Below are 57,671 nucleotides of genomic sequence, written 5' to 3' on the forward strand. Positions count from 1 at the left end.
TTTCGATTAGCGGTTTTTCTTTGTTTGGCGGTGAGATAGAGATTTGAACTCTAGAAGGGCTATAAACCCTTGCTGGTTTTCAAGACCAGTGCTTTCGACCACTCAGCCATCTCACCTGAATGTCTCAAAACAATTGCTTGCTTGAAGACGAGGCGAATATTAAAGTGTAGAAAAAGACTTGTAAAGCATTTATTTAACAAAAATGTTTGTTTGCTAAAAAAAACAACAAATCGCTAGCTATTTAAACAATCTTCAAGGGTGTGTATGGGTAATAATAATTTTTCTGTAAACAAGTGCCGCTGTTCTTGGCTTGATACCTCAAAACCTGATTATGTAAAATACCACGATGAAGAATGGGGAGTGCCGGTTCATGACGATAAAGTGATGTTTGAATCCCTTGTTTTAGAATCTGCACAAGCTGGCTTAAGTTGGTACACTATTCTTAAGAAACGTGAAGGTTACCGTACGTTATTTTTAGACTTTGATGTAAATAAAGTTGCAAGGTTTACTAACGACGATGTAGAACGTTTAATGCAAGATGCCTCAATAGTACGCAACAGGCTAAAAATAGTAGCAGCTATTAATAATGCACAACGATTTATTGAAATACAGCAAGAGTACGGAAGTTTTTGTCAGTTCATCTGGTCTTATGTTGATAATAAAACCCAAGTTAACAGTATAAATGATACAGAGAAATCAGTTGCTACGTCCCCTATTAGTGATAGATTAGCCAAAGACATGAAGAAGATTGGCTTTAAATTTCTAGGCTCAACAACCTTATATTCACATTTACAAGCAACCGGATTGATAAATGACCACTCAAATAGCTGTTTTAGAAAATAAGTGAGTAATACCTTGGAAAAATAACAATCACCAACAAGCCACCAATGCTAGTTAATGCGGCTTAATTTTTTAGTTACAAATATTCACAAATTATTAGTAAATATCAACAAATTTAAGCAACTAAATAATAGTATTTTAAAAAACGCCATGTCATAATATGTCAAGATGTCATAAAGAAAGTTTAAGAGTACTCTTGAATTTGACTTAAATGGCCTTGTCTAAAAAGTATAACTAAAGTTATCAGAGGAAGTTTTATGCAATCAAATATTGGTTTACAAGCGAGTAAAAGCTCAGCTATAGAAATTAACAAGGTACTTAAAAATACCTATATGTTGTTATCAATGACATTAGCTTTTAGTGCCGTTACTGCCGCTATTTCTATGTCGTTGAACTTGCCACACGGCGCAGCTCTTATAATGACATTAGTCGCTTTTGGCTTAATGTTTGTTGTAAACAAAAAAGCTGATTCAGCGAGTGGTATTTTTTGGATTTTTGCATTCACTGGTTTAATGGGAGCCTCTCTAGGCCCTATGCTTAACCATTACGCTGCAATGCCTGCAGGTCCTGGAATGATAATGCAAGCCTTAGGTGGTACTGCATTAATATTTTTCGCCTTATCGGGTTATGCATTAACTAGCAAAAAAGACTTCTCGTTTATGGGTGGTTTTTTGATGGTCGGTTTAATTGTGGTAATAGTTGCAAGTATTGCAAATATTTTCTTTCAAATACCGGCTCTTTCATTAGCAGTTAGCGCAGCTATTATCATGATTATGTCTGGTTTAATCTTGTTTGATACTAGTCGTATAATTAATGGTGGTGAAACCAACTACATTCGAGCAACTATTTCTTTATACTTGAATATTTACAACATCTTCGTGCATTTATTACACCTTTTAGGCGTAATGGGCGGCGATGATTAATATCGTAAGATAATAGAATGTAAGTGAGTTATTGCTTATAATATGAAACCTCGTTGATCTTACGGTCACCGAGGTTTTTTTATATTCATTTATAATCACTATTTACTTGTGTATGTAGGACATTTTGTGAAAAAACTCGCCTTTGTTATTACCACCCCGCCCAACAGTAACTTAACGGCTACTGCTATTAATATGGTTACCGCTGCGTTAAAGAGTGATATTAACGTTGTTGGCGTATTTTTTTATCAAGACGGTGTTTTAAATGGTAGCCAGCACCTTGCACTCCCTAATGACGAATACCAAGCCCATCGACAATGGCAACAGTTACATCACGACTATGATATTCCTTTACACTTATGTGCTACTGCAGCAGAAAAACGTGGGCTAAGTGATGATATTAATGATGGTCAAGCCGCTACTATTCATCAGGCATTTACCTTATCGGGCCTAGGTGAGTTAGTAGAATTGAATGTCAACGCTGATCGTTTAATTCAACTGTAAGGAATTTATCATGTCTGAAGCCAAAAAATCACTTGCTATCGTTAATGCCAGCGCACCCTTTTCAGCAGCAAATGCTAAAGATTCTCTTGATGTTGCCCTTATTTTTGGCTCTTATGAACAAGCCATTAGTTTGTATTTTCAAGGCGATGGCGTTTATCAATTAATAGCCAAACAACAGCCTGAATTTATCCAACAAAAAGACTTTTTAAAAACGTTAGCGGCATTAGAGTTTTATGATATTGAAAATATTTATGTTTGCCAACATTCACTGACTCAACGTGGCTTGGCTAACGATTTTTCTATTGAAAACGTAGCCGTACTTGACCGTGCAGAGTTCTCGATATCATTACACCAACATCAATCAATATTAAGGTTTTAACCCACATGAGTATGCTTCACTTAGTGCGCACATCCGCTTTTCAAACAAGCGACTTTGAACAATGTCTTGACGTAATACAAGCAAATGACACTATCGTGCTACTTGATGATGGTTGCTACAACCTTAGTCATGATTTATGGCAACAAGCCTTAAGTAAAATAGCGCTGCCCGCGCTTTATATTGTTGAAGCGCACGCACAAGCAAGAGCTATAACGATTGATAAAGAAAAAATAAACACCTTATCACTCGATGCATTAATGACATTGATTTGTGCAACAGAAAAATCGGTAACTTGGCAGTGAGTTTATTTTTTAATGAGCAAGAAATCGCCACCGACAAGCAAGGTTATTTAATTAACTTTAAAGACTGGCATACAGATTTAGCGCAGATAATTGCTGATAAAGACCAATTGGTATTAACGGAGCAACACTTTGAAGTTATACGCTTTGTTAGAGAGTTCTACCTGACTTACAATACGTCCCCGGCAATAAGAGCGTTAACAAAAGCGATGAAAGCAGAATTTGGCGAAGAAAAATCAAGTAGTCGGTACTTATATCGATTATTCAAAGAAGGGCCAGCAAAACAAGCAACAAAGTATGCTGGTTTACCCAAACCAGCACGCTGTATTTAAACGTTTTACTCTCCGACTATCAATATTAAACTTTAATATTGATAGTGAAACCACTGCTACCTGATGTTGGTAATACCACGGAGTCAACACTGCCAGCCGAGGCGATAAGCTTTAGCGCCATTTCACCTTCAAGCTCTTGCTGACTTTTAGATAAGGCTGCGGTTTTTAATGCATAACCTGTAGTTATATCTGTTTGCACGCTTTCAATATTATTCAATGATAATGACATAAAGCCTCTCACGTTTTAGCTATGCAGATAGCAAGTTAGAACAAGTACAACATTTGTCACAAACTATATCGACTCTCTTTATCATAACTTTAGTCGATGAAAACATTTACTCAAAAGCTGATAATAACGCTTCCACAGGATGACGAGTCTGCATGTTTCCTAAACGCTTTGTTTGGCTTCTACAGGAGTAGCCAGTCACTAAGACTTGTTTAGCCTCTAATTTAGCTAACTTATCTTGCCAACTCATTTCAAATAACATTTTCGAGTTTTCAAAATTTACTTGCTCATGTCCGTAAGTACCAGCCATACCACAACAGCCCACAGAGACGTTTTCAAGTGTCAAACCAAATAACTTGAATATCTCACGCCATTGCCCTTCACTACCGGCTAATGCCGTTTTCTCAGTACAATGCGCAAATAATTTATAAGGCGCTACTTGTTTATCACCCGTTAGTGATGAAAGTGCTATTTTAGTATTCTGATGTTCTATAACCGTTAATAACCATTCATGGGCTAACAGCACGTGAAAATCGCCACGCTTATCACCAAGCGTTTGTTTATATTCGTCGCGATAGCAAAGCGTTAATGAAGCATCTAAACCGACCATAGGTATATTTAACTGATGAAGTTCGTTTAAAAATTCAGCGGTATTTTTAGCTGTCTTTGCAAATTTAGCTAAAAATCCTTTTACGTGCTGCGGTTTACCATTAGGTTTAAACGGTAATAATATTGGGGTAAAACCTAACTTTTCAATTAATGCCATCATAGCTTCAACGACGTTAGCATCATAAAAAGAAGTAAACGGGTCTTGAACGATCAGCACATGACTCGCTTGTTGCTCTTTATTGAGCCCTTGTAAATAAGCAAGATCAAAGGATTGATAATTTTTTTCTCTGACTTGCTTTGCTAAGGTCGGTACAGAAAGTATCGGAGTATCAATATAACCAATCGTTGCTCGTGAAAATTTGTCGTACCATTTATGGGATAATACCGAATTAATTAATTTCGGAGATTTGGCCATTAATGGCGTTAATGTTTCTACATTAGCGACTAAGTGATCTTTTAACGGACGGAAGTATCTTGAATGATATAAGTTAACAAAGCGCGCTCTAAAATCTGGAACATCTACTTTTACAGGGCATTGACTCGCACAAGCTTTACAGGCTAAACAACCTTGCATCGATTCCATCACTTCGTGAGAAAAATCTTCTTTTTGATGTGCTGAAAAACGATTTTTTATCTTATCTAATAAACGTTTTACAGACCAATGCTGAATGTTTTCTTCTAAACTAAGAATGTCGACACCCTTAGCTTCTAAAAGACGTAACCACTCACGCATCAAGCCTGCTCTACCTTTTGGTGAATGTCTTCGGTCACGCGTTACCTTGCTTGAAGGACACATTGGGCTGTCTACATCATAATTGAAACACAAGCCATTGCCATTACAGTCGAGCGCTGAACTAAATGAATCTTTTACCGTTATAGGTATTTGCCGGTCATAGAAACCCCGTTTAGTGTCGTCAACCGAGACTAGTTTTTCACTCGATTCAAGTGGCGTACAAATTTTACCTGGATTCATTTTATTATGCGGGTCGAAAGCACTTTTTATTTTTCTTAGTTCAGTAAATAAATGCTCACCGAAAAATTTTGGACTGTATTCGCTGCGATAACCTTTGCCATGTTCACCCCACATTAAACCACCATATTTAGCGGTTAACGTTACCACTTTATCAGAGATTTCGCGGAGCAACTTTTCTTGTTCAGGATCGCACATATCGAGTGCTGGACGAACATGTAAAACGCCCGCATCAACATGACCAAACATGCCGTAGTGCAAACCATAACTATCGAGTAATGCGCGAAACTCAACAATGTAATCCGCTAAGTTTTCGGGTGGCACGGCCGTATCTTCGGCAAAAGCTAATGGTTTTTGACTACCTGCTGTGTTGCCTAACAAGCCAACGGCTTTTTTTCGCATACCATAAAGTTTATTGATACTGCTTAAATCAGTGGTCACTTGATAGCCAATAACACCGGTGTTATTGCTAATGTCGCTATCTAAACGTGCTGTTAATTGTGCTACCTGATCGGCTAAAGCTTCAATACTGGTGCCGTTGTACTCAACAATATTAATACCGTCCATGACTTTACTGTCAACATCGGTGATTAAATCACGCACCGAATGCCAGACAATATCTTGTTTGGCTAAATTTAAGACTTTTGAATCAATGGTTTCAACTGAAGTCGCTTTAGCTTCAACGAGTGCCGGTGAATGGCGCAGCGCAGAATCAAAACTGTCATATTTAATTACAATCAGTGTTTTAGCTTTTAAAATTGGCGTTAAGTTGAGTTTTGCCTCACAAACAAAGGCTAACGAACCTTCTGAACCTGTGATCAGACGAGAAATATCAACTTGGCTTAAATCATCATTAAAAACATTTTCTAGATCATAACCCGTTAAAAAACGATTTAAACGGGGAAATTTTTCTAAAATCAAGGCTCGGTTATCACGACATGAGGCCAGTACTTGTTTAACAATATGGCCGTAACTGCTATTTTGTTGCGCGAGTTCTTCCGCTTCCTCAATGGACATCGGAGATGTTGACAGAAAGTCACCATTGGCTAAAACCGATTCTAGGGCTAAAACATGATTAGAGGTTTTGCCATAGACCAGAGAGCCTTGTCCGGAAGCATCAGTATTAATCATGCCACCAATGGTTGCACGACTACTGGTTGATAAATCTGGAGAAAAGAAAAAACCGTGTGGACGTAAATAATCATTTAATTGATCTTTGATGACGCCCGCTTCAACACGTATCCAGTTTTCTTCAATATTAATTTCTAAAATACGGTTCATATATTTTGACAAGTCAACGACAATGCCTGGCGTTAAGCTTTGTCCATTGGTGCCAGTTCCACCGCCACGCGCACTAAACTTAATACTTTGATACTTTGGCGTTGAAGACAATTGACTGATCAATTGTACGTCTTGCTTACTTCGAGGATGTAAAACCAATTGTGGTAATTGTTGATAAATGCTGTTGTCGGTAGCAACCGCTAGCCGAGCACTATATTGGCAATTAATTTCACCGCTATATTGACTGTTACCAAGCTCCTGAGAAAACTTTTGATACAGTGGAGCGATAAGTTCTTGGTGTTCTAATGAAGGTAAGCTCTGAGACATAGACGAAAAACATATTAACGATTTAAGGTTAAGCTAAGTATATCACGTCAGTTTTGAATTATGACTCAAGTTTTGTTGAAGAGTGCAAAAAGGCTAAGAACTTTTTAACTAAACTTATAGTAAAAAGAACCTAGCCTTTGTTTATTATATTGCCAGTGAGGCTATGACCTCACATTATTAATCGATAAACCACGCTATACGATTATTTATTCTTGTGGTTTTCAGCAATATACAACCAAGTCGCTAATACCGTATCTGGATTAAGCGAAACACTGTCGATACCTTCTTCAACCAACCATGCGGCAAAATCAGGGTGATCTGACGGGCCTTGGCCACAAATACCGACATATTTACCACGCGCTTTACAAGCTTTAATCGCCATCGACAATAAGGCTTTAATGGCTGGATTGCGTTCATCAAATAAATGAGCGATTAAACCAGAGTCACGGTCTAAACCTAGTGTTAATTGCGTTAAATCGTTTGAACCGATAGAAAATCCGTCAAAATGATCTAGAAATTGATCGGCTAACAGACAGTTCGACGGTAATTCACACATCATAATAACGCGCAAACCATTTTCACCACGTTTCAGACCATTTTCAGCGAGTATTTCAATAACTTGCTCGGCTTCTTCTACCGTACGAACAAATGGGATCATGATTTCAACGTTGGTAAAATCCATGTCGTTTCGCACGCGTTTAATCGCTTCACACTCAAGTGCAAAACATTCACGGAAATCTTTAGAGATATAACGTGCTGCGCCGCGATAGCCAATCATTGGATTTTCTTCTTCCGGTTCAAACACGTCGCCGCCAACTAAGTTAGCATATTCGTTTGATTTGAAATCAGACATTCTAACGATTACTTTCTCAGGCGAATACGCTGACGCTAAGGTTGCAATGCCTTCGGTGAGCTTAGCAATATAAAATTCAACTGGGCTAGCATAACCAACGATAATATCGTTAATTTCATCTTTTAAATCGTCAGATTGCTCATCAAAATTTAACAACGCTTTTGGATGAATGCCAATCATCTTATTAATAATGAATTCTAAACGCGCTAAACCAATACCCGCATGAGGTAAACGAGCAAAACCAAAGGCTCGGTCTGGGTTACCAACATTCATCATTATTTTTAATGGAACTTCTGGCATTGAATCAACTTGAGAAGTGGTTACAGTAAAATCAAGTTTACCTTTGTAGATAAAACCAGTATCACCTTCAGCACAAGAAACGGTAATATCATCGCCATTAGCAATACGTTTTGTCGCATCACCACAACCAACAACCGCAGGAATACCCATTTCACGAGCAATAATTGCAGCATGACAAGTTCTACCACCACGATTAGTAACAATCGCAGAAGCACGCTTCATAATAGGCTCCCAATCAGGGTCGGTCATGTCGGTGACTAAAACATCACCGGGCTTAATTTTGTCCATTTCAGCCAGTGAAGCTAAAACCTTTGCTTCACCACTACCAATTTTGTGACCTATTGAGCGACCTTCACAAATAACATCAGCGGTTGTTTGTAATTGAAACTGTTCCATGACATTAGCGCTTTCACGGCTACGAACTGTTTCAGGGCGCGCCTGAACGATGTAAAGCTTACCGTCTAAGCCATCTTTAGCCCATTCAATATCCATTGGACGTTGATAATGCTTTTCAATAATAACGGCTTGTTTGGCAAGTTCTTGAACTTCATCATCGGTTAATGAAAATTGATTAGACAACTTTTCTTCAATATCAACAATTTCAACTTGTTTGCCATGACTTTGATCTGTGGTGTAAATCATTTTTATGGCTTTACTACCGATATTACGACGAACAACCGACGGTCTACCTTTAGCAAGTGTAGGTTTATGAACATAAAATTCATCAGGGTTAACTGCGCCCTGCACCACCATTTCACCTAAACCGTAACTTGAGGTAATAAAGACTACGTCTTCAAAGCCAGACTCAGTATCAATAGAGAACATCACACCGCTTGAAGCAATATCACTACGTACCATACGCTGAATGCCAGCAGACAAAGCAACACCACGATGGTCATAACCTTGATGAACACGGTAAGAAATGGCACGGTCGTTAAATAAAGAAGCGTAAACATGTTTGATCGCTATCATCACAGCGTCAAAACCACGTACGTTTAAGAAAGTTTCTTGTTGTCCCGCAAAAGAAGCATCGGGCATATCTTCTGCCGTTGCTGAAGAACGAACAGCAAATGAAGCATCGTCAGCAAAACCATCGGCTAAGGTGGTGTAGGCTTTTGCTATATCTTGCTGCATTTCAGGTAGAAATGGTGTTTCTATGATCCAATTACGGATTGTTTCACCTGATTTTGATAATGCGGCTAGGTCATCAACATCTAAATTATCAAGCAACTGATATATTTTGTCGTTGATGCCACTTTGTTCTAAGAATTCATTAAATGCGTAGGAAGTCGTAGCAAAACCACCTGGGACTTGCACGCCTACGTTTGAAAGGTTTGAGATCATTTCACCAAGTGATGCATTTTTTCCGCCAACGCGGTCAACATCATTCATTCCTAAAACTTCATACCAAAGTACATTTTCTTGCACGACATCTTCTCCAAAAAAAAAGAAACAAAAATAAATAGATTTATGAGTTATATCAGTATATTTATAGCTTAAGACATTTTACACTGCGAACTTTATAAACTGAAATGTTATTTGAAACATTTCAGTATAAGTTACAGTTATACCCATTTGATTAATTTAATGGCCTAGTTTTCATCAGAAAAATGGGTAAATACCCTGCATAAAATTTATTAAGTCATTATCCTACTTATTAATTTTATCTGGCAGTAGTCATTTATTTTAACTATAAAAAACTTAGCTAATTTTATTGGTTGGGTATTAAAAATAATAAAGAGGTTTTTAAATGCGCGCTGCTTTTTATATTTCTGATGGCACAGCCATTACATCAGAGGTTTTTGGTCATGCTTTGCTATCACTTTTCCCAATGGAATTTGATCACGACACTATTTCATTTGTTGAAACTGTTGAAAAAGCAGAAGCGGCAAAAATAAAAATTAATAAGGCCGCTAAACGTACCGGTATGCCACCGTTAGTTTTTCATACCTTTGTTAATAACGACATTAGAAAAATTATTGATAGTTGTGATGGCGTTATTTATAACTTCCTAGAGCATTTTGTCGCGCCACTTGAGAAAGAACTGCAACTAGACGCCAAGCCTACCGCTCATCGCACGCACAGTATTCACGAAAATAGTTATGATTATCGTATTGATGCGGTTAATTATTCACTGGCCAATGATGATGGTTCAAATGTTACCAATTATGAGCATGCCGACGTTATTCTCGTGGGTGTATCGCGCTCGGGTAAAACACCAACCTCGTTATACCTCGCACTACAATATGGTATCAAAGCAGCGAACTATCCTTTTACTGATGATGATATGGACGACCTGACTTTACCTGACTTTTTAAAACCTCATAAAAAGAAACTGTTTGGCTTAACTATCGACGCACAACGCTTAATTGATATTCGCGGTGAAAGATTAGCGAACAGTAAATATTCATCAGCACGACAGTGTCGAATGGAAGTTAGAGAAGTGGAGAAACTGTATAAAAAAGAAAAAATTCCCTTCCTTAACAGCACAAAGTTTTCAGTAGAAGAAATATCAGCAAAAATCCTCAATGAAACAGGCTTACAACGCTATAAATATTAACTTAGTTCAAATTAATCTTTGAAAATACAGAAAGCATTTCACATAAGCCGCTAATTTGGTTATGTTAGCGCGATAAATTATATTGCGCTGGCTTTTTTATTGCGCATTAACGCCTTCAAATAAAAAAATTAGATTACCATGACTATTAAAACGGATGAATTTAGAACCACGCTAATTGAAAACCTTGTTTCTCCTGAAGAATTAGCACAGCAAATCCCACTAGATGATGAAACAGCGAGTTTTATCATCCAAAGCAGAAAAGACATTGAAGCGATTATCACCGGTGACGACGACCGTTTACTGGTCATTATTGGCCCGTGTTCAATTCACGACACCACTGCTGCTGTTGATTACGCAGAGAAACTTAAAGTATTACATGATAAGTACCGAGATGATTTATTGATTGTCATGCGTGTTTATTTTGAAAAGCCTCGTACAACGGTTGGCTGGAAAGGTTTGATCAGTGACCCTGATTTAGATAAATCTTTTCATGTAGCCAAAGGCTTAAACCTGGCTCGATCGTTATTAATGGATATTAATAAACTCGGTTTACCTGCAGGTACTGAATTTTTAGATATGGTGACCGGCCAATATATTTCAGATTTAATAAGCTGGGGAGCTATTGGTGCTAGAACAACTGAAAGCCAAGTTCACCGAGAATTAGCTTCAGCACTTTCATGTCCGGTAGGTTTTAAAAATGGCACTGACGGTAATGTACAGATTGCTGTTGACGCCATCAACGCCTCAAGTGTGCCTCATGTTTTATACTCACCCAATAAAAGTGGTCAAATGTGTATTTATCAAACGCATGGTAACCCATTTGCTCATGTTATTTTACGTGGCGGTAAAGAGCCGAACTATCACGCAGAAAACATTAGTAAGACCGGTGAAGTATTGGCTAAAGCTGGCTTAGATAATCGTATTATGATCGATTGTAGCCATGGCAATAGTTTTAAAGACCATAAGAAACAAATTGACGTTGCTCGCTCTTTAAGAGCTCAAATGGAGCAAGGCGACAACGCTATATTTGGTGTAATGGTTGAAAGCTTCTTAGTTGAGGGTAATCAAAAAGTGGTTGATGTTAACAAACTCACCTACGGACAAAGTATCACTGATGCCTGTATTAACTTAGACACCAGTGTCAGTTTGTTAGATGAGTTATCGGCGGCTGTTCAAGCTAAACGTTCAAGCTAAACGTTCAACTCAACGTTAAATTTATCTATAAAGCATATTTCAACGCTTAAATAAAAAAAGCCGCTGAGGATAACTCCCCTGCGGCTTTTTTATATTCAGCAAAATTTATCTAAGTGAAACCAAACCAAACACCGTAACGTAAAGTGTTTGGTTAGCTCTGTTTGCTGCTAATGCTCAACCAATTCTTTCTTTTGAATATAACTGAGTACTAATTTATCTTTTTTGACACCAACTTTCGCCACGCCACCGTGTGTTAGATCACCAAACAATAATTCATTAGCTAATGGTTTCTTTAAGTGCTCTTGTATTAGACGTGACATAGGTCGAGCGCCCATCGATTTATCATAACCGTTAACAGCCAACCATTTTCTAGCGTCTTTCGTTAATTCTAATGAAACGCCTTTTTGATCAAGTAGTGCCTGTAGTTCAACAATAAATTTATCAACCACTTGTTGAATAACAACTTCATCTAAATGGTTGAACCAGACAATATTGTCTAAACGATTTCTAAATTCAGGTGAGAAGGTTTTATTAATTTCACCCATTGCATCAATTGACTGATCTTGTTGTTTAAAACCAATAGATTGGCGAGTTATTTCATGAGCTCCCGCATTGGTTGTTAACACTAAAACAATATTTCTAAAATCAGCTTTACGACCGTTATTATCGGTTAATGTTCCGTGGTCCATTACCTGCAATAAAATGTTATAAACATCTTCATGCGCTTTTTCAATTTCATCTAACAAGACCACAGAATGAGGATGCTTGATTACTGCATCCGTTAATAAACCGCCTTGCTCATAACCAACATAACCTGGAGGAGCACCTATTAAACGGCTTACCGCATGTTTCTCCATGTACTCTGACATGTCGTAGCGTAATAGTTCGACACCTAAAGATTTAGCTAATTGTTGTGTTACTTCTGTTTTACCCACCCCAGTTGGCCCAGCAAATAAGAACGAACCAACAGGTTTGTGTTCATTACCTAAACCAGCACGAGATAAGCGAATTACTGAAGTCAGTTCATCAATAGCGTGGTCTTGTCCAAAAACAACCATTTTCAAGTTACGGTCTAATGTCTTAAGACTGTCTTTTTCTGATGATGAAACTGACTTTTCAGGGATCCTCGCCATTTTGGCAACAATAGATTCTATATCACTGTCGTTAATTACTTTTTTACGCTTCGAAGCAGCAACTAATTGTTGTTTTGCACCCGCTTCATCAATAACATCAATGGCTTTATCGGGAAGAAAACGCTCATTGATATATTTAGCCGACAATTGTGCAGCTGCACGCAAGGCTTTATTGGTATAACGAATACCGTGATGTGATTCGTATTTTTCTTTTAAACCATGCAATATTTTAGTGGTGTCATCAACACTTGGCTCAACAACATCTATTTTTTGAAAACGGCGCGCTAATGCGCGATCTTTTTCAAAAACACTTTGGTATTCTTGGTAGGTCGTTGAACCCATGCAACGAAGTTTTCCTGATGATAATAATGGTTTTATTAAATTAGAAGCATCCATCATGCCACCTGAAGCAGCACCAGCACCAATTATCGTATGAATTTCATCGATAAATAGAATGGCATTGCCCTCTTCTTCTAACTCTTTTAATAAGCCTTTAAAACGTTTTTCAAAATCACCACGGTATTTGGTGCCCGCTAATAAAGCGCCCATATCAAGCGAGTAAATAGTGGTTTCAGCTAAGAATTCAGGTACATCGTCAGAAATAACTAAATTGGCAAGTCCTTCGGCAATAGCCGTTTTACCCACCCCTGCTTCACCAACAAATAAAGGGTTATTCTTACGACGACGACTTAGCACCTGTAAAGTTCGTTCTAATTCGCTATCGCGACCAATTAGCGGGTCAATATTCCCTTTTCTCGCTTCTTCGTTAAGATTAGTAGCAAAGTTTTCAATAGTACGGGGTTCTTCAACGTGAGCTTCTTCGTTAGATTGTGGAGAATCCGTATGTTCTATTTTAGAAATTCCATGAGAAATGAAATTTACAATGTCTAAACGGCTAATGTCTGATTTTTTCAGAAAATAAGCCGCTTGAGATTCTTGTTCACTGAAAATAGCAACCAGTACGTTGGAACCGTTAACTTCACTTTTTCCAGAAGATTGCACATGAAAAACAGCTCGTTGTAACACACGCTGAAAACCTAACGTTGGTTGAGTTTCACGTTCAATTTCCCCTTCTGGGATCACTGGCGTTGTTTCTGCTATAAAATCTAATAACTCTTTACGTATTTTTCCCATATCGGCAGCACAGGCTTTAAGCGCTTCGATTGATGAAGGGTTATCTAATAAAGCTAATAATAAATGCTCAACCGTCATAAATTCATGACGGGAGTCCTTGGCTTGACGGAAAGCCATATTTAATGATATTTCTAAATCTTTGTTCAGCATAGACTACTCCACTTTAAACCATGCGAATTCACGCTTTTTCCATTGTACATTGCAATGGGTGCTCATTTTCTAATGCGTATTGATTAACTTGTTCAACTTTTGTTTCTGCTATTTCAGCAGTAAAAGTACCGCATCGCCCCTTTCCTTTATAATGAATCTCTAACATTACGTCGGTCGCCTTATCTGAGTTCATATTAAAAAATCGACACAGCACATCTATGACAAAATCCATCGGCGTATAATCATCGTTAAGTAACACAACAGTATACATAGGGGGCTTTTCAAATTGCTCTACAAGTTCGTCTTCAAGGACTTCTTGATTATCTAGTAACTCTTTCCACTTGCTCATAATTTTATATTAGTCTGTACCTAGTGATTTTGCTTTAACATTTAAAAAAATAAATATTCAATTAACTGATAAAATTAACTTGATTATTTATATAACTTGTCTACTGTTTACTTTAGTGATTATTTTTTAATCATTAATACATTTATGTTAATGCTTTTATGCAAGCATACCTAATTACCGATGTAGAAGGAAGTTGAAGTATGGCTCACGGGACAGTGAAGTGGTTTAATAATGCAAAAGGGTTTGGTTTTATTCGTCCAGAGGATGGTGGTGAAGATATTTTCGCGCATTATTCAACAATCCAAATGGAAGGATACCGTACATTAAAAGCTGGTCAAGACGTTGATTATGAACTAAATGCAGGCCCCAAAGGCCATCATGCTGCTAGTATTACACCTGATGAAATTGAAGCTATGGGTGAAGAATAATTTTCTATTGCGCTGCAATAATCCAATAAAATACCTGTTTGCTCATCTAGCAACCAGGTATTTTTTTATCCGTGCTTGTAACTAATTGAAATAGAGATACCCAAGCGAAACATAAGCAACATAAAACAAGAGTAAAAAGATTGATTTTAGTTTGCCTATTGAATGACCAAACAATAAGAACACAGTCAATACCAACGTAATAAATAATAAAGCCCACTGATCAAACTCGGCAAATCTTCCTTGGAACGAAATGGGTGAAATTAAAGAAGAAACACCAAGAATACCCAGAATATTAAAAATGTTACTGCCAACAACATTTGCAACAGCTACATCCATGTGTTTTCTTAATACCGCCATTACCGAAATAGTAAATTCGGGCAGTGATGTCCCTATAGCAACTAAAGTGAGCCCTATAAGCGCGTCAGATACTCCTAAGGCTTTGGCAATAATCGTTGCTCCAGTAACAAACCATTGTGCGCCTAGCATAAGAAAACCTAAACCGAATGCAATCGATAATATCACCAGCCAAGTTTTGTGAGGTTTAGTGTGTAGTTCTTTTCCTTCAGCTTGGTGGAGTTTATGCGAAGCCGTATTATGATTTTTCTCTTTGTAAATGGTGAAACCTAAATAAGCCAAAAGCGCACTAATCATCGCCACACCAGAAATAATAGAGAAAGAACCGGTTAGCCCTATTAAAATCAGTAAAGAAACAGCACCTAGCATCACTATCGCATCACGTTTAAGGGCAGACTGTTTAAACGCCAAAGGGGCTATTAATCCACAAGTACCAATAATAAGACCAATATTACCTATATTACTCCCCATGATGTTCCCTAATGCCACAGCTGAATTGTTATTCATTATGGCATTTACTGAAACGATTAATTCTGGCATGGAGGTGCCAAAACCAACAATGACTAAACCACTTAAAAAGGGAGAAACGTTAAGTTTGTTCGCCGCAGACATGGCTCCACGTATCAGAAGTTCACCGCCAATGATTAACATCAACAGTCCTGCAATCATCATTATATAATTCATTAATTTGCCTGAAGATATCCAACAAAAGTATTTTCTATATTATATCTTTAAAATACCAAAAAGATGACAGTTTTTTGTAGGCTTTGTTGACGTTAACTTCTATAATTGTGAATATTATGATCAATAAAAATATTAAGCCTTAAATCTTGTTTTACTTCATATCCAGCCTGTTATTATCCGGCTTTTGGTTTTTACTTACTGATGGTGATTTTGCTTCATTGCTTGTTGGTGTTGTTTTTATCCCCATGAGCATTTTTGTATCTGCCAAATTGTCAGAAAAAACCGACAGTGCTAATCGCACTTTTTACATCAACATTGCTAAAGTACCTAAATTCATTTGGTTTTTCATTTATCAATCGATAAAAGGCGGAACCGACACAGCAGTGCGAGTATTCTCTGTTGACATGAAATTACAGCCTGAATTTATTCACTATTCAATTAAGCATTTACCGGCTGGTTCCCCAATGAACTTATTTATGAACGTGGTTAGCTTATTGCCAGGTTCGGTAAGTGTTATTAGAGAGCCTACCCGTGTACTGGTTCATGTGCTAACAGTTACCAGCAGTTCATTAGAAGATATATATCAATGTGAACTCGCTATTTGTGAGCTTTATCATTTAGATATTTCTCCACAAGAAAATTATTCATCGACGAAAATAGCGAGTAAGTAATGACTTTTTTTTACACTTTCGTGGTTATCATTTTGTTAATCTGCTTAATCGTTGGGCTGCTCAGAGTATTAATTGGCCCTGATAACGCCAACCGTATGTTAGCGGCACAATTATTTGGCACTATAGGCACAACAATCGTTCTTGTTTTTTCGGTATTACAAAATAACGAAGTTATCACTAACGTTGCTTTAGTTTTTACCTTATTAGCATCGATTACCGTCATTGCCTTTTTAAAGTTAGCAGAGCAGCCGATCGACAACGTTAGCCCATCAGAGAATCATAAACATGATAGCTAATATATTTACCATCATAATGTTGTCATTAGGATGCCTATTTTTTATCGCTGGGACGATAGGACTATTACGCTTTCCTGACGTATTTTGTCGCCTACATGCTCTGACTAAATCTGATAATTTAGGCGTAGGTTTAATCACCTTAGGGTTACTACCACAAGTTAATAGTGCTTCTATGGCAATAAAAGTCATCTTGGTATGGGCATTATTATTACTGACAAGTGCGACGAGCTGTCATTTAGTGGCCCGCCATGAACGCAGAAGACAAATGGTGGAACATGATGGTAATCAGCACAACAACGGGAACAATAACAAATGAATAGTGAATTATGGATTGATATCTTATTGTGTCTTTGCGTTTTAGTTATTGCCGGTTCAATGTTCTTAGTCAAACAGTCGTTCACCGCCATTGTATTATTTATTAGTCTTGGACTGGTGATCACCCTTTGCTGGATCCAGTTGAATGCCATTGATGTTGCGATCGCTGAAGCAGCCATTGGCGCAGGTTTAACGGGAGCAATGTTGCTAGCGTCATGGCGCAAACTATCAATAGATAAGCCCACAGATAAGAAGGGTCGAGGTGATTTTTGATAAAATTTTTAGCAAAAAATAGTGATGTTATTGAAAAAACGCTCATTATTATTTTAGTCACCCTGTTTACTGCATTTTTCATTTTTGCTTTATTTAACCAGGCACCACATGGCAATGAACTACAAGCGTTAGCGTTAAATTCGCTTGATAAAACGGGTGTAACGAATATCGTTACCGCTGTGCTGTTAAATTATCGTGCTTACGATACTTTTATTGAATTTGCTGTTTTTTTAGTGGTGGCGATAGCCGTGTTACCCTACATATTAGATACCCCTGTTTTGACCTTTACCCTTCAGGAAGAATCGCAAGTCTTACTGATCGCCAAGGTATTTATCCCCTTAACCATTATTATGGCCGGTTATTTACTGTGGATTGGTTCAACAAAGCCCGGTGGCGCTTTTCAAGCTTCGGCTTTGCTAGCTGGCTGTATAGTTTTATTATCATTAGCAAACGTACAAGTTATCGATTTTACTAAACTACGCTATCGCTTGTTAATGTCGTTAGGGCTCATCGCTTTTATTGCTGTAATACTACTTCTTTATTTGCAGTCCCATGCTTTTCTCACGTTTCCTGTTGAGTTAGCCGGTGCCAGTATTTTAGTGATCGAATTTTTTGCAACTTTCGCGATTGCCTTAATATTATTTCTTTGTTTTGAATCGATTAACAAAGGGCATGCGTAATGGAATTATCCCAAACTAATTTATACACCCTTTGCTCAATTTTATTGTTCGCTATTGGCTTGCTAGGATTTTTATTGAATAGCGACTTTATTCGTAAATTATTGGGCCTAAATGTCATTGGAATTGCTATTTTTATGTTGCTACTTGCTATTGCGCATACCTACCCTAATGCTATTGACCCTGTTCCTCATGCCATGGTGTTAACAGGAATAATAGTTGCTGCAGCTGGTACCGCTTTAGGTCTTAACTTAGCCTCTAAAATAGCCAAGTTTGCGCGATTAGTACAAAAAGAAGAAGCGGCTACACAATCAGAGTCGGTCTATGAAAATAGTAGCAATGATACTCAAGGTCGAGGTTAATTTGATTAATAATTTCATTACAACTTTTTCATTACCGGCATTAATGATACTCCCTATGGTTATTGCTATTATTTGCTTTGTGGCAGGTAATACGAAATTAAGCCGGCTAATCAGTGTTATTAGCTCGATAACGTTAGTGGTTATCTGTGCTCTACAAGCGGGTTATGTTTTACAACAAGCCGTAGCCATTGAGTTAATTATTGGTGGCTGGCAGCCGCCACTAGGCATAAGATTATCGATTAACGAATTTAGCGCCATTATGCTGTTAATGACCTCGACAATAGGTTTAGCTATCACATTTTACAGCACACAATATTTTGATGATAACGAAAAAGAAGTCCGCTTCTGGCCTTTATGGTGGTTTTTAATCACCGCCTTAAATGGTATTTTTATCTCGTCTGATATTTTTAATACTTATATTATGCTCGAGCTCTTGGGGCTTTCTGCAGTAAGTTTAATTGCTATTCAAGGCACGCAACAAGCACTACAAGCATCATTTCAATACCTATTAGTTGGCCTGTTTGGTTCGTTAATGTATTTATTGGGTGTGGCTATTATTTATCGTACTTATGGCGTTCTCGACAATCAACTGGTTGCTAATTTAGTTGAAAGTAATAGCAGTATGCAGTTAGCGTTAGCCCTTATTACCTTGGGTATGATGATGAAATGCGCTTTATTTCCATTACACTTTTGGCTACCTTCAGCCCATTCCAATGCTTCTGCGCCAGTAAGTGCAATGTTGTCTGCTTTAGTGGTTAAAGCCGCATTTTTTATCCTTTTTACCTTTTGGTTTAAAATTCTCGCGCCAGTGGTTACATTTACGGCGGTGACTATAATGGGTATATTTGGCGCCATGGCGGTCATTTATGGCTCATATCGGGCTTTTACTTCACCCAGATTAAAGCAATTAATTGCCTACTCTACTGTTGCACAAATTGGTTATTTATTTCTTGCATTTCCGTTAATGTTTACCACGCCTGATTTAGCACGAACTGCAGTCATTTACTTTATTGTTGCCCATGGCTGTGCAAAAGCCGCGATGTTTTTAGCCGCCGGCGTTATTCAAAAAGCGATGGGGCATGATCAATTATCACAACTGCAAGGCATAGCATCACAGCTCCCCATTAGTATTTTTGTTTTTGCGGTAACCAGTGCTAGTTTAATTGGGCTGCCGCCAAGCGGAGGTTTTATTGCTAAATGGTTATTATTGAATAATGCCGTAGAAGCTCAACAATGGTGGTGGGTATTAACCCTCTTTATTGGCGGCCTATTAGCGAGTGCTTATCTATTTAGAGTACTCAATTTGGCGTTTACCACACCGACTCAGGAAAACTCACTTACCGTTTTAGCTATCAGTGAAAGTAAGCTTTTAGGTGCAGTTGGACTCTCTGTTATTACCATCATTATTGGTTTAAATGCGATGTGGTTAACTAACCTAATTACGGGTAGTTACTAATGATTTATGTTGTAAATGAGCTTCAAGGACAATTAGCATGTTAAACGACTGGCTACCGCTTATTATTTTAATCGTTGCCTTTAGTACCGGCATTTTGATGATGGTCATCGATGAGAAAAATGAAAAATTCAGAACATCTGTTAATTTAACGAGTGCGGCAATTAATATTATCTTAATTGGCATAATGCTCTTGGGCGTTTCTCAAGGCGCTGTATTTGAAACAAGATTACCGCTATTACCTGATATTAACTTAGTACTCAAAGCTGATGCTCTGTCTTTAGCCTTTGTGACACTATCGGGCGTGTTATGGTTTTTTACCACTATTTATGCTGTGGGTTACTTTAAGAAAGGGAAACACAAAAGTCGATTCTTTGGCTTTTTCAGTCTCTGTGTTTTTTCAACCTTAGGAGTCGCTTTAGCGGGTAATTTAATTACTTTTTTAATTTTTTATGAGCTCCTTACCTTAGCGACATACCCATTAATTGTTCATAAAGGTAATGACGATTCGTTGAAATCTGGTAAAACCTATTTACGTTATACGATGATCGGTGGCGCTATCTTAATGGTTGCGGTTGTCTGGTTAAAGTCTATCGCGGGTGCTTTAGATTTTTCAACGCCAGATATCTTACTTAATACCCCCAATATTGACCCGACCACCATCACTATTATTTTTGTTATGCTGATGATAGGTTTAGGCGTTAAAGCGGCTTTATTTCCACTGCATGGTTGGTTACCTCGTGCAATGGCAGCACCCGCACCGGTTAGCTCATTACTGCATGCTGTAGCGGTAGTAAAAGCTGGAGCTTTTGGCATTATACGTGTGGTTTATGATGTGTATGGCGTCGACCTAGCAAGTTCTTTAGGTGTTTTACAAGTCCTGTTGGTCTTTGCATGTTTTACCATTATTTATGGTTCGGTTAGGGCTATTTATCAAGATGATATAAAAAAGCGTCTTGCTTATTCAACGGTTAGTCAGGTGTCATATATAACGCTAGGCATAGCACTCGCCGGCCCTATTGCGGCCGTTGGCGCTATTATGCATTTAGTGCATCAAGGGCTAATGAAAATCACTATGTTCTTTTGTGCTGGTCTGCTGGCTGAAACACATCACATTTATAAAGTTAGCCAGTTAAATGGCATTGCTAAAAAAATGCCGATCACCATGACTGCTTTTACCATCGCAATTTTAGGCATGATTGGTATACCGCCAATCGCGGGCTTTGTTTCTAAGTGGTACCTTGGTGTTGGCGCTATTGAAACAGGTAATTCTTGGGTAATAGCAGTGCTAGCGGGTAGTAGTTTATTAAACGCAATTTATTTCTTACCTTTGGTTTATCGCGCATGGTTCCTTGCTCCATCACAAGAGAATCAAGATACCGAGCACGCCAGTTTACCAAGACAATTATCCACACCGGTACATGCTACCCAACACGCAGAATTACCTGCAGAGCCACATACTGAGCATCAAAACCATGTAGAGAACAAACCAACGCTAGAAGCACATTGGATGATGCTTTTACCACCGGTTGTTACCATAACTTTTGCTATTTTGGCGGGATTATTCGCTAATAGTCAATACAGTGCATTAAGCTGGTCAAAGCTGATCGCAACCTCTGAATCTATTGGGTTTAATCAAACAACAACTCTTTTGCAATCGTCGATTTTACCTCAGCAAATGTCAAGCTGGTTAGTTTGGTCTATTATATTACCCTTGATATTAGCCGCATTAATTATCATACGCCCCAAAGCTATCAAACTTACCTATTTAATGCCACTTTGCGCCATTCCTGCTATTTATTTAGGCTTACAACCTGAATATTATTTTCAAAGCATACCGTTCTTATTTTTTGGTAGTGAACTTTCACTTGATAAGCTCAGCCAAGGTTTTCTATTGCTGGCGGGGCTATTATGGTTACTAAGCTCAACGTATGCTTTATTTTATCCTCATTTGGGTAATAATAAATCTAACTTTATGGCGTTATTTTGTGTCGCCATGGCCAGTAGTTTTGGTTTAGTACTGAGCACAGACATGTTTGGATTTTTGACCTTTTTTACTTTTATGAGTTTGTCGTCTTATGTGCTCATTATTAGAGATAAAACAGCCGCCGCAATATCAGCCGCTAATGTCTATATAAAGTGGGTCATTATCGGTGAAGTTGCTATTTTTAGTGCTTTTTGTATTCTCAATTATATGGACTTAACCCAACACACTGTTAGCCCAACGTTATTACAATTTATGGGACTGATGCTGATTGTTGGTTTTGGTATAAAAATTGGCTTATTTGGTTTCCATTCTTGGTTACCTCTTGCACACCCTGTTGCTGCGGTGCCCGCTAGTGCCTTATTAAGTGGTTTTATGGTAAAAGCCGGTATGATTGGTTGGCTTAAGTTTTTCCCTTTTCAAGCAGATGATTTGGCCACATTCTCTCAGTTAGGTTTACTGACTATTGCCATTGGTGCCCTTGGCGCCTTTTATGCGGCAATAAAGGGCATGAGTCAAAAGGATCCTAAAGCGGTACTTGCCTATTCTACGGTAAGCCAAATGGGCATATTATCTGCTTGTTTTGGTGTGATATTAGTCTTTCCAGCACTTAGAGATGCAATGACCACGGCTATTATTTTTTATGCTATTCATCACGGGTTAGCTAAGTCGGCTTTATTTTTATCTGTGGGAATTACGCCACTATTAAATAAACAAAGTAATACGCCAGTCTATTTACGTGGTATGACTTATATCACCATGATATTACCTGCGTTATCCTTGGTTGGGGCAGCCTTTACCAGTGGTTTTTTCGCTAAAAATGAAGTCAAAAATTTGTTGAGTGACTTACCTTATTTAAAATATGCAATTATTGTCAGTGCATTATTTACCGGACTATTAATGTGCCGTTTTATCCATATGGCTTACTATAAAGGTCAGAAAAATAGCGCTCATGACAGTAAACCTCAATACCCATTACTGGTTGTTTGCCTAGTTAACACCCTACTAGTGCTGTTAGCGCCTTGGTATTTACTTAATGAAAAGTACACCTTAACCAGTTTATTATCACTGGTGACCATAAACAGCTTTATATCATCGTTAATCCCGATATTTCTTGCCGTTGTTGTCTATAAATTACTGGTGACCTTTAAACTAGACGGACGCGTAATTTTCAGCCTCGATGCATTCAAGCTAATAGCGATAAATAAGCCTTTCTCAACAAACGAAAAGCTAATAGCAAATATTGAGCAAGAGAAAGCTATTGATCTAGGCTTAATGGCTCAACTGAAATCTTTTATTAATAAAAAGCTCTCACCTCAGGAAGTCATGCCACTGAATATGCAGTCAACCTATGTGTCAGTCGTTTTAATCGGTGTTTGTATTTTATTATTAGTAGCGTTTAGCGTTTAAATGTAATGTGCCATCGTCTAATGAAAGATAAACAGCGATATTTACAATAATTCAGTTACAATGCAGGACTTTAGTCTATTAACTAAACACGACTAATAAATGGTTATGTTATTGGAGTACCAAATTGACGATAGAGCATGGTGATAACACAATAATTTTAAAAGAAAATATTATACATATAACGTTGAAAGGATCTTTTAATGAGTATGGTGCTGAAGAAGTCTCGCAAAAGACATCAGCAATAATTAAGTCGCTCAATCAAAATAAGTTTCTGATACTTGTTGATCTTTCAAACTTGGATGGTGCTACGCCAGACGCATTTAATATCTCTAATAAGTTTAATGAGTGGCTCAATGGTCAAAATATGGTAGCAAAAGCTATCGTTATTACTTCGCAGGTAATAAAAAGTATTGACCAACAATGGGTGCCCTCCAAAGCGGTTCAAAATATAGAGTATTTTGATAATGAAGACGATGCATTAGTTTGGTTAAACAAACAGATTTAATACAAAGTGTTTGTTTAGTTTTTATTTGAAATTCAAGATAAGTTGTAACTGAGTTGTCGTACACTAAAATAAATATTTTAGTGATAACGACAGATTTATATTATTATCACCTTCAATTAAGTGTTCTGCTACAAAATTTTGAGTATCTGGATAAACAATCTTTTCCCCCAGTAAGTTTTTTACTGTAAAGAACAACGAATATCGCTCGGTTTTATAATTATAATTCGCATTAAGTAAATATGAGGCTTGCGCTTTATTTCGCTTGCTGATCGTGCGTAATGAAAATCCCAAAGTTTGTCGCGTATCCCAAGGATATGATAGACCAAAAGCTGTGATAAACCTGGGGACAATTGCAGCTAATTTATCATCAGATATTTCCCTGTTTCCTTAGTGGCTATAAGAAAAATTAGCAAATAACGTGTAGCTTTTTAAAACACGTTGATAATCCAATTCAATACCACTTCGATCAAAACTGCCTGAATTAAAAAAACTGACCAGATTGTTACTGAAACCTCTTTGAATAAAATCATCTGCTTTCAACAAATAAGCGTTAGCAACAAACAACGTATTATCTTTTTCATACGAATAAGCCAGATCGGTAGTTTTAACAAGTTCAGCTCTTAAATTAGGATTGCCTTCTATCGTGCCAGGAATATTAATAAACAATTGGGTAAAGTTAGGTGAGTTAAAACCAACCGAGTAAAGCAGTTTTATTGATTGATGATTATCAATTTGGTAAACCGTTGAAACTCGCGGAGTGACTCTATCACCACTTTTGCTGTTATTCGTGTAGCGGCCGCCAATAAGAAACCGCCATTGCTGGTATTGGTAATCTATTTGACCAAATAATGCATTTTCTTCAACTGCTTGTGATTCAATTAACCTTAATATATTGCGGTTTGTAGCGACACTATATAAATTGTAATTTTCAATGCGACGTTTTTCAAACTCCATACCGCTATTTAGCGTTAAATGATTATTCCAATGATAATCAAAAGTAACTCCAGTACGCCAACGAGTATTGTCGTCACCATTATTATCAAAGCGAAACCCTCCGTCATTACCCAAACTAAGTACATTTCGTGAGACAAATTGTAAGTAAAATTGATTATATTCACTGTAAACTTGCAGATTGGCGTGTGCAAACTGCCAACTTTTATCCATATGCAATAAATATCCCTTATGCTCTCTTTGTGTCGCGATGCTCAAAGGGGTTGGTTCGTCAGTATCATTGGTCATTGATTCGAACGTTTGAAAGTTGATATTAAAATTATAATAGCGAAAGCGTGCTAGCACAGAGGTCATTTCTTCTGTTATAACAATATGATCAAAGTCTGGTGTACCCTTTGGAAATGAAGGGGGTTGCGGCGTGCCCTCGAAGTAACTGGTAAAACCGTTATCTTTTTGAGACTCAACCCCTAATGAAAAATGAGAGTCATCATTAAAAGCGTGAAAGTAATAACCGCCAACATTGAGTTTTTGATTAGAGTCATAATTTACGGCTAGGCTGTTGCTCGCTTTTTGTTTAGTGACAATTTTAATAACACCAGCAGAAGCATTGGTACCATAATAAATAGCACCAGGTCCCCTTATAACTTCGACATGGCTAATAGCCTCGATGGGAATACCTAAGAGCGGTATTTCAGAATGTGATGGCATCCAATAAGGAACATCATCCACTAAAAATAGGATTTTTTGGTTAAAGGCTTCCACTATACCTCTGATCATTACGGGCGTGCCCCCCGCTCGGTTTTCTTGGAGAACAAAGCCAGGGATAAACGACAACATATCTTTTAGGCTTTTAATACCCATCAAGGTTAAATCATTTTGATCATAGCGGGAAACTATAGCAGGGGTTTGAATAATCCGTTCTGAAGTATAAGAAGCAACATCAACCCTCACGTTTAACAGCTCTGCTAGTGACAGTTCAAAAATAGATGGTTGTTTTTCAAAGCTCGTTTCAGCAGAGCTTATGCCAGCAAATAAAAATAATGATATCAAACCAACTCGTTGACAAAAATTAATGACTAAAGCCAGACCGCTTAACCGTATTATCATCTAAAGTGTCTCTACGTTTACTTTACTTGAAAGTTTAGAGGGTTTCCCTAAAAAAACCAAACTGATTAGGGTATATATCACCCAAATAAAGCGGTTCACCCTAGTGAAAATCATAAAGTGAAACCAATGATTTAATTGAAAATTACCACGCTAGCTTATGGTATACCCCATGCAAGATATTAGCAGCAGGTTAATCAAAATATGGCTAAGTGATTTTATCAATCTCAGCTAGGGGTTCTTCCGGATTATAGCGTCAAACTAAATAGTACACAGTAGATTGGTGGTATAAAACGTTAAAAGAAATAAAGTCATGAGAAATAAAATTGCTGTTATGATTATTAGTGTATTGATTATAAAAATAATTAATACCAATACAGGTGTATTTATTAGTTCAACATCACAATTTTCGTTACTCCCTTTAATTCAACAGACTAAAGCATTTAACTCTGGAATTTATCAAATAGGTAACGGATTAACTATTGATTTTATAGCGAAACGTAAAAATCCCCATAAGAATAGAAAAAATAAATATACCAAGCGATGTCCAAATAAAAAAAGTAGCTGTGTTCATTTATCAACTAAGAAATCAAATCGACAACAAGGTAATAAAACAGCTTAACGATTAAACTCATAGTTTTTGAAAATTTCCATAAGTAGTTCCCTGCATTTATTCATTCGACAAGCCCCATTTTAACTCAATGAATTATTATGACTTTCATTAATTTGTAGGTATTAATTTTATCAAGCCTGACCGATATATAAGTCACCATTATTATTTCATCACTCCCCTTTAAGCCAGTTAAAGTCATTGCTAAGTAGTTTTATCAAAGTGACCTAGGGGTTCTTCCCGATTATAACGCTCAAAAAAATTATGCACAGTAGCTAAGTTAATGAAATTAAAATCATTCAAAATTATAATCATTCAAAAGGTATAAGAAAATGAAAAAGACACTTTTGGCACTATCGGTTAGTGTACTTGCTGCGACCACATTTAATGTTAATGCTGATGCGCTTATTGGCTCAAAATTACAAACGTTATTACCCACTTTAGTTCAAAGTACTAAAGTGATTGTTTCAACTCACCATTACAATGAACTCGATAATGTTATGGCAACTTTAAACGTTCCTTATTTAGCGTTAAAAGTATTACCTATGGCAGGAACTTCTTTAACTCGAAGCCAAATCAATAGCTTAGCTAAAGACTCACGGGTTAAGAGTATTTATTTTGATGCGCCTTTAGAATATTACAACTATAACTCTGGCGAAATTACCAGTGGTCATCTAGTACATGACGATTATGGTGTTTATGGTGAAGGTTCAACGATTGCAGTACTAGATTCAGGTGTTGATGCAACACACCCTGATTTATTACTCGGTGAAAAAACTATCCAAAATGTTAAAATTGCTGGTGATCTTGATTTTGCTGGTGGTAAGAACTTATTTTTAGAAGGTGTGCCAAATTCGGATACGAGTTCAGGACACGGTACACATGTTGGCGGCACGGTTGCCGGTAGCGGTGATGCATCAAGAGATGATGAACGTAGAAGTTTTTACCAGGCAGGCATCGCCCCAAAAGCAACTTTGGTGGGTCTAGGAGCTGGTGAAGCGATTTCAATTCTTTATGCTATTGCTGGCTTTGATTATGCAATTGCTAATAGCGAACGTTATAGCATAGATGTAATAACTAACAGTTGGGGTGGAGGTGACGGCGCAAGCTTTGATCCAAATAATCCAACCAATCAAGCTTCTTATCAAGCTTACAAAAAAGGCATCGTAGTGACATTTGCCGCTTCTAATAGTGGCCCAGATGACAATACCCTTAATCAATATGCAATTGCCCCATGGGTTATTAACGTTGCTGCTGGCACAACAGACCGTCAATTAGCTGATTTTTCAAGCCGAGGCGTTGAAGGTGACTGGATTAAAACACCTGATATTACTGCGCCAGGTAGCGCGATTGTATCAACACGAGCACTTAACACGCCATTGGGCGCTGCAGGTCCTATTATCGACCCTGCACATCCAGAATATCACCTGTACTACGCAAGTATGAGTGGTACGTCAATGGCGACACCATTTGTTGCTGGTGTGGTCGGTTTATTGTTGGAAGTGAATCCACTGTTATCACCCGATCAAGTTGAACAAATTTTAAAAGACAGCGCAGATGAAATGCCGGGTTATAAAGTTCATCAAGTGGGTGCGGGTCATATTAACGTAAAAGCGGCTGTAGATTTGGCCAGAGTTACTACCGGTGAAAGAGCAGACTTTATCAACGGACAAACTGGCTGGTCAAGCCAAGGCGTTTGGTCTGAAGTTTCTGAAACTGATAACAATATTAATTACAAAAAACGTTGGGCTGTAAAAAATAGTACCTTATCGTCAGATGGCACTTTTAAGCAAACACGACGTAGAAACGCGCAAATTAGCTTTGATTTCATTGGTGATAGTGTTCAATTAAAATATATAACTAATAATAGAAAAGGTCATGCCGAATTATTTCTTGATGGTAAAAGCCAAGGTTTATTAGATTATTATTCACCTCAACGTCAAGTTAAAACCGTTGCATTTAGAGATTTATCTACCGATAGCGTTCATAGCATAAGTCTTAAACGCGTTAACGGTACAGTTTCATTTGACGGTATTTTACTCGACGGTCAATTAGTCGACTCAGCTGCAGTCATTATAAAAACAGACAGTAACTTTGCCGGTTCAGTTGGCCCATCATATGAAAATATGGAAGTATCAGACCATGATATACAGCTGACAGACAACGTTTCTATGCTTAATGCTGTGTTAACCTGGTCAGGTGTTGCAGATTTAGATTTTGACTTGCTTAACGAAGCGGGTGAAGTTGTCGCTAACAGCGCTTCTTTAGATAACCCAGAAGAAATTAACTTTCGCCCAACTAGCGGCGGACTTTATACGCTTCGCGTTAATGGTTATATTTCAGTAGCTACTGACTATACGATTGCAGTAACAACATCAAAACTTGAAACTAATGATTAATTATTAATTATTAATTATTAATTATTAAGCCGCTAGATAAACCTAGCGGCTTTTTTTATGGCTAATTTTTATTTATTTTCTCTATTTTTTTCAACCTAGTCAGTAATCATCAATGCTACTTTCTCGTTTAGCGTTTCTTGCACAAATAAGACAGTAGAGTCACTACCTTTAACAATCACTAAAGCCAAAAAAGCGATACGTTGTAATGCACTAGATGAGTATCAAAAAAGTTTTTTGATACTCACATAAAGATGAATGTTAGCAATTAATAGCGTAATACCATCGGTGTCCAATAAAATGAGCGTTAAGACCTTTAATTTGATTATAACTTCAGCTGACAAAAGTTTACGGATTTTTATCACTAACACCAATTAAATAACGGTTAAAAAAAGCGCTAACCATGACGATTAGCGCTTTTATAATCAAAGATTAAAACCTAAATTAAGATTTTTTCTTTAAAGACCTCGTCATTAATCCCATCAGCCCTAACGCAAATATTGCTAATGTAGACGGCTCTGGAACATCGGTTACTGATGCTGATACTTGACCCAATACATCAGCGTTAACAGGCGTTGCAACAGCGAACATATCAAATGGGTCACTCAAGGTAAATTAATTTACCACTACCGAAAAATCAGTCGTCCCTGCCTCTATTGCCAGCAATGTGAACTTTCGCAATAAAAATAACCACTTAATGGAGTAAAATTAATAAATCCAATAGCTACGCCATTTCCAACTTGACTCCACAACATAGCAATAGTTGAAAGAGTAATTATTCCGGCGTTAGCGTTTCCGCCAAACGTTGCACTCAAGATTAACTACTAGTGCAAATACATCGGGTGCCCGTTTTGTATACCAGACTTTGTAAAAAATTGCCTACCAAAGCCACTTTATCGATTTCATCAAAAATTAGTAGTGAAAATAATAAATTGAAACGATCATTTTCAATGATATAGAGCAATATAGGGTGGGTAAATATAACAAAGAAAGTGCAGCTTGTTTAACTTAACAATTCTGCTTAAAGGTAGTAGCCACTTGACCATCAGGATGGATAATTAAATAATGGATGCACTATTTATTCAATACGTATATTTGTACCTTCTCTTCTCGTTGATTGCTCACTAATAAGATATTTTTTTGGTGGGTGGAAAACACTTTTAGCAAAAAAAAACAAAAAAAAGCCCACTTATATCACTAAGTGGGCTATTACTTTTTTTAGTAAATAATTAAAGTGTTGCTGTTGTACCCATCATTGGCGCAGCAGTTACTGACTTCACATCGTCAGGTTCAACGACCATAATCGTGCCATTAGCTGGGTTTACTACAAACTCAACTAATTCCACAGAACCTACAGCAGAATCAGCAGTACTTGCTTCGGTACTCGCATCTGATTCATTTAGTACCATTTGGTCTAGCACAATAGTAAATTGAGTTGGACCATTGGCATAACCTTTAACACGCAAGGTGTAGCTTTCACCACCAACAACCGTACTACCTACCTGCTCTGAAGGGCCTAAGTTACCAGAAGTAACCATGACTTTACCTTCACTGTCGAGCATTGAGAAATCCAAATCTGGATAGGCTCCCCCCACTTCAGTATCTGCTGTTAAGGTTGCAACAATACTTTGTGCACTTGTCTCTGCTGTAAAGACCACATCAACATAATCAACACCGTCAGCAACTTCTACGTCTGTAGTGCCAATAGCAACTAAGCCTTTATGCTCAGAGATATTATGATAAACCACGGTACGATCAGCACTTGGTGATTTATCAACAGGTGCTTGACTACCATTAGCCGCTTGTGATGGCATTAGTACTTTAGCGAACACTTCAGCCGTAAAGGTAAACTGTTCAAACCTTGGGTTGTTAAATACATAAGTACGAGCAGAAGAATCCATTCCTGGTGCTAAAGATTCGTTATACGTAAACGTTGCGGTATCTCCATCTTGGCCAGTACCACCATTATCAGCATTATCCAAAGTCACTCTAGTGTTATTAATCGAAACAATATTAAAGTTGATAGGGCCAAATAAATCCACGTCACCTGTATTTGTTAACGTATAATCAATACTAACCTGACCATCAGGTACTAAATAATTACTGAATTTATATTCAATGTTATCAGTAATATCCGTTGTTTTTAACTGAGTCATCGCCGTGCCTGATAAGTCAGAAAAACCAACTTGACCCGAAGCGTTAACTTCAATAGCACGAACAACATATTGATAATCATAAGCATCAATACCTTGACCAGCGCCACGACCAAAGCCTTGACCTTTATCACTGTAACTAGCATTTGATACAAACTCTACATGGGTATAGCCATTGTTTTCTATATCGCCGTCGACATATTCACGACCCGGTACACCAGCGAATAAACGAGCTGGACTGCCACCTTTACGCTTTAATATTTGATAGCCAATGGCATTATCTACTTCATTCCAAGTCACTTCAATCGTGTCTGGTGTGGTAATCGTTGCAACAATATTTTGTGGTGCAGCTGGTGCTTCTTGATCCGCAGTAAATTCACTTACCGCTGTTGAAATCATCTGCACACCACCTAATGGAGCTGAAGCGTTTAATCCCAATTCACGAGCGGCAAATACACGTTCAATAATAGCATGATGTTGACCTAGAGATTTAGCATCAACAGAGTCAGTTGGATATAGCATAGCGTCAGCTGTTAATGCCGCATCTCGCGCTTTAACAAAGGTATCTGGCGCACTAACACCTAAAACATACATAGAGCCAAGGAAAATACGTTCCCACGTTTCTTTACCTAAACTGGTTAACTGTGTTGCTTCACCCGTTGTTGGATCTGGGCGAGCAAAGTCGTTAGCTGGATACATCTCTAGCATAATTTCTCGTAAGTCCCACATCGCGCCGGCATATATTTCGCCATCTCTGTGTACTTCAAAGTCGTCATCGCGTGTGCCTAATTGTGAATAACGTAATTGGCTTTGGCCACTTCGAATATATTCAAAAGAATCAGGATCTGTACCATTTTCGCGTAATAAGTCTCTTAACCCACAACCTGCAACTGGGTAACTACCTAAATCAGGTGTTTCACCTATAGTATAAGCCCATAAATCGGCTTGCCCTTCGTTCAAGGCGCCACCTTCAGGGCTACCTTCAAAGCCAGCAATAGGTGTGATAGTCGCATGCGTACCTTCGTGCATTGGTACACTAAAATCTATTGCTAAGTTGTTAAAGTAATAACCATGACCATAAAATGTTGGGTTAACAACCACTTCCTGACCACCAATTTCTTGTGTAAGTGGTATAGCAAAAGCATTATCTAAGTTTACTATTTTATTTAAAAGCTCAGGATCACTAAAGTCTATATCTTGAGCTTCTAGTGCCATAAACACGTTAGGTATATGAACGACACCTACTAAAGGCGTTGACTCATTAGGGTATTGATCAGGAAAACTACCACTGCCAAACCCTCTAGCATGAACATCGTCACCATCTTTGTGTAAATAGTCTAAATATTCCATTAAGTTAGTGATATATATGAATTGACTAATACCGTCGAATTGCTGTGCAGGCTCAGCAGTATGATCTTTTTCATTAACGCGGCCATAAAGAGGTGCAGCGTCTTGGTCAAAATAATAAGTGCCTAAAGCCGCTTGAGCGAATGGCAATTTGCTCGATGAAGCATTAAGAATAAGTGCATTAGTACCCGTTAATACACTGCCAACACCTGTTACTCGGTTAGTTTCATCAAATTTTCTTAATTTAATGCGCAATAACCCTTCAGGTGTGCCCGTTAAACCGCCATCTGCATCAACAATTTCACAAGAGTCTTGTAATTCTTTAGTGATCGGTGGGAAAGTCGGAAAATAATCAGCAAATTGATCGGTTGGTTGTGGCTCTTCGGCCGTGCGCACTTGATCTTCACGGTAAACTATCTCACCGGTTTGTGCATCAACCATGTATTTAAATACGCCAAAAGGATTCGTTGAGTAGTAATAAAACTGCCAAACTAAACTATGGCTATCAGCCGTTTGCACTATGCGTAGCTCTGGTATCGGTGTTTTAAACACACCTAACTCTGCTGCTATTAATTCATAGGCAGGGGTTAGTATTGACATAGCCTCTGCGGGGATATTTTTTTGGAATTGTACAAGATTACGCGTTGCCATTAACACCGCATCATCAGCAGACAATCCCGGTTGACCCGCTACTGTAAGGGCTTTTTGATAAGGACCCATAATGGCGCGAACGTTGTTGTTACCATCAATAACAACACCTAAACCATTGCCATCAACAAGAATACCATCGAGAATTTGATCGAAACGAACAACTTGTCCACCTAATGCTGCTTTAGAGCGATTAGGATTATATTTCAATTGGTCATTGCTTAAACCTTCAAAAATTTGCTGATTGTCGGTAATGAAATTACGCGCCATATTCTCAACAGAGGTACCCGCCGTTTTAACAGTCATGCCGGTAATAGCATCAACAGTCCCTGTCGCTTGATTGATATTTACCTGTGCGTTTGGATTAGCTGCTTGAAAGTGACTGATGGCTTGAGCCTGATTAGCGCTTAAACTCATTAAGGTATTTAGGCCAGTATCTTGAATTTGATTAACGTTTGGTACACCAGCAACGTCAAAATTTAAGATTTTATTGGCAGTATTACTACCAGTAATGATACCGCTTGTTGATGCATGAACTTGACTAGATATAACGCTTAGCGGAACAGTCAATGCAAAAGCAATGGCACTTGATATTAATGTATTCTTCATTGTAATCACCTTTTATTATTTGTGACCTTGAGCATGATAATTAAACATATAAGTCAACATCATTCGCTTTCATGGACACTTTATGGGTAAGAAAATTATTTACTTAGCTAGGGTGCCCATTTCTCAGACAAAAAATAATCAGGTATTACCCTCTTTTACGCTAGGTATTAACCCCCAGTGTTATTACTGCTTATCTATGTAGAAGAATAAGGTAAAATAAAAAATCACTTAAAGCATTGAAATATAAACTTAAAAAAACAGAGACTTTAAATTTGTGTTTTTATTTAAATAAACTTGGAATAAACATCTCACATCATCCGTTATCTAAGTGTCATTAACATAAACAAACCTTAGAGGAAGCAAACATGACTTCATTAAATAAAATTGCAAAAGTATTGGTAGTAAGCGGATTAAGTTGTTGGGTAAGTGTTGCACAAGCAAACACTATTCAAATTAATCAAGACGCCCAAGTTAATCAGAATACTCAATTATCTCAAGGAATTGATAGCACTGATAATTCAGCACAAATGTCGGCACATTCAGACAATTCCGCAACGAGTAATACACAAGTTACGGCTAATAACGCAGACAACAATCCGCAAGCCTCTGCTCCAAGTGAACCAGCGAAAAGCGAACCAACAGAGCAGCAAGTCAGTAATGGCATTAATGCAACAAGCGCTAAAGCTTTTGATAGCAATAATCAGATGGTTGCGACCCTAACAAATAATATGGGAAGCACTGTCAATATAACCGCTGGTGTTGCGGCCACGTTGAGCCAATCACTGAACCAAGTAAGCACAACAGAGCTTCCAGAAAATGATATTCCCCAAGAGAATGAAACGACACCTGATGAAGACTTAGCTGAATCTGAAGATGTTGCTAGGGCGTCCAACCTTGATAGCCAAACGTCTTTTGCTAATACGTCGCAGCTGTCGCAGAGTTTATCGCAAGGCATGTTTGAAAATATGTCAGGAGGCTTACAAAATGCTAATGCGTTAGATACCGCCACCTCTTTAACTGGCACCTCGCAACTGTCGCAGAGTTTGTCAGGAGATCTTTCAGAAGATTTGCAAAACATTGCCGCTGCAGATGCAACAGCACAAACCACACAAGTATTAGAGCAAAGTATTAATGCCAATATTGTTAATTCAATTACCAGCGATACGCAAAGTGTTATCACTCAAGACGTGAATAGCCAAATTAGTCGAGTAGTTACTGAGCAGGTTAACGCTGAGATTGCTGCAGCAACTGCCGCTGAAGTGGTAAGCACTTTGGCAAGCGACTTAGCTATTGGCTTGTAATTTTACTGACTAACTTGTTAAATGCGCCAGTGACCCTGGCGCATCCTATTTGAGGAAATTAAGATGAAATATATGTTGAGCAGTTTAGGGTGCATCCTTAGTATGCAAGTGATGGCAGCAACGCCAGAGACATTTACTTTTAGTGGTGAGGCTTCCTTGGCTTTAATAAACAACTCAGCGCTTAGCGTCGATGAGCTTGATGAAGTTTCCTCACAGGGTGACAGTGGCATTCAAAAAACGGCTGCGGTTACTGGCTTGTGGACGTTTAATAATAAAGCAAAGTTAACGTCATCATATCGATATAATGACCAAGATTATCATCAGTTAGATTCTTTTGATCTTGCCTTACATCAAGTCAGTATTGATGGGACCTATAAATGGCAGGAAAAAGATTTAGGGCTACGTTATGATGGTGCTAAAGCTAAATTAGCTGGCGAGACATATTTAACCTTTCAACAAGCCAGTATTTACTTGGGAACTTTTCTTCAACCCCAAACATTTTTACGCACTAGCCTTAAAATAAAGCGTAAAGACTTTGCAGTAATAACTCGCCGAAATGCCAACACTTTTGCTGTAAGTACTGAATTGTTTCACTTTATCAACGACGGTCGCACTATGCTAATGCTAGGACTTAGCGCAGATAAAGAAAAGGCAACAGACTCACAGTTTAATTATGGTGGCTATGGTGTTAACACTAAGTTATCTCAAAAATTTGAATTATTTGGCTTAGCTCACAAAGCAACTATCGGTTGGCGTTTTCAATCGAAAGATTTTCAAGCAGTCAGCAATAATGATATCCCTAGTCAGCGTGAATCAAAAGCAGATGAACATAGGCATATATTTCACGGACAGTGGCAGTTAAACGTTAACGAACATTTAGTGGTTATTGGTAACGTTGAATATGGCGACTACCGTTCAGAACTTGATAGCCAAACATACACTCAAACCCTTTCGACCTTGGCGATTAAAGCGCAATTTTAACGGCTTATTATCGCGCCGACACCATAAATAGGGTCCTTACCGCGAGGACCCAAATCTATTGTTGATTCATTGAGCTCTTCTAGTAATTGATTTCTATTGACGCCAATTTTTGCGATTAAACAGGCTAAAGCTGCGGTTACGTAAGGTGCGGCAATCGATGTGCCTGACTCCCGCCCCACCCGCTGACCACTTTGTGCCGTTAAGACATTAACCCCTAAGGCAGAGTAATCGATATAATCACCGCGATTTGACCAACGGTAAGGTTGTTGAAATTGATCAATAGCACTCACCGCAATAACCTCTTTATAAGCCGCTGGAAACATCGGTGGAGCCGCCGGTCCTTCATTACCCGCTGCAGCAATAATTAAAGCGCCCTTTGCCATGGCCGAAGTAAGCACAGCCTGCAAAATTTTATTATCTGGGCCCGCTAAACTCATATTAATCACTTTTACGTCTTGTTCTATTAGCCAATTTATTCCCGCTATCATCGCTGACAAAGTTGCCCCCTGAACATAATCTGACTGCTGGTAAAATACTTCTGCCGAGTAAATCTGCCCCTGTGGTAAAAGCGGTACCAACTGCTCTGTCTTGCCAACCAATAAACTTGCGATCACGGTACCGTGTTGAACTGAGGCAGCTAATTCAGCAGGCAAAAATGACTTTGCGGTCATATTTGCCTGCTTAAAAGCATCATGGTTGGTGTCTATTGCACTATCAACTAGACCAACTTTTACCTTTAGCTGACAAGCATTAAATGGGCTTTTAGTTTTTAGCTTTTCACCGACTACTTTTTTATCCGTAAGCTGACGGGCTTGACTTTGTGTTTGATAAATATGATTTCTAGCTAAACTCAGTGACGCTTTGGCAGAAAGTATATTTATTAAGGCTTTCTTTGAGTCGAGAGCTTGTGGCACATTAAAACGTAACAATGTCATGCCCAAACCAGAATAACGAGATTCATTGATTATCACCGCACCCTGACCAATTAAGCGTGCCTTATTAAGGTCGTCGGCTAAGAGTATCCATTGTCCCTTCACGGCTCGCCATCCCTGTTCTACCTCAACATCAAACCAAAGGTGTTTTCCTGTTACTGTTTCTATTGATAATGAATCAGGTAAAGCCGTAAGTGGCTCAGTCGTTAATTTATCAACATTGGGTAAGCGACTTAACGCAAATGGGGCTAGTTTACGTGGTACTTTTATTTGCTGGCTAATATCGTCTAAATTGCGATCTACTAGGGTTATATTTCCTAAAACATCACCGCTAGTGAGTTGTTGTGCCGGTAGCGATGTACTAAGAATTGAAATAAATATGGCGGTAAGTGGTAAGGTTTTCATGTTAGTCTTCAGCCTAAAAAATAAGTGTGTCGTTAATAAAACGTTTCAACTAAAAATAAATTTCCTTTTATGGAATAAATATTTTTTAGATACGTCTACTTAGTAGAGAGGAGTAAAAAATGAATAAACCTATAGAAAATATACTACCAATGCTAAGACGCTTTGCCTACTCTTTAACGGGTAATCCTGCTGATGCAGATGATTTAGTACAAACCACGCTAGAGAAAATACTCAATAAAGGTGTACCTAGTGGAGTAGACGAAACTAGGTGGGCATTTAAGGTTTGTCGCAATGTTTGGATTGACGAATATCGGTCACGAAAAGTTAGGCAGAATGCGGTACTCAAACCAGAGCTTCAAGAGCCACAAACTGCTAATGAACACCAACAATTTGACAACAAAGAAACGCTGGCACACGTTAATAAAGCGATGAGTACCTTGCCTGACGATCAACGGGCAATTTTATCTTTAGTGGCCGTTCAAGGCATGTCATATAAAGAAGTGGCTTCTTCTATGGAGATCCCTGTTGGTACGGTGATGAGTCGGCTATCTCGAGCACGTGTTGCACTAATGGATATGATGAAACCCTATCAAATAGGAGCAGGCTTATGAAAATAGACAATGAAATATTGAGTGCATTTTTAGACGCCGAACTGAGCGAAGAAGCAATGGAAGAGGTCCGTTGTGCGCTAGAGACTGACGACGATTTAGTGATGCGTTTGGCTGACTTATCACAAGTTGATCACTGGGTTGACGAAAATGCTGCCATTATTGATAGCACTACAATGCCTGATGGTATCTTACTCTTAGCACAAACCTTAGATAAAAAAATAGCAGAAAATAAAGAAGACCAGACGCCTGAAAATGTTGTTAGCTTGTCACGCTGGAAAAGTGTTAACCAACGCATTAAAAAACATTACGCCTTAGCGGCAGGTATTTCGATGATATTTGGGGTAGGAACAATAACCCTAATGCAGTCAGAGCAAACAACTGCGATTACTGCAGAGATATCACAGGTGTTAGATAAGGCAAAAAGTGGTGAAATGTCGTCAACAGACCAAGGTGATAAGGTCATGGCTAATTTAAGTTTCACTAATCATGCGGGTAATTTTTGTCGACAGTTTCAGCACATTAATTTACAAGCGGCCAGTATCAACATTGCCTGTAAAGAAAATCAGCAGTGGCAGCTTAAAATCACCAAAAACGTAGCGTTTTCCCAAGATATTGAAAATTACCGTGTTGCCAGTAACAAGGCACAACTAGACAGCGCTATAGATGAGATGATCAAAGGACAAGCAATGGATAGCGCTCAAGAACAACGAGCAATAAACAATAACTGGCAAACAAATAAACAATAACCGAGGTACATTATGAAATCATTTATTCCCTTTTTATTCGTCACTTTATTAATATCAGCTTGTGCTTCTCAACCTGACTACCGCCCTGCAACTAAAGGGTCATCAGGTTATAGTGAGCAAAAAATTACCAGTGATAGGTATCGTGTACAATTTAAAATCATCTCTAACAGTGTCGCTGATGCAGCTGATTATGCGCTATTAAGATCCGCGGAGCTTACTCAAAAGCAAGGTTTTGATTGGTTTGTCGTGACCAATAAAGAAACTTTTGTTGAGTCTCAAAAAGTAGAGGTTGCCTCTGCATTTGGTTTATCGCATCAACAGCGCATTGAACGCCGTTGTGGCCTATTCAACTGTGAAACTTACCAACGCCCACATAGTGAAATAGGAATTGCCTTTAATAGCGGCAATAACCGTAAAGAAGTGCATAGTATTTTAGAGATTCGAATGGGCAAAGGCATTATGCCTAATGAATCGACTTATAGCGCCGTTGATGTGATTGAAAACTTGTCACAAAAACTGGATAAGCATTAGAAAAAAACATGTGATAATAGTTAATGTAAACGCTAGCAATAATCACATAACTTGAGGTAGCTGTTAATCTACTTAGTAAACCCGGTAACATGCATGTTACCGGGTTTTTCTATAACTAAAGGGGAAATATTCAAGGCCCCATCACTGTAAATAGCATAAGACACCTCTTTTGAATGAATTAATACCCTTGCAAATCATCCGCTTACCTAACAATGAAAAACATAGCACTCATATTAATTTTAAATTAATGTGACCTGCAAAAGAATCGAATGCTAGAATACACAATAATTCAAATTAATCGGATCAGTTATGAAATATGTTGTATTGGTTATAATTATTGCCTTGGTAATTTTCTTTATTTCAAAAAGTTCAAATGATAAAAAAGCCGCGGTTGAAAATATAGCGATAGCTAACCAGTTCTTAGCTACAAATAAAACCCTTGAAAATGTTGTTGAAACAGCTTCAGGTTTGCAATATCTAGTATTGGAAAAAGGTGATGGATTAAAGCACCCAAGTGCCAGTTCAAAAGTGAAAGTGCATTATCATGGCTCTTTACTCGATGGCAGTGTATTTGACAGCTCAGTTGATCGCGGTGAACCCATTAGTTTTGGCTTAAACCAAGTGATACCTGGCTGGACTGAAGGTCTTCAATTAATGGTTGTTGGTGATAAATTTAAGTTTTTTATTCCATCAAGCTTAGGCTATGGCAATAAATCTGCAGGAAAAATAACCCCCGGTTCGTTACTTGTTTTTGAAGTGACACTACTCGACATTCAGTAAATAAAATATCTAAAACAGCAATAATAGAAATATCATTGCTGTTTTATTTAGTCAGATGATTAGGTCTTGCCAGCATATAATAGCCACTATATTTTGTATTGATAACAGCAAACATACGGCTGTTAACTACTCACCTTTGCACTGTAAACTGAATAGAACAATGCTAATAGCAAGCAAATAACAGCAGGAATTAATAAAGCATTAAACTTAAACATACTGAAAAAATAAGCACCAAATCCCCCACCAACAATAAATCCTGTTATTATCAGTAGAAACAATACCGCCTTTCTTTTATCAAAGAGTTCGCCTCGAAGTCTTGAACCTAACATAAGACCAAGATCGGTAAATAACCCAGTTACATGTGTTGTTCGAACAACAGCGCCACTATAGGTTGTCACTAGTGCATTTTGAAGCCCACATGCAGCTGAAGCTAAATAATGGCCAAATAGTGATCCCTTGGATAAGAAATACATTGATGCGAAAATAATGATTGCCTCCAAGATAAGCAGTCGACTGTAATTACGACCCAACTTTAACGAACCACTATTTAGGAAATAGCCTGATATGGCAGAGCCTACTAAGAAGCTAAGCAGAATTAAAACCAAATGAAGCGTATCAGAAAAACTTGAGTTTAAAACGCCTACGCCAAGCAGTGTTGCTGTTCCAGATAAGTGTGAAATAGATTGGTGATTAAATCCTAAAAGTCCAACAGCGTTAATAAAGCCCGCAACCAGTGCTAAAACAAACGAGCCATACTCTACCCACCGAGGTAATTTTGATATCACGATAATCCTTTAATCACAAATGCCACGTTAAGCGCCGATTTGAGTGACTTATAGTTCTTGTGTAAGTGCGGCACTTATAGCGATAGTAAATAACAATATTAAAGCAGCAAGTCCTTTAATTACACCTTTTATACGTTTATATGAGAATTCATTATTCCTTTTATCGTAATGATCGATAATTTCAATCAAAAGATATAAAGCACCTAACAAAAGAGCAGCAAAAGCAAAATATACTGCATTACCTTGAAAGGTAACTTCACCTCTTCCTAGGGGGAGATAAAGAGTACCGCTGTAGACGCCATAAGTGCCATAGCAAAGTAAAAAAATAATAAGTACTTTTTTAACTATCCGCTGTGGTAAAGGAACATCATTTGGAAGATAGTTTTCACTATTTTCTGACTGGTTTTCCCCACGAGTCATACATTAGCTCCTTGATAAGTTCGCATATAAACTATATATATTTTATCGCAAAATAAATAATACTCATGTGCGTTAACATTAAAATCTAATTCGTCTTTAAATAACAGGGATTTTGAAATCAAAACAACCCAAACAAAATCCCACGCTATTTATCGTTTAGTAACGCAGGCAATCGTGTCTTAATTATAATCTTTCTGGAAAATTACAAAAAATACCATCGATATTTAATTCTTTTACTTTGGCAATGTCATCATAGTCATTAACCGTATAAACATAAACTTGTAACCCTTTTTGATGTGCGTCATCAACAAAGTCCTGATTGATAAAATCTAGACTTAAGTTGATGGATTGAGCATTAAGTTCAACGGCACAATCAGCATAAGAAAGAGGAACGCCTTCAAGCAAAACACCGATGGGTATTTGAGGATACAAATGTTTAAATTTATTTAATTCATGATGATCAAATGAAGAAACCATAAAATCAAGCTCAGACCAGCCCTTTTCTTTTATGTATTTATCTATTACCTGATACGTTGCAATTGCGGTACTTCTTCCCTTTAATTCTATATTTACTATCACGCTTTTATCAACAAGATCCAAGACTTCTTCAAGTGTTGGTATAAGTTCACCTTTTCCCGCGTCTAGTTGTCTTAGCTCAACAAAGGTTTTATCTTCAGTATAGCCTATACCATTAGTTGTTCTGTCTACTTTATCGTCATGTATAACAACAAGTTCACCTGTTTTACATACATATACATCTAATTCTATTGCATCAACATTTAACGCTAATGCTTTTTTAAAAGACCTTAGCGTGTTTTCAGGTTCATGACCCATTGCGCCACGATGTCCTATTTTTAGTATCTTTTTATCCAAAATTTATTTCTCTTTATTTTCTATAGTAAAATCATTAACACGGTGATATCAATACGCATAGCGCTCATTAACAGCCAACGGCTATAAAAACAGTTCTAGCACTTTAGAAAGCCGACCTAGCTTTTTAGTGCTTTTTTTAATGGTGTTAAATGAGACTCATAATTGCGCCATTGTTCAAGACCACTTTGATAAATAGGTTGTCGAACTTGCTCAGAGCTAGGCGTGCGAACAGCGCGTTTATTTGTATGAAAATCAATACAAGCCTGCTCAAAAGGCAGTCCACAATAGTCTAATATGCGCCTAACTTGGCTTTCAAGATCGGCAACCACATCTTCATACTGCACACGTAAAATCTTACCGGGTAATTCTTTGTCCCAATGGTCCATCAACTCAACATAACTACGATAATAATGTCCAATGTCTTCAAGATCATAGGAAAATTGCTGCCCCTCACCAAACAATTGTTTAAAACCACTAAAACAACAGGACAAAGCATCGCGTCTCGCATCGATAATTTTCGCATTAGGCAAGATCAGATTGATAAGTGCAATATGCCGGAAATTGTTTGGCATTTTATCGATAAAGAACATTGCTCCTTGGCGATGATGCCGAGTCTCTTCAATATACAGCTCGCCCATTTTAGTGAGGTCATCAGCAGTAAGATTGCTTAGAATACTTGGGTATTTGGGGGTGTCACGCGTGGCTTGTCGACCATTTAAGCGATGCGCTAGACCGATAATGTTGGCCAATTCCATTGTCCCATCGACCTGTGAGTGTGAAGAGAGGATTTGTTCTAAAAGTGTCGACCCCGCTCTGGGTAGTCCAACAATAAATATAGGATCTGCAGCAGAGCAACCGGTTTGTTTATGGCGATTGAAAAACGCAGCGTCAAAATTATTTTTCTGAAATTCAAACGATAACTCGAGAGATTTGCTGTCAAATCTGTCTTGCTCGCTCTTGAGTTTATTGCCGCGATGGTAAAAAGAGAAGGCTTCGTCAAAGAGCTCACTGTCTTCTAAGTCTTTGCCAAGCGCAAAGCAAAAATGAATTTTATCATTTATCGATGTAGTGGCGCTTGCTTCTTGAACCCGCATTTGCTGACGTTCATCAGAGGTAAATCGGTAAGTTTTTAAATTGGCCAAACTCCAGAAAGCATCACCAAAATCAGGTTTGAGATCGTAGCTTTTACGGTAAGCTTGAATCGCGTCTTCAACACGCCCCATCGTTTTTAATGCATGGCCGAGAGTTAAATAGATAGAGTAATTAGCTGCGTTGCTATCCAATACACTTTCAAAGGTGCTTATAGCTGCTTCAAAATCTCCAGTGGCTTGTTGCGCATTGCCAAGACCAATTTTAAACGTTGCATTTTCCGGGTCTGAATCTAATAGAATTTTTGCTTGCTCAAGTGCCTTATTAAATTTTTGTCGTTTATGCAGAACATGAACATAGTCAAGGCGTGCTCTTTTGTAATTTGGTTCAAATTCAAGGCAGCTGGCTAATAAGAACTCCGCGTCATCAAGAATTTGAAACTTTGTTCCTAACTCAGCCAATAAGCGCATAGCTTCTGGTTGATGGGGATTGTCTTTGAGAAAATGACGACAGAGCCATTCAGCGCGATGTAATTGCTTTTGATATATTAAGCTAGAAACAGAAACTAATGCTGGCGGTAAACTGGAGAGCCAATCAGCACGTTTTTTTGCTTCCTGATGCATCGGATAACCAGGTTGGTCGGCTAAAGCGCGCCAACTTCCAAACAAAGCTGGATTTAAGGCGACTGCTTTTTCAAAGGATGCTATCGCTTGGCTAGTGTTCGCCATTGCTTTGTGAGTATAACCTTGCTCTTGATGCGCCCGGCCATGGTCCGGTTGTTTTATAAGAATTTGATCAAGACTTGCCATAGCCAGATTATATTTTTGTTGTTTACGCTGACAGACTGCAAGACAATAAACACCTTCAATATGTCCTGGATTTTCCGCAAGCATATCTTCTAGGTTCTTAGCTGCTTGGCTTAAGTGGCCTTTTTGAATCAAAAGTTGACACTGTTTAATAACTTGGTCTGGTTGGAGGTTTTTCAATTCATTTGGCAAAATAATGTCTCGGTAAATATCAAGAGATGGTTGATATTGTCTATAAATATACAAAAAAAATGGGTCGACGTTATTAAACGCCGACCCTATCTTATCTTAAAATACTTTAAAATAATGTAAAATGCTAATAATCATAGCTTATTCTAAAGCCAACTGTGCGAGGTCTCGTTGGTGAAACCCTAAAGACATTATCAGCTGAACCCGCAGCAACTTGTCCAAGAGAATCGGTAGCATTGTCAATAAAGAGTGTTGCTTTCCAGTCATCTTTTCCAATAGAGGCAGATAGGTTAACTTGATTATAAGACGGTAACTCGACACGATCAGCAGCAACTAAGCTATTAAAACGTGAGTCTGTCCATTTAAATACGCCTTGAAAAACAGCAGCAAAGTCGCCGATATTTTGATAGTAACGCGCGCCAACCACACCTTCATTTTCTGGTGCGTAAGGGAGATTAGACCCTACTGGTGTGATATTAACTAAGGTGTTTGGAATATCAGTCAACTCTGAATCAATGTAACTAAATGAGCCAAAAAGGTCGACATTATCGGTCGCAGCCCAGTTAAGTTCAAATTCAACACCATTGATATCAGCAGAACCAACATTATCAAAGAATGAGCTATTAGCGATACTAAGATCAAGAACGCCTTGCTGCATGTCACTGAAATCAACATTGTATATCGCGCCATTAAAACGCAAAGTATTATTAAGCCAAGTTGTTTTCCAGCCTAATTCAACACTAACAACATCATCGGTATCAAAAGTAGCAGGAATGCCACCAGTGCCAACTGCACGATTGAATCCACCGCCTCTAAAGCCTTCAGAATACGTAGCATAAAACATCGCGTCAGCATTCATTTCCCAGCGTATATTGGCTTTGTAAATCGTTCCCGATATCGTTGCAGGCGATAAACCAGCCAGTCTTGAATCGACATTGGTTCCGGCATCTGCCTCTGGTCCAGATGCTCTTTGACCGAAAGGAGATTGTCCCATCAAGCCCATTTCAATATTATAGTGACGTGCACCAACTGTTACGGTTACCTCTTCAGTAACGTCGTAAGCAAGCTCACCAAATACAGACATTTCTTCACGGTCTGATTGATAATCATTGAAATAAGTTACGCCCGGCGGTCGAGCACTGCCATCGGTGTTAGTGAAAGCACCCGGTATTGGAAAGTTTGGTGAAAATCCAGCGGCGATAGAACCCGCATAAGTAAAGTCAGTTAACGTATTAAGTTGCTGATCATCATAGAAAACACCACCAATCGCTCTAAAACGGTCTTCCGCATTGGTTGCAACACGAATTTCGTGCACAACGCGTTCTGTTTCAAACTGCTCAGAAGTAGTCATCACAGGACTAAAGCATTCATCATAACCTGGGTAACTACAAATGTAGTAAGGAACATATGGTCCTATTTCTATATAAGCAGTATAGTCAGTATTACCTTGGAACGTGCGGTTGGTGAACGAGCCGTTATAAATAACTTCAAGGCCGCCAAGCATACCATTCAATGTCCACTGTGTTAGGTCAACTTTATCATCACCAGCCGTCGGCGAAAAAGTGGCTGTATTTAAGTCGTCTTCAGTGCTGATAGACGGATCATATTCAAAAGAACCTTCAGTATCTAACTGTTGGTTTGTGTGCTGTACTAACAAATCCCATTCGTCGTTGATTTGCCATAAGCCACTAATTCTGACGCCACGGTGTGTCGCTTCATTGTAATCATCTTTTGCAAGTGTAGAGTTACTGACTACTTGTCGAGATGAAGGAACGCTGCCACCCAGTGCTGGATTAGTTAATGGTAATTGCGTTGTAGACAGCGCATTATCAATAAACCCACCATCAGTAGAATTATAAGCTGCAATTCGTATGGCAAACTCATCTTCTATAATAGGAAGATTGACATAACCTTCAGTTTTATTACTGATGCCACCACTCTTGGTCGATGACATACCTACCTCGCCACCGGCTCTAAATTCGTTCAATTCCGGTTTGTTGGTAATAAGGCGAACGGTACCTGCCTGTGAACTAGCACCAAACAATGTGCCTTGAGGACCTTTTAACACTTCGATACGTTGCAAATCAACCGCATATAAATCTATATTACGACCTGGAGTAGTGATTGGAGTTTCATCAAGGTAAAAAGCAACGCTTGGCTCGCCCCCTATGCCTGCAAGTCTAACATCAGCACGACCGGCGGATACACCACGGATATAGGTTTCTTGCTTACCAGGACCTTGACCTTCAGAGCTAACACCCGGTAGTAATGCAATATAATCTTCAAAGCTGTCAATACCCAGTTGCTGAAGTTGTGCTCCACTAATGGCTTGAACAGCAAGCGGCACTGCTTGTTGGTTTTCTGAACGGCGAGTTGAAGTAACCGTTATAGTTTCGATCTGGCGCTCAGTCTCAACTTTTTTGTCTTCTGCTTTACTCTTTTCCTGAGCTTGAACGGCACTACTACTCAATGCAAGAGCGATTGCCATGGTCAATACGGTTTTAACTGGTCGGTTTTTATGATACATAAGTACCCTCGTTGATTATTTTCTGTGACTTAGCAGATACTAAGTAAATTAATAGATCAATATCGAAGCAAAACGCTTATCAAGTGACAGCCTTTTGCTTCTTTGTGACAAACCGTCAAAAGTTTTCGCAAACAGCTGTGTCGTTAAAATAGCCTGTAATATAACTTAATGATTAATATCACAGAAATTTTTGAGTTGTAGCATACTACAATATCGGAAAGATTACTGAATATAGCTAAAATAAACAGCAAACTTCGGTGAAAAGATGGTATTTTGAAGAAGTAACGTTTAGAACGACTCACGGGGTTTATTTAAGCTTGTGGCGATAAACTCTTAAAGGGTTAAAGAGTTTATCGCATTAAATACCTTACTTGACGACACTTTCCCCTGACTTTGCCGCTTTATATTCCGCATGCATAAATGCCCAAACAGATATAATACCCACAGCTGAAATCAATATAAGCATATTCATAAAGCTAGACCAACCACCCGCACTATCAGCTAACCTGCCGCCAATAAAGGCAAATGTTGCACTGGCCGCAAAACCAAAAGCATCAATAAAACTCACCAACTTTGCACTGTGGGGTCCACCATATTCGATAGAGAATATTGACATAGGTAGGTAATAAGCGGGAGAAATTGAAAAGGCGAATAAGAAAATTGCGCTCAAAGCGACAATGTAATTCACTTCAACACTCAAATCAAACCAAGATAAATACTTCAGGGTCAGGATACTCAATAAACTCAGGGTCATCGCTATCGTTAATACGGTGCGAATACCTTTCTTTGAAAATCGGTCGTAAAATGCTATAGAAGCTAACAATCCAGCCAAAGAACCTACGGGGAAGATAGTAGAAGCCATTGCTGCTTGTGAAGGAGATAATTGATAGGTTTCCATAAGATAAACGGCAACAAAGTCTAAAAAGGCCATCATACAAGTAAGCATCATTAGCATTAGCACCACGAGCCAAACTCTCGGACTTTTAATAAATGCCAACATACCTGCACCCATACTCGTATCTTGAAGTGGGTGGTTATATTTGTTATCAACTGCCTGCTTTGCTGCTTTGGCTAGCGCTATACCTTCGGCACTGGTATCAGTATGATCACTTTCAATTTCTCTAAAAAAGTTGGGGTTTTCTGGTTTTTCTTGTAGAAAAAAATAACAACCAATAAAAACAACCAGTCCAAAAGCCGCAGCGATGAAAGCGACTGAACGCCAATCCATAAAGCTTAATAACCAACCAAAGAATAAAGTCGCTAACACAACACTGAATCTAGAACTGGTAGAAATAATACTCCAAACTCGCCCGTAATGATGAGGGTGATACCATTCTCCAACCAGTTTGGTCATCGCTGGCCAACCTGAAGATTTTGTACAGTACAATAGGAATGAAAAAACAGTAAAAGCCATTACATTAGGAGAGAGTCCAAAAGCAATAACAAAGAGCGCCGTTAGAAATATGCCAATCAAAAAAGTAAAGCGCCCACCTATAATATCAGCAAGGGGCCCCCAAATGAGCTTGCCAACCAACGCACCTAAAGTACCATAAGCAGCAAAATCACCCAGATTAGTTTTTGTTAAGGCTAAGGTTTCATCGGCAAGCAAGGCAGGACTAAGAATAGTGACCATTTGACGACAAATCATCATGGCGGCATAACCAAGATACATGGCGATAATAATATTTAATTGCTTTGGGGGTCGGTTAGACATAATTTCTCTGTGAACAGTTGTAATATAGTTAACGGTACTCCTATAAAACACTGGCTCTGTTAGGTTAATGATTATGGATTCGATGATACTATGTTATTCAGTAGTTTACGTCAAATACGCCAAAAAAATTAGCCTTCTATCAAACTGACAATAATTACAGGTGCACTACTTTCAAGTAAAGTGACGATATTTTATTCAAGAATATTATGAATTTAGATTAAACAGATAATAGTTACAGTATCTATCGTTTATAACAACAGAATTATTAGCGCAATATAATTCAAGAGAAAAAATCTAAACGATGTAGATGATGACTTGCAACAATGGGGAGGATTCTAACTAACTAGGAAGTTCAGAAAAAAAGGTGGTACCCGGAGACGGACTTGAACCGTCACACTCTATGTTCAAGTAAAGTGACGAGATTTTTATTCAAGAGAAAAAATCTAAACGATGTAGATGATGACTTGTAATAATGGGGAGAATTCTAACTAACTAGGAAGTACAGAAAAAAAGGTGGTACCCGGAGACGGACTTGAACCGTCACACTCTATGTTCAAGTAAAGTGACGAGATTTTTATTCAAGAGAAAAAATCTAAACGATGTAGATGATGACTTGCAATAATGGAGAGGATTTTAACTAACTAGGAAGTTCAGAAAAAAGGTGGTACCCGGAGACGGACTTGAACCGTCACACTCTATGTTCAAGTAAAGTGACGAGATTTTTATTCAAGAGAAAAAATCTAAACGGTGTAGATGATGACTTGTAATAATGGGGAGGATTCTAACTAACTAGGAAGTACAGAAAAAAAGGTGGTACCCGGAGACGGACTTGAACCGTCACACTCTATGAGCGAGGGATTTTAAATCCCTTGTGTCTACCAATTCCACCACCCGGGCATCGGATAATTCTTTTTAAAGTAGAGATTGGCTCCCTACTAACTCTTAATTACTAAGAGATTTTTACTATCTAGCTTAACGCTAAATATTGGAGCGGCTAACGAGACTCGAACTCGTGACATTCACGTTGGCAACGTGATGCTCTACCAGCTGAGCTACAGCCGCTTCGTAGATTAAGTAATATATATCATTACTTAAGGTTTTCTTTTCTTTAATAAAATTTGGAGCGGCTAACGAGACTCGAACTCGTGACATTCACGTTGGCAACGTGATGCTCTACCAGCTGAGCTACAGCCGCTTCATAACTTGCTATTACAAACAAGGTTTAAATTTTATCTGCATGCACCAACATACACCATCTTAACTACCCACTTTACTCTGTTAAAAACAAAGTGGTACCCGGAGACGGACTTGAACCGTCACACTCTATGAGCGAGGGATTTTAAATCCCTTGTGTCTACCAATTCCACCACCCGGGCATCGGATAATTATTTTTTATAGTAGTGATTGGTTCCCTACTTCTTAGTATTTAAACTAAGTCCTTCATACATCCAACACTTATAAATAAGTAATGGAGGCGGGTCCCGGAGTCGAACCGAGGTCCACGGATTTGCAATCCGCTGCATAGCCATTCTGCCAACCCGCCGAATCCTTTGAATAGATAACGATTTAAAAAAATCATTATAAATCAAACTTGGAGCGGCTAACGAGACTCGAACTCGTGACATTCACGTTGGCAACGTGATGCTCTACCAGCTGAGCTACAGCCGCTTCATCTGCTGACTCCCTGTCAACTTGGGACGCATTCTACATTGAAATTATTTGGAGTCAACAGTTTAATTTCAATTTTGTTTTGACTGCTCAAAAAGCGGCTAATTTGACGTTTTTTTAACTAAATATATCATTTTCTAGCTATTTTGTTTCGCTAACTCTGGCCAAGCTACTTTAAAATAGGCCAGCATCGACCAAAAAGTAAGCACTGTGGCTATCGCATAAAAGCTGTAAGCGATAAACATTAATATTTCATGTGGAAAATTAAACAAAATTAACGGAATATCATAATCAGGTTGCCAAATTAATCCCATAATACCTAGCATTTGCGCAGCTGTTTTATATTTTCCCATTTGAGAAACAGCAATTTCATCGCGTTTACCGCGTGAAGACATAAATTCACGCAAGGCACTAATAAAAATTTCACGAGCAATCATTAATATTGCTGAAATTGAAATCCACCACAGTTGATAATCTTGAATAAGTAGCACTAAAGCAGCAACAACCATTAATTTATCAGCTACTGGGTCGATAAAGGCGCCAAATGCTGAAGATTGGTTTAATTTACGTGCTAGATAGCCATCAAGAGCATCACTAATAGCAGCAAGCCAGAATACGGCAAATGCGCCGAAATGATTCCATGAGACTGGTAAATAAAATACCACTAAAAAAACAGGTATTAATACTATCCGAAACATGGTGATTTGATTTGGAATGGTCCACATAAATTTATTTTACTACTAAAGCAACAAGCGTTACCGCATTCTACACATTACAGGCAGAGACGTAAATTTTTATCAAAAAATAGCAATAATAAGTGTAGACAACAAAGATGGGTTTATTACAGGAAGACGTTTAACTTATTTATCATGTAAGGCGTTATATATTGTATCGGCTAAAACAGCACTAATACCAGGCACCTTTTCAAGTATTGACCTATCGGCTTGCATAACTTCTTGGAGCCCACCTAAATATTTTAATAAGGCTTGACGTTTTTTCGCGCCAATTCCTTCAATAGATTCAAGTGTCGATTTTTTGCTGGCTTTTTGACGCTTGGCTCGATGTCCTGTAATGGCAAAACGATGTGATTCATCACGAATATGCTGTACTAAGTGTAAAGCTGGTGAGGTTGATGGTAATGAAATTAGCTGATGACTACCTGCTAAGATTAGCGTTTCAAGTCCAGGCTTACGCCCTTCTCCTTTAGCGACACCAACTAATAGTGGGATTTTTTCTAAAGCGGTATCTGTTTGCCATTGAGCAAAAAATGCTTCTGCTTTTGATAATTGTCCTTTACCGCCATCAATAAAAACAATGTCAGGCATATTTTCCAAGGTGGTCACTTTGCCATAACGTTTGTTAAGCGCAAACGCCATCGCCGCATAATCATCACCCGGTGTAATGCCATAAACATTATAACGACGATAATCACTTTTTAAAGGCCCTTCTTGATTGAACACCACATTAGATGCCACGGTTTGTTGCCCCATGGTATGACTAATATCAAAACACTCAATTCGGTTAATGCCATTATCAAGTTCAAAAACTTCATTTAATGCCGAAAAACGGGCTTGCATTGACGCTTTATGACTATTCTTAGTGACTAATGCATTTTGCGCATTGGTACAGGCCAACTTTAAATATTGGGCACGTTCGCTGCGAACACTCGTTGATATTTTAACATTGCGCTCGGCTTGCTCACTCAAAAGCTTAGTAAGCTCTTCAATGTGTTCAAAACTTTCACTGATCACTATTTCTTTAGGTATCGCAGCACTTTTCAAGTCTTGCCCTAAGTAATGCTGGCTTATAAAGGCTTGGTAAACGTCTGCTTGTTCAGTTTCGGCAGGAATGCTAGGGAAATAGCTTTTGCTACCCAGTATCTTTTGATCACGTATAAATAAAACGTGTACACAAACCTGTGATTTCTCAATATAGATACCGATAACATCAAGTTCAGCGACAATACCACTGACAAACTGTTGCTTTTGAACTTGTCGTAACGTAGCGATTTGATCTCGGTACTTAGCCGCAGCCTCAAAGTCTAATGTGTGGCTAGCTTGTTCCATTTCAACCACTAAACTATCAATAACCGTTGAGCTTTTTCCTCGTAAAAATAGTTTAGCTAAGTCAACTTGTTGCTGGTAATCAACCGCTGATATTTTATCGACACAGGGTGCAGAACAACGATTTAATTGATACTGCAAACAAGGACGACTGCGCGCACGATAATAACTATCTTCGCATTGACGAACCGGAAATAACTTTTGCATTAAACGAAGGCTTTCCCAAACAGCACCAACAGTTGGATATGGACCAAAGTATTCACCTTTAACTTTTTTACCGCCTCGGTGAACGCCTAGCTTAGGATGTTTATGGTCTGTTATTAGTAAATAGGGGTAAGACTTATCATCTCGTAATAAAATATTATATTTAGGGAGATATTTTTTAATGTAGTTGTTTTCAAGAATTAACGCTTCGCCCTCAGTATGAGTAACAGTGACGTCAATCGCCATAATATGGCTGACTAATACTTTGGTTTTGGTGCTGCCGACATCTTTACGAAAGTAACTGGCAAGGCGTTTTCTAAGCTGTTTAGCTTTTCCTACATAGATAACCGTTTGGTGTTTATCGTACATCCGATAAACACCCGCTTGCTCAGAAACGGAAGAAAGAAAAGCTTGGTGATCAAAAAGAGATTGAGAAATTGACAAGGTTTATAATGTTTCTGTTTTGATCATACCATGACGAATAGCGAGATGAGTAAGTTCTACATCATTACCAACGTTCAACTTTTCAAACATTCTATATCGGTAACTATTAATCGTTTTAGTACTTAAAATGAGTTGTTCTGAAATATGGGGGACTTTTTCGCCACGGGTGATCATCAACATAATTTGAAGTTCACGTTCAGACAAGGTATTGAATGGATTTTCTTCATTCGATTTAAACTGACTTAATGCCATTTGTTGAGCAATATCTGGCGTTATATAACGCTGACCACTGTTTACTGCTCGAATAGCGTTAACCATTTCATCAGCACCAGCACCTTTAGTTAAATAACCTGCAGCGCCAATTTGCATGACCTTGGTAGGAATAGGGTCTTCTGAATACACAGTTAACACGATAACTTTTATGTCAGGTGAATAACGAATTATTTTTTTAGTCGCTTCTAAACCACCTATCCCCGGCATGTTCATGTCCATTAACACAACATCGGGTTGACTTTTACGACAAAATTGTACGGCTTCTTCTCCGGTTTCGGCCTCGCCTATGACTTTAAGTCCTTTTACGTCGTCTAGAATTCTACGTATTCCTGTACGAACTAACTCATGATCATCGACCAATAAAACATTTATCAACGGAGGTTCACCTTAATTTACAATTTTTATTATCTTGGAGAATACTGTAAGAAATATTCCTTATATGATTAGAGCATATAGGGTATTAGCAAGCAGTACAATTGAATTCAACCATCTTACATTGAAAAAGTGCAGCATAGTTATAGCACTGCTTTATTAACCTACTGTTAGGCTAAATTTTAACTAAAGATCATGCTTCTTTAACCAATTATTTAACAAACCAATTTGACCATTTTTATAAGCAGCATAAGTCAATCTAACCGCATTACTTAAAATGACGCTGTCCGTCCATTTCGTCTGCTCGGCTATGAGTTCGTAACAATTTTGTGCTTCTGGAGACAAATAGCCACGCATTTCTTTTTTGCCATTCTCTTTTTGTCGTTCGCGATAGCGCTTTTGTTTCTCTGCGTTACTAAATGCTTTTTTATTCTCTTTCATCAGTGAGTTACCAAATTATCTAAAATAAAAACAAGGTTATGCGTAACCAAATAATATATAAAAAAGTGATAATAATCTAACTTTATATTAATAAAACTCAAATAAAGCACTGCTCGGAGTTGTTTAGTGTACAGGTGTTCGCTAAAGTAGCGAATAATTTAATTACTGAAAATAAAGTGACCTCATGTTAGATCAAAATTCATACTCTAAAGAAGACTTAGTAAAAGCAGGAACTGGCGAAATGTTTGGCGAAGGAAATAGTCAATTACCTTCAGACAATATGTTGATGATGGACCGAATTATTTCTATCACTGAAGATGGTGGTGAATATGGTAAAGGTGAGATTATTGCTGAACTTGATATTAGCCCAGACCTTTGGTTTTTTGATTGTCACTTTAAAGGCGACCCTGTTATGCCTGGTTGTTTAGGCTTAGATGCTATGTGGCAACTCGTTGGTTTCTTCCTTGGTTGGTCAGGTGGTCCAGGTCGCGGTAGAGCGTTGGGTGTAGGTGAAGTTAAATTTACAGGTCAAATTTTACCGACCAACAAAAAAGTAACTTATAAAATCACTTTAAAGCGTGTTATCAAGCGCAAATTGTTTATGGGTATTGCTGATGGTGAAGTATTAGTTGATGGCAAGGTTATCTATACTGCTAAAGATTTAAAAGTAGGCTTATTTACTGACACTACTTCATTTTAGTCTTGTTTTATCTAAGACTTATCTAAGACTTATCTAAGACTCATATAATAATACCTTACGTTATTTATGTTAAAGCCTACTTTTAGACAGTAGGCTTTTTTATTTTATTAATTCCTGCCTTTATTTGCGATATTCTGCTAAATTAACCTTATTAAATTTATCCCGCTATTCTTAAAATTATCCTTATGATCAAGTTACCCTCAAGTGTTTATAACAGTACCAAATTAGTCTTTATCCTAATGATTTCGCTGGTGTTAGTTTTTATTCTTAACAGTGTATGGCAGTTCATCAGTCATATCGATGATCTTTCTTTTAGTGAAGATTCTCCTTTAGTAACAAGTAATTTTAGCTACGCTATTGACCGTGACAATAGTTTAAATATCAAGACTCTCATAAAAAGCAAAGAGGCCGAAGCGCGATTCACTCCCTCGTTAGCTAATGACATTCCTTACGCACTAGGTCTTCAATCCTATTGGGTTAAAATTAATATTAATAACAACACACCAAACACTCAAAGTGTTGTATTGCATGCCGATAACAGCATGCTAGCCTTCTTTGATGTTTATAAAGTCAATGCTATGTTAGAAAGCGCGACTCAAATCGCTCAGCAAAAGGCAACATTTGAACAAGACACCTTATTAGATGTATTTCCTCATGTAGCTTTTGATCTGCTTCCAAAAAGCACGATGCAAGTTATTGTGCATGTAAAAAGTGATGGCCCACCAAATGTACCTTTGACCCTCTACAACAAAGACAACTTTAATAAGCGTATCGATTATTCGCAAATTGTTTATGGAATATTTATTGGCATTATTCTTTTAATGGCAATATATAACCTTGTTTTATATTTTGCGATAAAAGATAAGGTGTACTTGGTATATATTGGCTATTTATTATCTTCTTTTACCGTTTTAGCTGGACTAACTGGTTATGGGTATCTCATTTTTTCTAAAGATGTTCAATATTTTATTCATCAGTATTTATTATTCATCAATTATTATTTGATATTCTTCCTACTTCTTTTCTCGTTATACTTTTTACGTTATGACCAAACAAAAAGCACCCTCTATAAAATTGGAATGATATCAGCTGGGCTATTAATAGTAGTCGCTTTCTATTCACTGACCTTAGACCAAATTGCACAAACCAAACTATTTTTTTCAATTCAGCCATTCTTTTATCTATTTTCATTATTTATCATTTTTAGAAGATTATCTAAAGACTTTGCCTGGGCACGATTTTATTTTATTTCATGGGTACCTTTCCTAGCTGGGGCAGCAATTCAACCACTCGTGTTATTAAATTATGTTGATTCAACATTCATTACACGTAATGCATTTTTATTTGCTGTGATGATTGAAATTACTTTTATGGCTTTTGCACTCGCGGAGCGAATGCGCAGAAACGATCAAGATAGAATTTATGACATTTGTTACCATGATTTTACTAAATTACCCCGTAAGTCGATGCTTGAAAACGCGATGAACGAAATGAAAATTTCGGGTAAAAACGATTTTTGTGTCATGATAATTAAACCAGAACATATCGAACAAATATCACTTTATATTGATGATAAAGCTAACGCGGCTTTATTTAAACGCCTAAGTCGTCGCTTAAGCTCATTGTTCATTCATAATGATGCTATCGTAAAATTATCTTCTAACCACGAAAAAATTTGTTTTTTAGAAAATAACTGCCTGGCTATAATCGTTAATAACGAGAAAAATCAGCAAGACTTGCCTGTTTTGATCAAATCAATACAACAGCTTACCTCTGAGACATTTCAAATAGATGACCTTAAGTTACCCTTGTCAGCAGTAATTGGTGTCGCTAACCACCCAGAACATGGCAGTGCTAACTACTTATTGATTAATCATGCCCAGTTAGCGGTAAACGATGCGCAACTTGTCTATGGACGTTGGGCTTATTATCAAAGCGAAAAATCAGATCACACCAGTTACTTGCTCAAACTTGCCACCGATTTAAAAGAAGCAATAGAGAATGACACATTAGCTATATACCATCAGCCACAAATCGATCTTAAAACCTTACGTGTATGCAGTAGCGAGTGTCTAATTCGTTGGGAACATCCTCGTGAAGGTTTCATCTCACCTGACATTTTTATTCCTTTAGCCGAAGATTTAGGTCTTATTAATCAACTAACGTTATGGGTTATTAAGCGCGCTTTAGCACAGCATCAACAAATTTTAGTCAATAATAATCATATGGTCTCAATTAATATTAGTGGTAAAGATATTGCTCATGAACACTTTTTTACTAATGCTCTAAGTATTATTGAAGAAAGTGGCATAGCCGCTGACAAAATAATTTTAGAGTTAACTGAATCGGCGTCAATTAGCCATAACAAGCAATCTCTTGAGTTAATCCAAAAATTAGGCGATTTAGGTTTTACTATTAGTATTGATGACTTTGGCACAGGATATTCATCCATGGCGCAAATTAGCCATCTTCCTTTTCAAGAGCTCAAAGTTGACCGACTATTTGTTGAGAATGTTAATGATGATCACAAACGTAAAACCATTGCTGAAGCTACCGTTAAAATGGCAAAGGGTTTAGGTTTAGAAGTTGTTGCTGAAGGTATTAATAGCCAAGAAGATGAGGACACATTACGTAGTTTTGGCTGCGATATTGGCCAAGGTTACTATTACGCAAAACCAATGCCCATTGATGATTACCTTGACTGGTTGGCTTCACAAAACAATGGTCGAACACAAAAGCGTGTCGACCTTGATGGTGAGTTCATTCCTGCTGATAAAATCTAGAATAATCTATTTTCTAAAGTTTTACCGTTAGTTAATTGTGAATATTGCCATTTGTGTTGATGACAAAGCTTTAATATTTGTAAATCTAACGGTTCGCTTTCAGGAGAAACGATACCGGTAGTGATTAAAAACTCATTGTTTTGCGTCTGTTCAATATGCTGTACATCGGCAACGCCAGCCATTAAAGGTAAGAAGTTATCGTACGCCTTCCTCATTCTAATTGTTAAGAAACCTTGCTGATCTTCGCTTTGCAAGTTTTGATGTTGTTTTAATTGTCCCTTCTCTATATATAATACTTGGCTACATAACCGCTCTAGTTCACTCAAATCATGAGAACTTAAAATAAAGGTAATTTCTGATGATAATGAAGCAACGAGCTGACGAACTTCTCGTGCATTTATCGGGTCAAGTCCCGCTGTCGCTTCATCCAACATAACTATTTC

At 38.0% G+C, this 57,671-nt stretch carries 49 protein-coding genes and 7 tRNA genes (1 of these 56 running past the window's edge); 28 read left to right on the forward strand and 28 right to left on the reverse strand.

Translation table 11 applies throughout. The annotated features are described in order from the left end of the window. Positions 1-25: 25 nt before the first annotated feature. A tRNA-Ser gene (locus tag H4J56_RS12505) sits at positions 26-116 on the reverse strand. Positions 117-264: 148 nt separating this feature from the next. Here H4J56_RS12505 and H4J56_RS12510 point away from each other — a divergent pair. From H4J56_RS12510 to H4J56_RS12535, 6 genes are all read left to right on the forward strand, one after another. Next, the gene (locus tag H4J56_RS12510; protein WP_070373647.1) at positions 265-843 is read left to right on the forward strand and encodes a DNA-3-methyladenine glycosylase I; all 579 of its coding nucleotides are present in this window, start codon (positions 265-267) and stop codon (positions 841-843) included. Between the two features lie 254 nt (positions 844-1,097). Further along, the gene (locus H4J56_RS12515) at positions 1,098-1,763 is read left to right on the forward strand and encodes a Bax inhibitor-1/YccA family protein (RefSeq protein WP_070373648.1); all 666 of its coding nucleotides are present in this window, start codon (positions 1,098-1,100) and stop codon (positions 1,761-1,763) included. Between the two features lie 126 nt (positions 1,764-1,889). After that, on the forward strand, positions 1,890-2,264 hold the full coding sequence (gene tusD / locus H4J56_RS12520) for a sulfurtransferase complex subunit TusD (protein WP_182243368.1): 375 nt from the start codon (positions 1,890-1,892) through the stop codon (positions 2,262-2,264). Positions 2,265-2,274: 10 nt separating this feature from the next. Then, entirely contained in the window at positions 2,275-2,643 is a 369-nt protein-coding gene (tusC, locus tag H4J56_RS12525; protein ID WP_182243370.1) for a sulfurtransferase complex subunit TusC, read from the forward strand. Positions 2,644-2,648: 5 nt separating this feature from the next. Continuing rightward, complete coding sequence (tusB, locus tag H4J56_RS12530; protein ID WP_182171813.1) at positions 2,649-2,945, forward strand: sulfurtransferase complex subunit TusB; 297 nt, start codon at positions 2,649-2,651, stop codon at positions 2,943-2,945. Continuing rightward, positions 2,936-3,274, forward strand: a complete 339-nt coding sequence (locus tag H4J56_RS12535) for a TusE/DsrC/DsvC family sulfur relay protein (protein ID WP_182216104.1) — start codon at positions 2,936-2,938, stop codon at positions 3,272-3,274. Before tusB ends, H4J56_RS12535 begins: the two co-directional genes overlap by 10 nt. A gap of 25 nt (positions 3,275-3,299) precedes the next feature. On the opposite strand, the gene H4J56_RS12540 is transcribed toward H4J56_RS12535, so the two are convergent. From H4J56_RS12540 to ppsA, 3 genes are all read right to left on the reverse strand, one after another. Then, entirely contained in the window at positions 3,300-3,503 is a 204-nt protein-coding gene (locus tag H4J56_RS12540; RefSeq protein ID WP_182259413.1) for a hypothetical protein, read from the reverse strand. 106 nt (positions 3,504-3,609) lie between these two features. Further along, a complete protein-coding gene (locus H4J56_RS12545) occupies positions 3,610-6,687 on the reverse strand; it encodes an FAD-binding and (Fe-S)-binding domain-containing protein (RefSeq protein WP_182259414.1) in 3,078 nt (1,025 codons plus the stop codon). Positions 6,688-6,889: 202 nt separating this feature from the next. Continuing rightward, a complete protein-coding gene (ppsA, locus tag H4J56_RS12550) occupies positions 6,890-9,268 on the reverse strand; it encodes a phosphoenolpyruvate synthase (RefSeq protein WP_182222042.1) in 2,379 nt (792 codons plus the stop codon). Between the two features lie 322 nt (positions 9,269-9,590). Between ppsA and H4J56_RS12555 the strand changes: the two genes are divergently transcribed. Continuing rightward, positions 9,591-10,400 carry a pyruvate, water dikinase regulatory protein gene (locus H4J56_RS12555; protein WP_070373656.1) on the forward strand — a complete coding sequence of 270 codons (810 nt, stop codon included), beginning with the start codon at positions 9,591-9,593 and terminating at the stop codon, positions 10,398-10,400. A 138-nt stretch (positions 10,401-10,538) separates the two neighbouring features. Then, a complete protein-coding gene (locus H4J56_RS12560; protein WP_182259415.1) occupies positions 10,539-11,594 on the forward strand; it encodes a 3-deoxy-7-phosphoheptulonate synthase in 1,056 nt (351 codons plus the stop codon). Positions 11,595-11,761: 167 nt separating this feature from the next. Here H4J56_RS12560 and clpA read toward each other — a convergent pair whose 3' ends face one another. Next, a complete protein-coding gene (gene clpA, locus H4J56_RS12565; protein ID WP_182259416.1) occupies positions 11,762-14,011 on the reverse strand; it encodes an ATP-dependent Clp protease ATP-binding subunit ClpA in 2,250 nt (749 codons plus the stop codon). A 28-nt stretch (positions 14,012-14,039) separates the two neighbouring features. Continuing rightward, the gene (clpS, locus tag H4J56_RS12570; protein ID WP_070373659.1) at positions 14,040-14,360 is read right to left on the reverse strand and encodes an ATP-dependent Clp protease adapter ClpS; all 321 of its coding nucleotides are present in this window, start codon (positions 14,358-14,360) and stop codon (positions 14,040-14,042) included. A gap of 200 nt (positions 14,361-14,560) precedes the next feature. Here clpS and cspD point away from each other — a divergent pair, with 200 nt between their 5' ends. Continuing rightward, the gene (gene cspD / locus H4J56_RS12575) at positions 14,561-14,788 is read left to right on the forward strand and encodes a cold shock domain-containing protein CspD (protein WP_070373660.1); all 228 of its coding nucleotides are present in this window, start codon (positions 14,561-14,563) and stop codon (positions 14,786-14,788) included. 81 nt (positions 14,789-14,869) lie between these two features. Here the strand turns inward: cspD and H4J56_RS12580 are convergent, their stop codons facing one another. Further along, a complete protein-coding gene (locus H4J56_RS12580) occupies positions 14,870-15,826 on the reverse strand; it encodes a calcium/sodium antiporter (protein WP_182222040.1) in 957 nt (318 codons plus the stop codon). A 146-nt stretch (positions 15,827-15,972) separates the two neighbouring features. On the opposite strand from H4J56_RS12580, the gene H4J56_RS12585 reads away from it, so the two are divergent. From H4J56_RS12585 to H4J56_RS12625, 9 genes are all read left to right on the forward strand, one after another. Further along, positions 15,973-16,497: a Na+/H+ antiporter subunit E gene (locus H4J56_RS12585; RefSeq protein WP_182259417.1), complete on the forward strand. Its 525-nt coding sequence runs from the start codon at positions 15,973-15,975 to the stop codon at positions 16,495-16,497. Beyond that, positions 16,497-16,793, forward strand: coding sequence for a monovalent cation/H+ antiporter complex subunit F (locus tag H4J56_RS12590; protein WP_182243378.1), 297 nt, complete (start codon positions 16,497-16,499; stop codon positions 16,791-16,793). The genes H4J56_RS12585 and H4J56_RS12590 overlap by 1 nt, the downstream gene beginning before the upstream one ends. Beyond that, positions 16,783-17,109 (forward strand): monovalent cation/H(+) antiporter subunit G, encoded by a 327-nt coding sequence (gene mnhG, locus H4J56_RS12595; protein WP_182259418.1) that lies wholly within the window; start codon positions 16,783-16,785, stop codon positions 17,107-17,109. Before H4J56_RS12590 ends, mnhG begins: the two co-directional genes overlap by 11 nt. Beyond that, positions 17,106-17,381, forward strand: coding sequence for a DUF4040 domain-containing protein (locus tag H4J56_RS12600; RefSeq protein ID WP_070373665.1), 276 nt, complete (start codon positions 17,106-17,108; stop codon positions 17,379-17,381). The genes mnhG and H4J56_RS12600 overlap by 4 nt, the downstream gene beginning before the upstream one ends. Beyond that, positions 17,378-18,061, forward strand: a complete 684-nt coding sequence (locus tag H4J56_RS12605) for a Na(+)/H(+) antiporter subunit B (RefSeq protein WP_182243382.1) — start codon at positions 17,378-17,380, stop codon at positions 18,059-18,061. The genes H4J56_RS12600 and H4J56_RS12605 overlap by 4 nt, the downstream gene beginning before the upstream one ends. Beyond that, positions 18,061-18,420: an NADH-quinone oxidoreductase subunit K gene (locus tag H4J56_RS12610; protein ID WP_182216014.1), complete on the forward strand. Its 360-nt coding sequence runs from the start codon at positions 18,061-18,063 to the stop codon at positions 18,418-18,420. The genes H4J56_RS12605 and H4J56_RS12610 overlap by 1 nt, the downstream gene beginning before the upstream one ends. Then, positions 18,383-19,876: a complex I subunit 5 family protein gene (locus H4J56_RS12615; protein WP_182222038.1), complete on the forward strand. Its 1,494-nt coding sequence runs from the start codon at positions 18,383-18,385 to the stop codon at positions 19,874-19,876. Before H4J56_RS12610 ends, H4J56_RS12615 begins: the two co-directional genes overlap by 38 nt. Positions 19,877-19,913: 37 nt before the next feature. Further along, entirely contained in the window at positions 19,914-23,267 is a 3,354-nt protein-coding gene (locus H4J56_RS19735; RefSeq protein ID WP_182259419.1) for a complex I subunit 5 family protein, read from the forward strand. 124 nt (positions 23,268-23,391) lie between these two features. Next, positions 23,392-23,772, forward strand: a complete 381-nt coding sequence (locus H4J56_RS12625; RefSeq protein WP_182216019.1) for an STAS/SEC14 domain-containing protein — start codon at positions 23,392-23,394, stop codon at positions 23,770-23,772. Positions 23,773-24,159: 387 nt separating this feature from the next. Here the strand turns inward: H4J56_RS12625 and H4J56_RS12630 are convergent, their stop codons facing one another. Continuing rightward, a complete protein-coding gene (locus H4J56_RS12630) occupies positions 24,160-25,773 on the reverse strand; it encodes a TonB-dependent siderophore receptor (protein ID WP_182259420.1) in 1,614 nt (537 codons plus the stop codon). Positions 25,774-26,140: 367 nt separating this feature from the next. On the opposite strand from H4J56_RS12630, the gene H4J56_RS12635 reads away from it, so the two are divergent. Together H4J56_RS12635 and H4J56_RS12640 are read left to right on the forward strand one after the other, a co-directional pair. Beyond that, on the forward strand, positions 26,141-26,449 hold the full coding sequence (locus H4J56_RS12635) for a hypothetical protein (RefSeq protein WP_182259421.1): 309 nt from the start codon (positions 26,141-26,143) through the stop codon (positions 26,447-26,449). 320 nt (positions 26,450-26,769) lie between these two features. Further along, the gene (locus H4J56_RS12640; RefSeq protein WP_182259422.1) at positions 26,770-28,836 is read left to right on the forward strand and encodes a S8 family serine peptidase; all 2,067 of its coding nucleotides are present in this window, start codon (positions 26,770-26,772) and stop codon (positions 28,834-28,836) included. 441 nt (positions 28,837-29,277) lie between these two features. Here the strand turns inward: H4J56_RS12640 and H4J56_RS12645 are convergent, their stop codons facing one another. Both H4J56_RS12645 and H4J56_RS12650 read right to left on the reverse strand, forming a co-directional pair. After that, positions 29,278-29,442 (reverse strand): PEP-CTERM sorting domain-containing protein, encoded by a 165-nt coding sequence (locus tag H4J56_RS12645; protein WP_259368193.1) that lies wholly within the window; start codon positions 29,440-29,442, stop codon positions 29,278-29,280. Positions 29,443-30,062: 620 nt separating this feature from the next. After that, positions 30,063-33,590, reverse strand: a complete 3,528-nt coding sequence (locus tag H4J56_RS12650; protein ID WP_182259423.1) for a M36 family metallopeptidase — start codon at positions 33,588-33,590, stop codon at positions 30,063-30,065. Between the two features lie 365 nt (positions 33,591-33,955). Here H4J56_RS12650 and H4J56_RS12655 point away from each other — a divergent pair, with 365 nt between their 5' ends. Continuing rightward, positions 33,956-34,891, forward strand: a complete 936-nt coding sequence (locus tag H4J56_RS12655) for a hypothetical protein (RefSeq protein ID WP_182259424.1) — start codon at positions 33,956-33,958, stop codon at positions 34,889-34,891. 63 nt (positions 34,892-34,954) lie between these two features. Continuing rightward, positions 34,955-35,872 (forward strand): surface lipoprotein assembly modifier, encoded by a 918-nt coding sequence (locus tag H4J56_RS12660; protein ID WP_182259425.1) that lies wholly within the window; start codon positions 34,955-34,957, stop codon positions 35,870-35,872. Here the strand turns inward: H4J56_RS12660 and H4J56_RS12665 are convergent. Continuing rightward, positions 35,869-37,209 (reverse strand): S8 family serine peptidase, encoded by a 1,341-nt coding sequence (locus tag H4J56_RS12665; RefSeq protein WP_182259426.1) that lies wholly within the window; start codon positions 37,207-37,209, stop codon positions 35,869-35,871. The two genes, H4J56_RS12660 and H4J56_RS12665, sit on opposite strands and share 4 nt — an antisense overlap. A gap of 119 nt (positions 37,210-37,328) precedes the next feature. On the opposite strand from H4J56_RS12665, the gene H4J56_RS12670 reads away from it, so the two are divergent. The 4 genes from H4J56_RS12670 to H4J56_RS12685 all read left to right on the forward strand — a co-directional run bounded on the left by H4J56_RS12670 (position 37,329) and on the right by H4J56_RS12685 (position 39,877). After that, positions 37,329-37,820: an RNA polymerase sigma factor gene (locus H4J56_RS12670; protein WP_182217207.1), complete on the forward strand. Its 492-nt coding sequence runs from the start codon at positions 37,329-37,331 to the stop codon at positions 37,818-37,820. Further along, positions 37,817-38,566 (forward strand): hypothetical protein, encoded by a 750-nt coding sequence (locus H4J56_RS12675; protein ID WP_182217205.1) that lies wholly within the window; start codon positions 37,817-37,819, stop codon positions 38,564-38,566. The genes H4J56_RS12670 and H4J56_RS12675 overlap by 4 nt, the downstream gene beginning before the upstream one ends. 12 nt (positions 38,567-38,578) lie before the next feature. Next, positions 38,579-39,097, forward strand: coding sequence for a CC0125/CC1285 family lipoprotein (locus tag H4J56_RS12680; RefSeq protein ID WP_070373679.1), 519 nt, complete (start codon positions 38,579-38,581; stop codon positions 39,095-39,097). A gap of 309 nt (positions 39,098-39,406) precedes the next feature. After that, on the forward strand, positions 39,407-39,877 hold the full coding sequence (locus H4J56_RS12685) for an FKBP-type peptidyl-prolyl cis-trans isomerase (protein ID WP_182217204.1): 471 nt from the start codon (positions 39,407-39,409) through the stop codon (positions 39,875-39,877). Positions 39,878-39,999: 122 nt separating this feature from the next. Here H4J56_RS12685 and H4J56_RS12690 read toward each other — a convergent pair whose 3' ends face one another. The 16 genes from H4J56_RS12690 to H4J56_RS12765 all read right to left on the reverse strand — a co-directional run bounded on the left by H4J56_RS12690 (position 40,000) and on the right by H4J56_RS12765 (position 53,745). Then, positions 40,000-40,662 (reverse strand): YoaK family protein, encoded by a 663-nt coding sequence (locus H4J56_RS12690; protein ID WP_182243407.1) that lies wholly within the window; start codon positions 40,660-40,662, stop codon positions 40,000-40,002. A gap of 48 nt (positions 40,663-40,710) precedes the next feature. Beyond that, entirely contained in the window at positions 40,711-41,082 is a 372-nt protein-coding gene (locus tag H4J56_RS12695; RefSeq protein ID WP_182259427.1) for a hypothetical protein, read from the reverse strand. Positions 41,083-41,265: 183 nt separating this feature from the next. Further along, complete coding sequence (locus H4J56_RS12700) at positions 41,266-41,955, reverse strand: glycerophosphodiester phosphodiesterase family protein (RefSeq protein WP_197517634.1); 690 nt, start codon at positions 41,953-41,955, stop codon at positions 41,266-41,268. A gap of 116 nt (positions 41,956-42,071) precedes the next feature. Continuing rightward, positions 42,072-44,030: a tetratricopeptide repeat-containing sulfotransferase family protein gene (locus tag H4J56_RS12705; RefSeq protein ID WP_259368194.1), complete on the reverse strand. Its 1,959-nt coding sequence runs from the start codon at positions 44,028-44,030 to the stop codon at positions 42,072-42,074. Positions 44,031-44,166: 136 nt separating this feature from the next. Further along, the gene (locus H4J56_RS12710; protein ID WP_070373683.1) at positions 44,167-46,566 is read right to left on the reverse strand and encodes a TonB-dependent receptor; all 2,400 of its coding nucleotides are present in this window, start codon (positions 46,564-46,566) and stop codon (positions 44,167-44,169) included. Between the two features lie 367 nt (positions 46,567-46,933). After that, positions 46,934-48,280, reverse strand: coding sequence for an MFS transporter (locus H4J56_RS12715; RefSeq protein ID WP_182222022.1), 1,347 nt, complete (start codon positions 48,278-48,280; stop codon positions 46,934-46,936). 811 nt (positions 48,281-49,091) lie between these two features. Beyond that, positions 49,092-49,177 (reverse strand) — tRNA-Leu (locus H4J56_RS12720). Positions 49,178-49,266: 89 nt separating this feature from the next. Continuing rightward, positions 49,267-49,342: transfer RNA gene (locus H4J56_RS12725), tRNA-Gly, on the reverse strand. Between the two features lie 57 nt (positions 49,343-49,399). Next, a tRNA-Gly gene (locus tag H4J56_RS12730) sits at positions 49,400-49,475 on the reverse strand. Positions 49,476-49,570: 95 nt separating this feature from the next. After that, a tRNA-Leu gene (locus H4J56_RS12735) sits at positions 49,571-49,656 on the reverse strand. Positions 49,657-49,749: 93 nt separating this feature from the next. Beyond that, positions 49,750-49,823 (reverse strand) — tRNA-Cys (locus H4J56_RS12740). A 49-nt stretch (positions 49,824-49,872) separates the two neighbouring features. Then, positions 49,873-49,948: transfer RNA gene (locus tag H4J56_RS12745), tRNA-Gly, on the reverse strand. Positions 49,949-50,085: 137 nt separating this feature from the next. After that, positions 50,086-50,673, reverse strand: coding sequence for a CDP-diacylglycerol--glycerol-3-phosphate 3-phosphatidyltransferase (gene pgsA, locus H4J56_RS12750; protein WP_070373704.1), 588 nt, complete (start codon positions 50,671-50,673; stop codon positions 50,086-50,088). A 135-nt stretch (positions 50,674-50,808) separates the two neighbouring features. After that, a complete protein-coding gene (gene uvrC, locus H4J56_RS12755; RefSeq protein WP_182259429.1) occupies positions 50,809-52,659 on the reverse strand; it encodes an excinuclease ABC subunit UvrC in 1,851 nt (616 codons plus the stop codon). 3 nt (positions 52,660-52,662) lie between these two features. Next, complete coding sequence (uvrY, locus tag H4J56_RS12760) at positions 52,663-53,307, reverse strand: UvrY/SirA/GacA family response regulator transcription factor (protein WP_070373705.1); 645 nt, start codon at positions 53,305-53,307, stop codon at positions 52,663-52,665. A 183-nt stretch (positions 53,308-53,490) separates the two neighbouring features. Then, a complete protein-coding gene (locus H4J56_RS12765; protein WP_070373706.1) occupies positions 53,491-53,745 on the reverse strand; it encodes a hypothetical protein in 255 nt (84 codons plus the stop codon). A 184-nt stretch (positions 53,746-53,929) separates the two neighbouring features. On the opposite strand from H4J56_RS12765, the gene fabA reads away from it, so the two are divergent. Then, complete coding sequence (fabA, locus tag H4J56_RS12770; RefSeq protein WP_070373707.1) at positions 53,930-54,445, forward strand: bifunctional 3-hydroxydecanoyl-ACP dehydratase/trans-2-decenoyl-ACP isomerase; 516 nt, start codon at positions 53,930-53,932, stop codon at positions 54,443-54,445. A 185-nt stretch (positions 54,446-54,630) separates the two neighbouring features. Then, on the forward strand, positions 54,631-57,228 hold the full coding sequence (locus H4J56_RS12775; RefSeq protein WP_182259430.1) for a bifunctional diguanylate cyclase/phosphodiesterase: 2,598 nt from the start codon (positions 54,631-54,633) through the stop codon (positions 57,226-57,228). Here H4J56_RS12775 and H4J56_RS12780 read toward each other — a convergent pair. Next, positions 57,225-57,671, reverse strand: partial view of an ABC transporter ATP-binding protein gene (locus tag H4J56_RS12780; RefSeq protein WP_182259431.1) — the 3' portion only. It continues 477 nt past the right edge of the window; only the last 447 of its 924 coding nucleotides appear in the window; its start codon lies off the right edge, out of view — the gene reads right to left on this strand; its stop codon occupies positions 57,225-57,227. The two genes, H4J56_RS12775 and H4J56_RS12780, sit on opposite strands and share 4 nt — an antisense overlap.

Origin of the sequence: Colwellia sp. BRX8-4, assembly GCF_014077345.1 — a bacterium.
GTDB lineage: Bacteria > Pseudomonadota > Gammaproteobacteria > Enterobacterales > Alteromonadaceae > Colwellia_A.

Excerpts from the sequence above, each read along its gene's own strand:
- H4J56_RS12560 (WP_182259415.1), top strand. The coding sequence starts at position 10,539 with ATGACTATTAAAACGGATGAATTTAGAACCACGCTAATTGAAAACCTT.
- H4J56_RS12775 (WP_182259430.1), top strand. The coding sequence starts at position 54,631 with ATGATCAAGTTACCCTCAAGTGTTTATAACAGTACCAAATTAGTCTTT.
- H4J56_RS12610 (WP_182216014.1), top strand. The coding sequence starts at position 18,061 with ATGGAATTATCCCAAACTAATTTATACACCCTTTGCTCAATTTTATTG.
- tusC (WP_182243370.1), top strand. The coding sequence starts at position 2,275 with ATGTCTGAAGCCAAAAAATCACTTGCTATCGTTAATGCCAGCGCACCC.
- H4J56_RS12685 (WP_182217204.1), top strand. The coding sequence starts at position 39,407 with ATGAAATATGTTGTATTGGTTATAATTATTGCCTTGGTAATTTTCTTT.
- H4J56_RS12545 (WP_182259414.1), bottom strand. The coding sequence starts at position 6,687 with ATGTCTCAGAGCTTACCTTCATTAGAACACCAAGAACTTATCGCTCCA.
- H4J56_RS12650 (WP_182259423.1), bottom strand. The coding sequence starts at position 33,590 with ATGAAGAATACATTAATATCAAGTGCCATTGCTTTTGCATTGACTGTT.
- mnhG (WP_182259418.1), top strand. The coding sequence starts at position 16,783 with ATGATAGCTAATATATTTACCATCATAATGTTGTCATTAGGATGCCTA.
- cspD (WP_070373660.1), top strand. The coding sequence starts at position 14,561 with ATGGCTCACGGGACAGTGAAGTGGTTTAATAATGCAAAAGGGTTTGGT.
- clpS (WP_070373659.1), bottom strand. The coding sequence starts at position 14,360 with ATGAGCAAGTGGAAAGAGTTACTAGATAATCAAGAAGTCCTTGAAGAC.
- H4J56_RS12670 (WP_182217207.1), top strand. The coding sequence starts at position 37,329 with ATGAATAAACCTATAGAAAATATACTACCAATGCTAAGACGCTTTGCC.
- fabA (WP_070373707.1), top strand. The coding sequence starts at position 53,930 with ATGTTAGATCAAAATTCATACTCTAAAGAAGACTTAGTAAAAGCAGGA.
- H4J56_RS12665 (WP_182259426.1), bottom strand. The coding sequence starts at position 37,209 with ATGAAAACCTTACCACTTACCGCCATATTTATTTCAATTCTTAGTACA.
- H4J56_RS12580 (WP_182222040.1), bottom strand. The coding sequence starts at position 15,826 with ATGAATTATATAATGATGATTGCAGGACTGTTGATGTTAATCATTGGC.
- H4J56_RS12510 (WP_070373647.1), top strand. The coding sequence starts at position 265 with ATGGGTAATAATAATTTTTCTGTAAACAAGTGCCGCTGTTCTTGGCTT.
- pgsA (WP_070373704.1), bottom strand. The coding sequence starts at position 50,673 with ATGTGGACCATTCCAAATCAAATCACCATGTTTCGGATAGTATTAATA.
- H4J56_RS12680 (WP_070373679.1), top strand. The coding sequence starts at position 38,579 with ATGAAATCATTTATTCCCTTTTTATTCGTCACTTTATTAATATCAGCT.
- H4J56_RS12765 (WP_070373706.1), bottom strand. The coding sequence starts at position 53,745 with ATGAAAGAGAATAAAAAAGCATTTAGTAACGCAGAGAAACAAAAGCGC.
- H4J56_RS12640 (WP_182259422.1), top strand. The coding sequence starts at position 26,770 with ATGAAAAAGACACTTTTGGCACTATCGGTTAGTGTACTTGCTGCGACC.
- tusB (WP_182171813.1), top strand. The coding sequence starts at position 2,649 with ATGAGTATGCTTCACTTAGTGCGCACATCCGCTTTTCAAACAAGCGAC.
- H4J56_RS12715 (WP_182222022.1), bottom strand. The coding sequence starts at position 48,280 with ATGTCTAACCGACCCCCAAAGCAATTAAATATTATTATCGCCATGTAT.
- H4J56_RS12590 (WP_182243378.1), top strand. The coding sequence starts at position 16,497 with ATGACTTTTTTTTACACTTTCGTGGTTATCATTTTGTTAATCTGCTTA.
- H4J56_RS12515 (WP_070373648.1), top strand. The coding sequence starts at position 1,098 with ATGCAATCAAATATTGGTTTACAAGCGAGTAAAAGCTCAGCTATAGAA.
- H4J56_RS12655 (WP_182259424.1), top strand. The coding sequence starts at position 33,956 with ATGACTTCATTAAATAAAATTGCAAAAGTATTGGTAGTAAGCGGATTA.
- H4J56_RS12555 (WP_070373656.1), top strand. The coding sequence starts at position 9,591 with ATGCGCGCTGCTTTTTATATTTCTGATGGCACAGCCATTACATCAGAG.
- H4J56_RS19735 (WP_182259419.1), top strand. The coding sequence starts at position 19,914 with ATGTTAAACGACTGGCTACCGCTTATTATTTTAATCGTTGCCTTTAGT.
- H4J56_RS12615 (WP_182222038.1), top strand. The coding sequence starts at position 18,383 with ATGAAAATAGTAGCAATGATACTCAAGGTCGAGGTTAATTTGATTAAT.
- clpA (WP_182259416.1), bottom strand. The coding sequence starts at position 14,011 with ATGCTGAACAAAGATTTAGAAATATCATTAAATATGGCTTTCCGTCAA.
- H4J56_RS12675 (WP_182217205.1), top strand. The coding sequence starts at position 37,817 with ATGAAAATAGACAATGAAATATTGAGTGCATTTTTAGACGCCGAACTG.
- H4J56_RS12635 (WP_182259421.1), top strand. The coding sequence starts at position 26,141 with ATGAGAAATAAAATTGCTGTTATGATTATTAGTGTATTGATTATAAAA.
- H4J56_RS12710 (WP_070373683.1), bottom strand. The coding sequence starts at position 46,566 with ATGTATCATAAAAACCGACCAGTTAAAACCGTATTGACCATGGCAATC.
- H4J56_RS12540 (WP_182259413.1), bottom strand. The coding sequence starts at position 3,503 with ATGTCATTATCATTGAATAATATTGAAAGCGTGCAAACAGATATAACT.
- H4J56_RS12695 (WP_182259427.1), bottom strand. The coding sequence starts at position 41,082 with ATGACTCGTGGGGAAAACCAGTCAGAAAATAGTGAAAACTATCTTCCA.
- H4J56_RS12600 (WP_070373665.1), top strand. The coding sequence starts at position 17,106 with ATGAATAGTGAATTATGGATTGATATCTTATTGTGTCTTTGCGTTTTA.
- H4J56_RS12660 (WP_182259425.1), top strand. The coding sequence starts at position 34,955 with ATGAAATATATGTTGAGCAGTTTAGGGTGCATCCTTAGTATGCAAGTG.